The sequence below is a fragment of the Streptomyces vietnamensis genome, assembly GCF_000830005.1.
GTDB classification, from domain to species: domain Bacteria; phylum Actinomycetota; class Actinomycetes; order Streptomycetales; family Streptomycetaceae; genus Streptomyces; species Streptomyces vietnamensis.
This window is the reverse complement of sequence record NZ_CP010407.1, coordinates 6,492,535-6,548,212: the sequence shown is the minus strand read 5'-3', so window position 1 is coordinate 6,548,212 and position 55,678 is coordinate 6,492,535. Positions and strand designations below refer to the sequence as shown.

The following is a 55,678-nucleotide window of genomic DNA, read 5'->3' as shown; positions in this document are numbered from 1 at the left end:
GCGCAGTCGAGAGCCGCGATGCTCCTGGCCACCGGGTCGTTGATCACCTCGCCGCTCCTGGCCACCCGCGGGTAGCGCCATCCCGCGACCGTACCCGCGTGCCCGCTGAAGTCTCCGGTCCCGGCGACGTCGACGTCAGGCCAGAGACCGGCGGTCTCGCCTGCGAGTTCCTTGGCCCGCATGGTGTTCCAGGTCTGCTCGTAACCCTGGTAGATCTGCGCGTCGCGCGCGCTGATGACCATGTTGTCCGCGAGGCCGGCGGTGGTGGCACCGAGGTTGTGCGAGGACTGGACCGCGACGTGGGCGACGTTCGTCACGCCATCGCTCAACTCGCTGAACAGCCAGAACTTGTCATGGTTGATGTCATTGGTCTGCATGCAGCCCTGCCGGCAGAGGACCACGCGCGGCTTGCCGTCCGGGGCGTTGCCGAGCGCCTGCGCGAGACGGGTGGCCTCCGGGAGGGCGGTTCCGCAACGGTCCGTCTCCCCGTAGGGGCAGCGTTCGCTGAGGACCCGCACATCAGTGCCCTTTTGATGAGCGCCGATGAGCGCGTCGACGATCGCCTTGTCTTCCATCTCGTACAAGGACACCCGGATGCTGGACGCCGGCGTGGCCTTGCCTATCAGGTACAGGAGCCGGTCCTCGATGGTCCGGTCGTAGCCCGCGGTGCCGTTGGGCTGCGGGTTGTTGAACACCGCCTCCAAAGGAGGCATGTCCGCCAGAGGGACCTGGGTCCCGGAGGCCGCCGCGAGGAGCGGGGCACTGGTCGCCGCGGCCGCCGGGACCGACAACGACACGACAGCAGCGGTCACGGCGCCCAGTGCGAGCGCCGCCAGCTTCTTGGTTCTCAAAAATCCCCCCAAAAACGGGTAAGCCTGCGACCCGCCGGAGCCCGGCGGTCCGGATCATCCTGCCGGACCGCTACGACATCGGTACGACGAGGTGGGCGCGGTCCCGGCCGCGGGCCACCAGGCGGGCGTTGACCTCGTCGGAGTCGCGCACCCAGCGCTCGGCGCGGTCCCGGTCCTTGCCGAAGCGGACGTGCCGCTCGACGAGCCGGGGAACACGGCGGCGGGCGTCCAGCTCCAGGTACCAGGCCTCGTCGAGGAGGGGCAGGACGGCGGACCAGGCGCCCTCGTCGTGGAGGAGGTAGTTCCCCTCCGTCACGACCAGCGGGACTTCGGGCGGTACGGGCACGGCCCCTGCGATCGGCTCCTCAAGGGAGCGGTCGAAGGCGGGCGCGTAGACGGTGGTGCCGGGTTCGGGGGCCCGGAGCCGGGCGAGGAGCGCGGCGTACCCGGCGGCGTCGAAGGTGTCGGGCGCGCCCTTCCTGTCGGCCCGCCCGAGTCGCTCCAACTCGGCCTGAGCGAGGTGGAAGCCGTCCATGGGGACGAGGACGGCCAGCCCGTCGAGCCGGGCGACGAGCCGCGCGGCGAGCGTGGACTTCCCGGCACCGGGCGCCCCGGCGATCCCGAGCACCCGTCGCCGCCCCGGCACGGCGAGTTCCCGCGCCCGGGCGGCGAGCCGGTCGAACTCCTGCGCGTCCATGCGGGGCATTCTCGCACCGTCGCCGCCCGGGACTCAGCCGACGGGAACCGGCTGCGCCAGGTGGGGAGTCGAGCGGTGCAGGCCCCGGCGGTCGTAGAGGCGGGTGAAGACGAGGCCGAGGGCGAGCGAGGCGCCGAAGCCGATGGCGACCATGGTCCAGGCGCGGCCGAGCCCCGCGTCGGTCTGGGCCCCGAAGTAGAGGATGGACCGGACGCCGTCGACGACCTGCCGGAACGGTTCGAACTCGGCCAGGAAACGGTAGAAGTCCGGGAGGGCCTGGATCGGGATGGTGGCACCGGCCGACGGGACGGCCAGACCGATCAGGACCAGCATGGAGACGAGCGGGCCCGGGGTGCCGAAGACGGCGAGCAGGGCCAGCGCGGTGATGCCCATGGCGGCCGTGGCGCAGGTTCCGAAGAGCCACAGCATGGGCAGGTTCGAGGCGTCGATGCCGATGACGCCGACGGCCGCCGCCATGGCGAGCGCGGAGGTCAGCATCGACAGGACGACCATGAGCGCCGAGCAGACCAGGAAGTGGTGCAGCCGGGTGGCGTGCTGGACGGGCTTGACGATGCGGAAGGGGCCCTTGTCGCTGGCGGCGTAACCGAGTGCGGTGTCCACCTGCATGTGGATGACGTTGGCGCCGAGCATGCCGCCGAGGACGAGGACGAGCGCGTAGAAGAAGGCGCTCAGGCCGAGACCGCTGTGCTGTCCGAGGGGGTGCCCCTCCTGGACGGAGAGGTGCACGGGGTCGGCGATCGTCAGCTGCGCGGCGGCACCCGGCGCGGGGGCGGTGTGCGCGGTGGCGGCGCCCGGGGCGGTGGCGGCGTGTGCCTTCGCGGCCTGCGCCGCCCGCTGCGCGGCCGCCTGGCCCAGCTGCTTGCCCACCTCCGCGGAGGTCGTCTCGACGACCTTGCGGTTGATCTCGGTGGCCATGGAGGAGCCGAAGCTTCCGGCGGCCGGGTTGGTGAGGGCCGTCATGGTCGGCGGGTGCGGCGTGCGCTGCGCGGGCCCGGCGAGGGCGGCCACGGAGGCGGAGAAGTCGTCGGGGATGACGAGGGCGCCGAACACCTTGCCGCGGGCCAGCAGGTCGTCGGCGGTACGGCGGTCGACCTGCTGCCAGTCGACCTTCTCCTTCAGGTCGGCCGCTCCGGTGATCCGCGCGGTGATCTGCGCGCCCAGATCGATCCGCTTCCCGGCCACCTGGGTGCCCTTGTCCGCGTTGACCAGGGCGATCGGCAGGTCCTTCGTCGAGCCGACCGGGTCGTTGTTGGCACCCAGGTAGAGCAGCGACAGGACGAACGACAGCAGGCCGAGGATCACCGCCGACGGCAGCCACACGCCGCGCCGGCGCAGCAGCCCTCGGGCGCTCACGCGCAGCGGGTGGGTGGGTTCGGACATGACAGGGACTCCCACTTCGATGGGCGTCGTCGCTGCTCAGCGACAACACTAGAAACCTTCACTCTCTAGCTAGAGAGTGGCACTATCCAGAGAAGCTGTCCATTCGGGGGCCTGGGAGACTGATCACACCCGAAGAGCGTCGAGCGAGAGTGCCCATGAAGATCTCTGACCTGAGCCGTCTGTCCGGAACGCCGGTCGGAACGATCAAGTACTACCTGCGGGAAGGTCTGCTGCCGCCCGGCCGCCCGCTCGGAGCCACGCTGACCCTGTACGGCGACGAGCACGTCCAGCGCCTGCGCCTGATCCGCGCCCTGACCGCCCGCGGCGGCCTGTCCATCGCCGCCACCCGCGACGTCCTCGCGGCGATCGACGAGCCGCTCGACCCGCTCGCCACGCTCGGCGTCGTGCACTACGCGCTCCCGACCCCCGTCGACGCCGCCGAGACGGACGCGGTGGACGAGCAGGCACCGCGGGTCGACGAGCTCGTACGCGCCATGGGCTGGGACGTCTCCGCGGACTCCCCGCACCGCCGCGCACTCGCCGCGAGCCTCATGGACCTCAGCCGCCTCGGCATCGAGTACGACACCGGAGACCTGCTGCCGTACGCCGAGCTGGCCGCGGCCGCCGCGAAGCTCGACGTCGACCGGCTCGAGGAGCTCGACGACGCCGAGGACCGGCTCAGGCTCGCCGAGCACGCCGCCATCGTCGTCCTCCTGCTGGAACCGGTCCTGGCCCTGCTGCGTCGTATGGCCCAGGAGAACGAGACCCGCCGCCGGGCCGCGTGGGCGCGCACGCCCGAAGAAGCCGCTCCGAACCCGCCGGCCGCCCCTCGCTGACGAGGCCGCGACGGCCCGGGGCGTCGGCCGACGCGACCGACGCGGGGAAGGCGCCGGGCGAGGAAGGCTCCGCGCAGGGAAGACGCCGGGCGAGGAAGGCTCCGCGCGGGAAAGGCGCCCGGGCGGGACCGGACCCTCGGGCCGACCCTCGTGCGCCCCTCCCCCGGACCCTCGTTCGCACCCCCGACCGACAAGGGTGATCCCGCACGACGACGCGGGTCGGCGCGGGTGGGTTCCTCCCCCTCCGCGTATTACGTTGAGGAAATGCCGTCCATCGCACTCGTCACTCTCGTCGTCCGTGACTACGACGAGGCCATCGCCTTCTACACCGACGCCGTCGGCTTCGACCTGGTCGAGGACACCGACCGGGGCGACGGAACCCGCTGGGTCGTCGTCCGCCCGCGCGGCGCGTCCGGTGTCGGCGGCCTCGGCAACGCCGGGCTGCTCCTGGCCCGCGCCAAGAACGAGGAGCAGGAGGCCTCGGTCGGCAACCAGACCGGCGGCCGGGTCGGCTTCTTCCTCCACACGGAGGACTTCGCCGGCGACCACGAGCGCATGACGGCGGCGGGCGTGAAGTTCCTGGAGGAGCCGCGCCACGAGCCGTACGGCTCGGTCGCCGTCTTCGAGGACCTCTACGGAAACCGCTGGGACCTCCTCCAGCCGGCGGTGTCGTAGCGGTTCCGGCTCGACGCGTCGCTCACCAGCTGATCCCCCGGTTCTTCCGGCCGCCGTGCATGTTGACGACGGGACCGAAGTGGTTCGTGGTGTTGTGCTGCTCCACGACCGTCGCGAACTCGGCCGCCGGGTTGTCGATCGCGTTCACGATCTGACCGGCGATCTGCTGCAGCTGGTCCATGTTCGGCAGGGTCACGATCACCGTACTGCCGCCGGTCGTGTCGATGGCGAGCACCGGCTTCGACTGGAACAGGTCCTTGACGGCGAAACCGACCAGGACGACCAGGAGGACGAGAAGCACGGGGTTGCCGTCCCCGATGTGCGCCTCGCCTCCACTGGCGTAGTTGACTCCGGCGTAGAGCAGCACGGCCACGAAGAGCCACTTCAGGAGTTGGACGAGGACCTCGCCCGCGCCGAGCTGCTCCTTGTACGCCTCGACCCGGGCGATGTTGTGCAGCGGGAAGGCCGCGGAGCCCACCCACAGCATCCGGCGGCGCACCCGGAGATCGAGGACGCGTTTCCGGCGGGACCTCGATGTTATCGGTGGCATCGGCGGCACCGAGGGGAGCGGCGGAGCGGCCCGGGGCGGTGTCGCCTTCCCCGGCCCCGCCGCCGGACCCGATGACGCCCTGGTCCGTGACGGACCCGGCGACGTCCCGCTCCGTGACGGACCCGGCGACGTCCCGCTCGGCGGCTCCTCGGGCGATGGTCCCGGCGGCGGTGTCGCGACGTCTCCCATGTGTCCCCCGTGTTCTCGTCCGTCCCACCCCGCCCATCGCGGGAGCACCATTAAGCACCCGAGGGCTTCCGCGGATCAGGTGAGAAGCAGCCAAAAACCGGTGTCGCGCGGCCCGTTCGCTTCCCTACACTCCCGTCACGGCGCACCGACCGGTGTGCCGTCGTGAGACGTCCGACCGAGGGGAGACGACCGTGCGTTGCCGTAACGCCGCCGCCGTGTCGTCCGCCCGTGCCCGGTACGACGTGATCCTCGCCTCCTCCGCCGAGCGGTGACGGCTGCGCGCCCGTCATCGCCGCCCGTGACGCCGTCACACCCCTGACCGCCGTCCGGGAATCGCGCTGCCCCGTTCTCCACGCAGCAGCGAAAGGCCCCACGCCACCATGCGTACTCACAGCGTCCGCAACCTCGGCATCCTCGCCCACGTCGACGCCGGCAAGACCACCGTCACCGAGCGCTTCCTCTACCTCACCGGCGCCACCCACAAGCGCGGCGAGGTCCACGACGGCACGACCGTCACGGACTTCGACCCGCAGGAGCGGGACCGGGGCATCACCATCTTCGCGGCGGCCGTCAGCTGCGACTGGGCGGACCACCGCATCAACCTGATCGACACGCCCGGTCACGTCGACTTCTCCGACGAGGTGGAGCGTTCGCTGCGCGTCCTCGACGGCGCCGTCGCCGTCTTCGACGCCGTCGCGGGCGTCGAACCGCAGAGCGAGACGGTGTGGCGCCAGGCCGACCGGCACGGCGTCCCGAGGATCGCGTTCGTCAACAAGCTGGACCGGGCGGGCGCGGAACTCGACGCGGCCGTGGAGTCGATCCGTACCCGCCTGGGCACGGTCCCGCTCCCCGTCCAGCTCCCCATCGGCCGCGAGGACGGCTTCACCGGCGTCGTGGACCTGATCGCGATGCGGGCGTACGTGTGGGCCGACGGCGCCGACACGTACACCGAGCAGCAGGTCCCCGACGAGCTCCGGGACGAGGCCCGGCACCGCAGGCGACGCCTGGAGGAGACGGTGGCGGAACTGCACCCCGGCGCCCTGGAGGAGTTCTGCGCGGATGCGGCGCTCTCCGCCGGGACGCTGAAGGGCGCCCTCCGCGACCTCACCCTCTCCGGCGAGGCCGTGGTCGTCCTGTGCGGCTCGGCGTACCGCAACCGGGGCATCGAGCCGCTGCTCGACGCCGTCGTCGCGTACCTCCCGGCCCCGTCGGACATGCCGCCCGTACGCGGCGAGGTCCCGGCGGACCCGGAGGCGCCGTTCACCGCGCTCGCCTTCAAGGTGAACGCGACCGCCACCGGCCGCATGACCTACCTCCGCGTCTACGCGGGCACGATCGGGAAGGGGGACACCGTGCTCGACGCCACCGCAGGCCGTACGGAACGGATCGCCCGCATCCTGCGCGTCCAGGCCGACCGGGCGACGGAGGTGGACGAGGCGCGCGCCGGCGACATCGTCGCCGTCGTCGGGCCGAAGTCCGCCCGCGCCGGGGCGACGCTGTGCGCCCCGGACGCGCCGGTCGTCCTCGAACCGCCGACGACCGCCGACCCGGTGGTCTCGGTCGCCGTGGAGGCCCGCCGCAGCACGGACACGGGTCGGCTCGCGTCGGCCCTGGCCCGGATGACGGAGGAGGACCCGTCGCTCGTGGTCCGGTCCGACCCGGAGACGGGCCAGACCGTCCTGTCCGGTCTCGGCGAACTGCACCTGGAGGTCGCGGTGGAGAAGCTGCGGCGCGACCGGGGCCTCGAGGTCACGGTCGGCCGTCCGCAGGTGGCGTACCGGGAGACGGTGACGAAGGGCGTCACGGATCTCCTCTACCGCCACGTCAAACAGGACGGCGGCGCGGGCCAGTTCGCCCATGTCGTCATCGACATCGAACCCGCTCAGGACGGAGAGGAGTTCACGTTCGTGTCCACCGTCACGGGCGGCCGCGTCCCGCAGGAGTACGTCCGCGCGGTCGAGGCCGGCTGCCGGGACGCCCTCGTCGAGGGCCCCCTCGGCGGCCACCCGGTGACGGGCGTCCGGGTCACGCTCACGGACGGAGCGACGCATCCGAAGGACTCCTCGGAGATGGCGTTCCGCACGGCGGGCCGCTTCGCCCTGCGCGAGGCGCTCCGCGCGAGCGTGATGACCCTGCTCGAACCGGTGGCGGAGGTGACGGTCACCGTCCCCGCCGAGTCGGTCGGCTCGGTCCTCGGCGACCTCGCGGCCCGCCGGGGCCGGGTCACCGACTCGACGACCCGCTCCGGTACGGCGGTGGTCTCGGCGACGGTCCCGCTGGCCGAACTCTTCGGCTACGCGTCCCGCCTCCGCGGCCGCACCCAGGGCCGGGGCACCTTCACCACCCGGCCGGCGGGGTACGAGGCCCTTCGGGGCTGAGGTCGAGCTCGGCCCGTACGGTCTTCCCGACCGGTACGCGGTCGAGCACCGCCCACCGCGAGGCCAGCGCCTCGACGAGGAGCAGGCCCCGGCCGCCCTCGTCGAGGGGCCCCGGGGCGACGGCGGCCGGTCGCCGCTCGCCCCGGGTGTCGGAGACGTCGATACGGAGCAGCCGCCCGGGCGTGTACGAGAGCGTCAGCTCGAAGTCGCGCCCGGGCACCCGGCCGTGGGTGACGGCGTTGGCTGCGAGCTCTGCGACGAGCAGCCCGGTGGTGTCCGAGGCCTCGGAGCCGTACGGGAGGCGCCAGCGGTCGAGTTGATGGAGAGCGAGCCGACGGGCGAGACGGGCGCCGCGCGGGGTCGAGCTGAAGCGCTGGGTGAACACACGTACGGTGACGGCGGGTTCGCGGGTCACGGGGGAGGTCATGGGGCCAATGTGACGGCGCCGGGGGTCGGTTACCAGGTCAGAAACTCGTACGCTGCGAGAGCGTACGGGTTCACGCTCTGGACGGTACCGGTAACTACCCGTGAGCATGGGTGCGTTCATGTGCGAGCGCACGGGTGCAGGAGGTGGCCGGAGTGACGGATGAGGTGCCAGGCGAGGGCGCGGTTGGAAGCGAACCGGAGGCGTCGGACAGCCTGAAGGCCTTCGGGGAGGTGGTCAAGGCCTTCCGCAAACGGGCCGGCCTCACGCAGGAGCAGTTCGCGCCGCTGGTGGGGTACTCGGTCCCGACGATCGCCTCGATCGAGCAGGGGCGGCGTTTACCGTCCGCCGATTTCGTGGAGCGGGCGGAGGAGGTACTCGACGCGTTCGGGGTGATCCGGGGCGCGGCGAAGCACTTGCTACGGACACCGGGCCTCGCGAAGTGGTTCCGCCACTGGGCGAAGCTGGAGCTCACGGCGGCGACCCTCTACACGTACGAGAACCGGCTGGTCCCGGGTCTGCTGCAGACGCCGGCGTACGCGAAGACACTGTTCGACGAGCAGATTCCGGCCCTGGGAGACGACGAGATCGAGTCGAAGCTCGCGGCCCGCGTCGAGCGCATGAAACTACTCACGGACCGCCCGCACACGATCTACAGCTTCATCATCGAGGAGCACGTCCTGCGCCGTCAGACGGGTGGATCAGAGATCATGCGCGAACAGGCCGCACACATCCTCGACATCTGCGCCCGGCGCAACATCGACGTCCAGATCATGCCGCAGGCGCGCGGGCACCACGCGGGCATGGGTGGTCCCTTGCAACTCCTGGAGACCCAGGACAACAAGTGGTACGCCTACTGCGAGGGACAGCGTGCCGCCCACCTCATCGCCGACGCAAAAGAGATCAGCATCCTCCAGAAGCGATATGCCAGGATGCGGGCACAGGCTCTGTCCTTCGAGGAGTCCGTGAGTCTGTTGCGGGAGATGCGAGGAGCACCATGAGCACCACAGACCTGGCCTGGTTCAAGAGCAGCTACAGCAGCAGCGGTGACGGCGACTGCGTCGAAGTGGCCACCTGCCCCACCACCGTCCACGTCCGCGACTCAAAGAACCCCAACGGCCCCCAGCTCGCCCTGTCTCCCTCCACCTGGACGGAGTTCATCGAGCAGTTGGGCTGAGGAAGCATCACTTCCATGTCCTCGGTTCGTAACGAGCCGTAGAGAAACCGATTGCGGCAGCCGCTCCGGTGCAGACTCTGCTCGACAGCACCACGTTCGAGCTATGCGAAGTCCACGGGGGACCACCATGCGCGCTGCCCGCAAGACCTGGAAGACGTACGCCCTGGGAGCCGCGGCCGCCGCCGCGCTCCTCTCCTCCACGGCCTGCGGGCCGACCGGCGGTGCGAAGGACGACGGGGCCGCGAGCCAGGCCCCGTCCGGTACGGCGAGCGCGACCGACTCCGCCCAGCCCACGCCCACGACCGCGAGCCCGAGCGACTCCGCGAAGCCCAGCGCGACCGAGTCCGCGAAGCCCACCGCCACCGGCTCCGGCAAGCCCGGCGGTTCCGGCGGCGACAGCAAGGGCAATGGCAAGGCCCCGGCCTGCGGCGATCAGGACCTCTCGATCGGCACGTCGTACTGGGCGCACGACTCGGGCCAGCACCTGCTGATCACGGCCACGAACGTCACCGACAAGCCCTGCACGCTCTACCACTACCCGTTCATCACCTTCGGGCAGGACGTCGACAACCCGCTCACGCCGATGGAGTCCCCGGCGAAGGCCGTCGCCACGATCGGGCCGAAGGAGAAGGCGTACGCGGGCGTGAAGCTCTTCCTGGGCGGCGAGAAGACGAAGACGTACACGTCGTTCGGCATCGCGTACCAGGACCCGAGCAGCAACAACGACGGGTCGCCGGTCGACGTCGCGTTCTCCGACGACGTCCAGTTCGTCACCGTCGGTCAGAACCCCTCGGTCACGTTCTGGAACCTCGACCGCAGCGAGGTCGAGAAGTTCGTGTTCAAGGCGCGGTGACGCCGGCCGCTGCCTGCGGCCGGCCGGTCAGCCGAGCGCCGGGACGGGAGCGGGCAGGTAGGGAGTGATGTTGCGCCAGGCGCGCTCGATGTACTCCTCCTTCTCCCCGACCGGGGCGACGTAGTGCAGCGCCTCTTCGGCGGCGTCGTGGCCCTGGAGGCGGGCGATGATCCAGGCGGCGAGGTACTGCGAGGCCAGGCATCCGCCGGCGGTGGCGATGTTGTCCTTGGCGTAGAAGGGCTGGTTGAGGACCTCGACGCCGGCGGCGACGACCCACGGCTTGGTGGTCAGGTCGGTGCAGGCGGGGACGTCGGTGAGCAGGCCGAGCCTGGCCAGGACGAGCGCGCCGGAGCACTGCGCCGCGATGAGCTGACGCGAGGGGTCGAGGCCCCGCAGGACGTTCATGATCGCCGGGTCTTCGACGACCTCGCGGGTGGCGATGCCGCTGCCGACGATGACGGCGTCGGCGGCGCAGGCCTCCTCGAGCGTGGACATCTGCTCGATGACCACTCCGTTCATCGACGTCACCTTGGGGCTGGGGGTGGCGATGGTGACGCGCCAGCCGTCGGTCTTGATGCGGTTGAGCACGCCGAGCGCGATCAGGGAGTCGAGCTCGTTGTAGCCCTCGAACGTGAGGATGGCGATGTGCACGGCGGCTGCCCTTCCGGATCCGGGATGCGTATGGCTCGACGGTAAGGACCCGCGAACAGGACAGTCAAAGAATTGTCATGGATACAATTCGGCGCATGGCAGCCTCGCGGTACAAGGAACTGGTCGACGCCCTCGCGGCGGACATCCGGGCGGGGCGGCTCGCCTCGGGCGCCCGGCTGCCGACCCACCGCGGGCTCGCCGCCCGCGAGGGGATCGCCCTGGTGACCGCGACCCGGGTGTACGCCGAGCTGGAGGCGATGGGCCTGGTGAGCCGGGAGCAGGGCCGTGGCACGTTCGTGCGTGACATCGCGGTTCCCGCCGGTCACGGCATCGATCAGCAGGTCGTCGCCACGGGCGCGGTCGACCTCAACTTCAACTATCCGTCGCTGCCCGGCCAGTCCGACCTGCTGCGACAGGCCCTGCGCGAGGTGGCCACCTCCGGTGATCTCGACTCGCTGCTGCGCTACCAGCCGCACTCGGGCCGGCCCCAGGACAGGGCCTCGATCGCACGTCACCTGCGGCGTCGGGGGATCGCCACGGACGCGGATCGGATCCTCATCGCCAACGGCGCGCAGCACGGCCTGGCCATCACCGTCATGGCCACGCTCAACGCCGGTGACGTCGTCGCGGTCGACGCACTCACCTATCCCGGTTTCAAGGTGCTCGCGCATGCCTTTCATCTCGACCTGGAGCCCATCCCCACCACCACCGGCGGGCCGAATCTCGACGCCCTGGAGAAGCTGTGCGCGACCCGCCCGGTGCGCGCGATCTACACCATGCCCACCTTGCACAACCCTCTGGGCTGGGTCATGTCGCCGGCCGACCGCGCCCGCCTGATCGGGATCGCTCGACAGCACGGTCCGCTCATCATCGAAGACGCCTCCTACGCCTACCTGGCCGAGGACCCTCCACCGCCCCTGGTCGCGACCGCACCGGACATCACCGTCTACGTCTCGGGACTGTCCAAGAGCGTCGCCACCGGTCTGCGGGTCGGCTTCGTCGTCGCCCCGCCTTCCGCGGTGCCCTCGCTCGAACGCGCGATCCGGGCAACCACCTGGAACACCCCCGCCCTCACCACCGCGATCGTCTGCCGCTGGCTCGACGACGGCACGGTGGACCACCTGGAAGCGCAGAAACGAGACGACGCCAGGGCCCGCCAGGCGCTCGCCGGACAAGAACTGGCAGGCCTGCCGCTCGTCAGCCACCCCTCGTCCTACTTCACTTGGCTGCCGCTGCCCGACGACGCGCGCGCCGATCGCCTGACCGCCGCCCTCGCGCGCCGGCACATCTCGGTGACCACGGCGGAGCCGTTCACCACCTCGACGCACACGCCGCAGGCGATCCGCCTCGCGCTGGGCTCGACCGATCTGGACACGCTCCGGTCGACGCTGCGCACGGTGCGGCAGGTCGCCGTCGAGGACGCCTACGCCTGAACTCCCCTCGGCCGGACGGTTCCTGTCCGCGCCGACGTGCGCCACCACGCGTGGCGGGGTCCGAAACGGCTGATCGGGCCCCTGTGCCAGGATGCGTGTACCTGCCCGCCATCGACACGAGGAGCGACACCATGAGCACCGCTTCCACCGGCTACCTCTCCGAGCTGTTCTCGCTGGAAGGACGCACGGCCCTGGTCACCGGCGGCAGTTCGGGCATCGGCAAGGCCATCGCGGGGGCGCTGGCCCGGGCGGGGGCGAGCGTGGTGGTGCTGGCGCGCAAGGAGTCCGAGCTTGTCGCGACCGTCGAGGAGTTGACGGCCGACGGCTGCCGGGCGGCCTGGGTGAGCGCGGACCTGAGCACCCGGGAGGGCATCAAGGCGGGGGCGGAGGCGGCGGCTGCCGTCTTCGGGGAGCCGGACATCCTGGTGAACTCGGCCGGCATCAACCTGCGTCCGCCGTTCGGCGAGTTGGGCGAGGAGGTGTGGGACACGACGATGACCGTGAACCTGGAGGCGCCGTTCCTGCTCGGTCAGCGCTTCGGGCCCGGCATGGCCGAGCGGGGCTTCGGCCGGATCATCCACGTCACCTCGCAGCAGGCGCACCGCGCGTTCGTGCAGAGCGGGGCGTACGGGGTGTCCAAGGGCGCCCTGGAGTCGCTCGCCCGCTCGCAGGCCGAGGCCTGGTCCCCGTACGGGGTCACCGCCAACACCCTGGTGCCCGGCTTCGTGATGACCCCGCTCAACCAGCGCCTCTCCTCCGACCCGGAGAAGGTCGCGGCGCTGGCCGCCCGCACGATGGTCGGCCGCAACGGCCTCGCCGAGGACTTCGCGGGCGCGGCCGTCTTCCTGGCGAGCGCGTCCTCGGCGTACGTCACGGGCCAGTCCCTCTTCGTGGACGGCGGCTTCTCCGTCCACTGAACCCGTCCGGTTCAGGGGTCAGCCGCGGTTGATCGTCTCGCAGGTGTTCGTGACCACGTCCAGGGCCGCGAGGTCCGCCGTGACGGTGTCGTTGGTGCCGCCCTCGCATTCGACGCGGTCGTAGCCGCCGTTGCGGCTGATGATGGTGTCGTTGCCGGCGAGGCCGCGGAAGGTGGCCTGCGTGGGGCGGGTGGGCCAGCCGTCGGGGTCCGCCAGGTGGTCGTCGGCAGTACCGCCGACGAGGACGTCCCGGCCGGGGCCTCCGTCGAAGTCGACGGGGATGTTCAGATCCGCCCCGGCCGCGAGCCGGTCGTCCCCGTCGCCGCCGTCGGCGTGGATGCCGGTGATGTCCGCGATCGCCCCGCAGGTCGCCGTGGTCGGGCTGGTCTGGGTGCAGCCGGGGCCCGCGGTGATGCCGCCCGGGTCGGACACCCGCAGGAGGGGGGCGGTGGCGACGTAGAAGGTGACCCGGTTGGCGGCACCCGCCACCGGTACGAACGTGACGGTTCCTCCGGAACGGCTGACCGTGCCGGTGCCGGAGGCGGGGCCGGGGCATGCCACTGCGGGGGTCGCGGACAGCAGGGGGATGGCCAGTGCGGCGGCCAGAGCGGGCACGATGACGCCACGGCGCCCACGGTCGGTACACAAGCGCATTCCTGACTCCCATCCAGATGTCCGGTATCTCACGAAATGCACTCTTGATGGGTCCTCAGGGGATGTCAAACGCAGGCACGGGTCCGTCAGGCCGGAGAGCCAGCCCATGCGGCGAGCGCCTTCCCGCAGGCATCCACGGTCCTCGCCGACGGGCCGAGGCACGTGGAGAGGGCCGCCGACAGGGCCAGGGCCGGGCCCTCGGCCGGGTCGCCGCCCAGGGTCACCGCGCACGCCACCGTCGCCAGAGGGCCTTCGACGCCGGGCGGAACCGTGAGCGTCAGGACCAGCTCGCAGCTGCCCGCGCGGGCGCCGACGGCGTCGAGCCGGGCGGTCATCGCCGCCGTCAGCGGATCCGCGCCGCTCTCCAGCGGGCCCGGGGGCAGCGGGAACTCCTCGTCCACGGCCACGACGCCGATCCCGCGCAGGGTCGTCGCCCGCAGGTGCAGGGCGCGGGCGCTGTACACGCCCGTGCTGTGGAGCACGTACACGGCGACGAGCGCGGCCCGCACCGCGGCGCCGAGCCCGCCCTCACCGGAGAGGGCCGGCAGCGGGAAGCGCAGGCGGGGCGGGCGGAGCCGTACCGGCGCGAGGCCGTAGGCGAGCGCCGTCAGACCGTCGTGGACCGTCTCACCGAGGAGCCAGGGCCCGCCGGGGCCGAGCATCAGGAGCCGACCGTGCTCGTCGACCGCGAGCGGCGCGTCCGTGTCCGTACGGCCGAACGGGAAGAGCCGTACACCGAGGGAGCCGGCGAGCCGGTTCAGGGACGGGACGTCGTGGCGGGCCTCGCGGGGGTCGACGGCACTGCCGACGGCGACGACCTCGCGGCCGCCGGTCGGGGCGGGAAGGACGGTGAGGCCGTGGAACTCGCGCACGGCCCGCTCGGCGGCGGGGAAGAGTTCGGCGCCGACGGTCACCGTGACGAGGACCGCCAGCATGGCGGCGTCCCCGGCGTCACGGCCGGGCCGCCAGCCCGCTTCCGTCAGTACGTCGCTCATGCCTGGTCGTGGAGGATCTCGATCCCCAGCCGGTCGAGGAGTGCCGTGCAGGAGCGGCAGACGTCCGCCTCGGTGCCGTGCTCGGGGTCGCCGTGCGGGCGGATCTTGCGGGCGACGATCGCCGCGCCCGCGAAGTGCGGGACGGCCTCGTCGAGGGTGGCGGTGCGGCCGTCGCCGCGCTGCCGGTCGAAGCCGTGGAGCTCGTCGGAGACGAGGGCGGACTCGGCGCAGTAGCCGATGAACGGCTCGCGCAGGGCCGGCGGGAGCGCGTCGAAGAACTCCTGGATGGCGGGGTGGAGTTCCGGCTCGCCCTCGCCGGTGAGGTTGGTGTGGCTGGTGATGGTGCCGTGGATGAGCAGCGAGGCCGCGGTACCGGGGATCAGGTCAGACAAAGTAGTCCTCCGCGTCCTGCATGGGGGCGTGGGCGAGGGCGATCATGGCCTCGTACTTGTCGGCGCCCATGTAGTAGGCGCCGGTGTGGTGCAGATAGAAGAACCGGCCCCGCTCGTCGATGAGCACCGGTGACCCCTCCGAGCCGTCGAGGCCGACCGGGAAGAGCCGCACGCCGAGATCGCGGCTCAGTTCGGCGACCTCGGCCGGGGTGGACCGGTAGCCGAGGTACGGGGTGAAGTAGAGGTGGTCCTCTCGTGCGGCGTCGATGGTGAGACGCAGCCCGCCGTGCTCGGCGAGGAAGGCGGTCGCGGTGTCGAGGGGTTCCACCGGGAACCCCGCCTCCCGGTACTGCCCGGCGATCTCGTCGACCATCGCCGGGACGGTGTCGGCCACGTCCCGTCCCGGGAACCAACCGTGCTCCCGGAACCAGGCGTCGACGTCCTCCGGGGTGTTCAACTGCGGCATGTCTGCTCCTTATCCGGCGTACGCCGTGACACCGGCCATGTCCATCGCGATCGCGCAGGACCGGCACGGCGGCTTGTACTCGCCGTGGCCGAGGGGGTGAGGCTTGATCTGCTCGCCGATCTGCACGCTGTAGACCTGCGACCCCTTCATGGCGTCCCGGACCTGGTCGACCGAGGTGATCCCCGTGCCGTCGGGGTCCATCTGGCGGAGCCGGTCCGAGACGAGGTTCGCCTCCGCACATTTTCCATGACCCGCACCGGGGAAGCCGCCGTCGGCCTTGATCTGCTGGTCGACCTGATCGTAGATCGACTGCATGGCCGGGTGCAGGTCAGGGGTCTTCTGGCCGGCACCCTTGGTGGCGCTGGAGTGGCTGGTGACGACGCCGTCGTGCAGGAGGCTGCCGGCGCACGAGCCGTCGAGGAGGTTCGTGCCGGGCGGGAAGTGGGTCTTGGCCAGGTCGATCTGGTGCTTGGGGTCGTCCGGGTTGTTCGGGTCGGCCTTGCGCGCCCTGTCCGCGAGGTCGCGGGCTTCCTGGACCAGGGCTTCACGCTGCTGCTCGGGCGTGAGGTGGCTGACGTCGAGCGGGTCGGTGCGGTGGTGACGCATGTTGCCCGCCGAGCTGCCGTGCCAGGGCGGGGCCGGGGTGATGCGGTTTCCGCCGGGGTTGTCCCCGGAGCCGCCGTTGCCGGAGCCGCCGGGGGGATTGCCGTTCCCGCCGCCACCGCCTCCGCCGCCGCCCTTGTGGTTGTCGTGGTCGCCCTTGCGCTGGCGGGCGAAGCGGTCGCGGAGGTCGTCGTCGGTGTTCTTGTGGTCGACGGAGATCTGCTTGACGACCTTCGGCAGCGTCTGGCCGACGTGGTCGCCCATCGACTTCGCGGCCTTGGTCAGGGCCTCCATCGCCTTGTCGGCGATCGGGTCGATCGCCTCCGCGATCGAGTCACGCCCGCGCGTGCGGCCGTGCGCGGTCTTCGCCTTCGTGAGCTTGCCCGTCGTCTTCCCGTGGATCCTCACGCTGACCGTGTTGAGCTGGGTGGAGGCGTGGTCGTGCTCGGCGTGCTCGATGTGCAGGTTCTTCAGGCCGCTGCCCTTGGGGCCGCCGCCTCCGGCCGAGGCCAGGTGCATGGCCTCCTTGCCGGACTGCACGCCGTCCTTGAAGCCGTCCGTACCGGCCTTCTTCGTCTGGTCGAGGTCCACCCCGTCCTGCAGGCCGATCGCCATCGCGCCCAGCTGCACGACCAGGTCCGCCGCCATGCCCTCCAGAGCCGCCACCGCCGGCTCGGTCAACGCCGACACGACGTACCCGACGGCCTCCTCCACGCACTCCTTGATCAGCCGCTTGACGACCTCCTGCGTGGCCCGCATCGCGCCCGCGCCGATCAGCATCGACAGGCCGCCGGTCACCGGGATCAGGGAGAGCGCGATGCCCGCCTCGGAGGCCAGGTAGCCGAGCTGCACCAGGGCCGCCAGCTTCATCCCCTCGACCGCGCCGGCCGCCAGGTCGAGACCGCCCGCGATCGTCCTGGCCGCGCCGGCGATGTCCTTGAAGTGCTTGCCCTTGACCTTCTGCCAGTGCTCGTCGAGGGCGTCGATCGCCTCGCCCTCGCCCGAGGACAACAGCCGCTCGAAATGGTTGTTCGCGAGCTGGCCGTCGTCCTCCAGGTCGTCCGCGAACTCCCTGAGCGCGTCCGCCATCTCGCGGTACGCGTCCTCGTCGACATTCGGCCAGGAGACACCGATCAGATCGAGAAGGGTGTCCGCCCAGTCCGGAACCGTGACCGCCACGTGTTCTGCCCCCCGTTGCAGGACTGTTTGCAATACGCAACAGTCCTACCACAGGGGGCAGCTGACGAAGCGTCCAGGGGTCAGCCCTCCTCGGGCTCCAGACGCAGGGAGATCGAGTTGATGCAGTACCGCTGGTCCGTCGGGGTCGGGTAGCCCTCGCCCTCGAAGACGTGGCCCAGGTGGGAGCCGCAGCGGGCGCAGCGGACCTCCGTGCGGATCATGCCGTGGGAGGTGTCCGCGACGAGCTCGACGGCCGAGCTGTCCTTCGGGTCGTAGAAGGACGGCCAGCCGCAGTGCGACTCGAACTTCTCGTTCGACGTGAAGAGCTCCGCCCCGCAGGCGCGGCAGGAGTAGACGCCCTTCGTCTTCGTGTCGGTGTACTCACCGCGGAACGCGGGCTCCGTGCCGGCCAGCCGGAGCACCTGGTACTCCGACGGGGTCAGCTGCGCCTGCCACTCCTCGTCCGGCTTCTCGACCTCGTACGCCATCGTTCGTCCACTCCCTCAGTTCGACAGGCGGGCGAGGATCTGCGGACCCAGGTCCGTGACGTCGCCCGCGCCCATCGTGAGAACGAGGTCGCCGGGGCCCGCCATTCCCGCGATCACGTCCGGGACGGTGGTCTTGTCGTGGACGGGCGTCACGGCGGCGCCGGCCCGCTCGGCCGCGGCGATGATCAGCTCGCTGGTGACGCCCGGGATCGGGTCCTCGCGGGCCGGGTAGATGTCGAGGACGACGGAGGCGTCCGCGAGGGCCAGCGCGTCGCCCATCTCCTTGCCCAGCTCCTGGGTGCGGGAGAAGAGGTGCGGCTGGAAGACGACGAGCAGGCGGGAGGCGCCGGCGGCGCCGCGCATGGCCTCCAGGTCGGCGGTCATCTCGGTGGGGTGGTGCGCGTACGAGTCGATGACCTGTACGCCCTTGGCCTCGCCCTTGAGCTGGAGGCGGCGGCCGACACCGGTGTACGCGGTGAGGGCCTGGGCGAGCTCGGCCGGGTCGATGCCGACGCGGGCGCCGGCGGCCAGGGCCGCGGCGGCGTTGTGGGCGTAGTGGCGGCCGGGGACGGAGACGGTGAAGGTGTGCTCGACGCCGTCGAGGAGGACCGTCACCTCGCTCTTCATCCCGTTCGGGACGATCTTGAGGATGCGGGCGTCGGAGTCCTCGGACTCGCCGACGGTGATCACGGAGAGGCCCTCGCGGTCCGCGACCCGGCGGGCCAGCTCGCGGGCGCCCGCGTGCTCGCCGACGACCAGGGTGCCGCCGGGGCGGATCTTGGCGGTGAAGGCCTCGAAGGACTCGTAGATCTCGTCCATGGACGCGTAGTTCGCGTGGTGGTCCAGCTCGACGTTGAGGACGATCGCGACCTCGGGGTCGTACTTCTGGAAGCTGCGGTCGCTCTCGTCGGCCTCGGCGACGAAGACCTCGCCGGAGCCGTGGCGCGCGTTCGTGCCGGGACCGTGCAGGTCGCCGCCGATCGCGTACGAGGGGTCCAGGCCGAGCTCGGTGAGGGCGACGGCCAGCATGGAGGTGGTGGTCGTCTTGCCGTGCGTACCGGCGACCGCGATCGCGCGCAGGCCGTCCATGAGGGAGGCGAGCGCGTCGGAGCGGTGGACGACGGGGATGCCGAGCTCGGCGGCGCGGGCCAGCTCGGGGTTGTCGGCGCGGATGGCGCTGGAGACGACGACGGCGGAGGCGTCGTCGGCGAGGTGCTCGGCGGCGTGGCCGATGTGCACGGTGGCGCCGAGGGCGCGCAGCGACTCGGCGGTCGCGGACTCCTTGGCGTCGCTGCCGGCGACCTTGGCGCCGCGCTGGGCGAGGATCTTCGCGATGCCCGACATTCCGGCACCGCCGATGCCGATGAAGTGCGGCCGTTCCATGGCGGCAGGGATGGCGGGTGCCATGCGGATCTCTCCCCGGGGTGTGTGGTTCTGGAAGCCCCCAGCCTAGTGGCTCCGGCCGGGGTCCCGGCGGTCGGCGGGGCCGGGGCCGCGCCCCCTGCACGGGGCGACGTGGCGGCTCCGGGTCCACGCCCCCTGCACGGGCGACGCGACGGCTCCGAGCCCGCACCCCCTGCACGGGGCGCGGACCCGGCCTTGCCGTTACTCGCTGTGGGCGAAGAGCTTCAGGACGGGGACGCCGACCTTGTGGCGGGCCCGGGAGGCCCAGTCCCGGTGGAAGAACTCCTCCACGTAGTGCGGGGCGGTGAGCACGATCACCTCGTCCGCCTCCGACTCGTCGACCACCGCCTTCATCTTGTCGAGCGGGTGGTCCTCGACGACCTGCCCGACCGCTTCGCAGCCGGCGTTTCTCAGGGCCTGGAGCGAGACCTCCAGGGCCTGCTCGGCCACGGGCCGGGCCTCCTTGCCCTCCGGTTCGTCGCCCTCGTGGGCGGCTTCCTTCAGTTCGCCCATGGCGACGTCGTCGATGGCGCGCAGCAGTACATCGGCCTGGTCACCACGCGGCTGCATGAGGACGATGAAGGACATGCCCTCGTCGCCGTGCAGGGTGGTGACGAATTCCACGTCGACGGACGTGAGGGGCTTCTCGATCATCAGAACGCTTGTGAACACCTCAGGAGCCCTTCTGCGGAAACCATCCTTCCCCGTGCCCGCACGGGGACTGCGACAGTAAGTGTGCCCAGCGGACGGTAAGCGGAACGACAAATTCCGCCGATTGTCAGATCCGACGGTAGCGGGTGAAGAGGAAGCCGTCCTGCTCCATCACGGAAGCCACCTGGAAGCGTGTCGGGACGGCCACCGAAGGCCCTCCGGCGATCCGCTGAGCATCACCCGCGGTCATCGTCGGCGAGACCGTCAGGCACAGCTCGTCGAGGACCTCCGCCGCCACGAACTGGCCGAGCAGCCGGGGCCCGCCCTCGGTCAGCTGGCGGCGCAGCCCGCGCTCCGCGAGCGCCGCCACCGCGCGGGCCGGCTCCACCCCGGGCCCGTCGCCCGCGATCAGCACCACGGCGCCCGCCGCCCGGGCGGCCTCGATCCGGTCGGGGGGCGCGACGGCCCCCGTGAGGATCAGGGTCGGCACCAGCGGCTCGGTGAAGAGCGGCAGCGAGAAGTCGAGGTTCAGGGAGGCGCTGACCACGGCGATCACGGGCGCCGGGCCCTGTCCGGCGGCGGCCCGGCGGGCCGCGAAGGCCTCCCGCGCGCGTGCCGGCCGGTAGCCCTCCAGGCGTACCGTTTCCGCACCCACCACGACCACGTCGGCGAGCCCGCGCAGGATCCCGAAGATCCGCATGTCCGTCTCGGAGGAGAGGGGCTGGGAGCGCCCCCCGTGCTGGCCCGCCCCGTCGAGCGAGGAGACCATGTTGGCCCGCAGCCACGGATCGTCGCCCTCCGGATACGCATAGGCGTCCGCGAGGGCGTCGAGCGACCACTCCCGGTCGGCAGCGGCTGTCATGTCCGTCACAGGGAAGAGCTGGCGCATGATCGAAGTCTGACACGGCGCTTACAGTGGGGAACTGTGTCGACCCGTGCCCTCACCGAAGCGGCTTCTCCCGAAGCGGCCCCGCTCTCGCTCTGCTCCCGAGAGCCCCACGTCCCCGCCGACCGCCTCGTCGCGGAGATGGTGCCGCCGCCGCGCTTCGACTCCGTACGCTTCGACACGTACCTCCCCGACCCGAACCAGCCGAGCCAGACGGACGCCGTCAAGATCCTCAGCTCCTTCGCCGAGGGCCTCGGCGGGGCGCACGCCACCGGCGCCGGCAAGCGCCGCTGGTTCGCGAAGAAGCCGGCCGCGCCGAGCGGCCCGCGCGGGGTCTACCTGGACGGCGGGTACGGCGTCGGCAAGACCCACCTGCTGGCCTCGCTGTGGCACGCGACCCCCGCGGAGCCCGCGCTGAAGGCCTTCGGCACCTTCGTCGAGCTGACCAACCTGGTCGGCGCGCTCGGCTTCCAGCAGACCGTGCAGACGCTGAGCGGACACCGTCTCCTCTGCATCGACGAGTTCGAGCTCGACGACCCGGGCGACACCGTCCTCGTCTCCAGCCTCCTCGGCAAGCTCGTCGAGTCGGGCGTGGCCCTCGCCGCCACCTCGAACACGCTCCCGGGCAAGCTCGGCGAGGGCCGCTTCGCCGCCGCCGACTTCCTCCGCGAGATCCAGGGCCTCTCCGCCCACTTCCGGCCGCTGCGGATCGACGGCGAGGACTACCGCCACCGCGGTCTGCCCGAGGCCCCCTCCCCGTACTCCGACCAGGTCGTCACCCAGACCGCGTACGCGACGCCCGGCGCCTCCCTCGACGACTTCCCGCACCTGCTCGAACACCTGGCCAGGGTTCACCCGAGCCGGTACGGCGCCCTCACCGACGACCTCGGCGCCGTCTGCCTCACCGACGTCCAGCCGGTCCCGGACCAGTCGACGGCCCTGCGGCTCGTCGTCCTCGCCGACCGCCTGTACGACCGCGAGATACCCGTGCTGGCCTCCGGACTCCCCTTCGACAAGCTCTTCAGCGACGAGATGCTGAACGGCGGCTACCGCAAGAAGTACTTCCGGGCGATCTCCCGGCTCACCGCGCTCGCCCGCGACGCGAAGGGCCTCGTCGCGCAGTAGCTTGGTGGCCGTACCCGATCGAAAGGGATCCACCATGGCCACCGTGCGTCACGCCCACACCGTCTGGCAGGGCGACCTCCTCAAGGGCTCCGGCGTCGTCACCCTCGACTCCTCCGGCCTCGGCTCGTACGACGTCTCCTGGCCGGCCCGGTCGGAGGAGCCCAACGGCAAGACGAGCCCCGAGGAGCTCATCGCGGCCGCGCACTCCTCCTGCTTCTCGATGGCCTTCTCGAACGGCCTGGCCAAGGCGGGCCACGCGCCCGAGCGCCTGGAGACGAAGGCCGACGTCACGTTCCAGCCGGGCGAGGGCATCACCGGCATCCACCTCACCGTGCGCGGCACGGTCTCCGGCCTCGACGCGGACGAGTTCCAGGCGCTCGCCGAGGACGCGAAGAAGAACTGCCCGGTCAGCCAGGCGCTCACGGGCACGACGATCACCCTCACCGCCGAACTGACCTGACGCCGGATCAGCCTCCGCGCCACATGAGGCAGTTGTGGCCCGCATGGTTCACCTGTCACCACCGTGCGTGATACACACATGCGGGTCACACGTCACACACCACCTGTCTGTCCGCCAACAGAAAGTGGGTTGCCGCCTCATGTCCGCAACACGACGTCAGATCCTCTCCCGCACCGGCGCCTCCGTCGCCGGGATCGCCTTCACGGGCGCCCTCTCCGAACTCTTCGCCGGCAGTGCGAGTGCCGCGTCCCGAACGGGCGGCTACGGCCCCCTCGTACCCGACCCGGACGGTCTCCTCGACCTCCCGGCCGGCTTCCGCTACAAGGTCCTCTCCCGGATGGGCGACCCGCTCCGCTCCGGCGAGGGCCTGGTCCCCAGCAACCACGACGGCATGGGCGCCTTCGCCGGCCGCCGCGGCCGGGTGCACCTCGTCCGCAACCACGAGAACCGGGTCACCGGGAAGATCCCCGTCCCCACCGTCCCCGGTCTCACGTACGACCCGGCCGGCAAGGGCGGCTGTACGGTCCTCGAACTCGACGGCCGGAACAACGTCCTGGACGAGCGGGTCGGCATCGCCGGGACCGCCGTCAACTGCGCGGGCGGCCCCACCCCCTGGAACACCTGGCTGACCTGCGAGGAGACCGAGGACCGGACCGGCACCAACGGCTACACCAAAGACCACGGCTTCATCTTCGAGGTCGACGGCGCCGACCCGCACCGCACCGGAGCCGTCCCGCTCACCGCGATGGGCCGCTTCCAGCACGAGGCGATCGCCGTCGACCCGGCGAGCGGCATCGTGTACGAGACGGAGGACGCCTTCGAACGGCCCTTCGGCCTCTTCTACCGCTTCCTGCCGGAGAAGCCGCTCGGCGGCACCGGCTCGCTGCGCGCGGGCGGCGCCCTGGAGGCCATGCGGGTGCCCGGCGTACCCGACCTCTCCGTCGTCCAGGAGACCGGCGCCCGCTTCGACGGCATCGAGTGGGTCCCCGTACCGGACCCGCTGGCGACGTCGACCTCCATCCGGCACCAGGACTTCGGGCCCAGGGGCATCACGCACGCCCAGAAGCTGGAGGGCTGCTACTGGGGCGGGCGGGCCGTCTACTTCGTGTCCTCCTTCGCGCGGGCCAAGGACGGCTCGGCGGCCACGCACTTCGGCCAGGTGTGGAAGTACGAGCCGCACAAGCGCCGGCTCACGCTCGTCGTGGTCTTCGGCCCGAGCACCGACGTCCGGCTGCCCGGCGAGTCCCCGGACAACATCTGCCTGGCGCCGACCGGGGGCCTGATGGTCTGCGAGGACGGCAACGGGGCGCAGCACGTCTTCGGGGTGAGCACGGAGGGCGAGGTGTACGCGGTGGCCCGGGGCGCCCAGAACATCGGGACGCCGGAGGCCCCGGAGTGGGGCGAGTTCGCGGGCGTCACCTTCTCCCCGGACCGCTCGACGATGTACGTCAACTGCTACACGCCCGGCACGACGTTCGCGGTGACGGGCCCGTGGTGCTGAACCGGCCGGACTAGCGGGCACCCGGGTTCCGTCGCAGGATCGGGAGAGGACGAGAGGACGAGCGGCGCGGCGGAAGGGGCCCGAGGTGGCGAAGAGGGACGGCGGGAAGAAGAAGCGGAAGGCGCCCTGGCCCGTACCCGCTCCCGAGCCCGCACTCCGTGACGTCCTCCGCGTCCCCGAGGGGGAGCGGATCGACCTCACCGCGTACGACGCCCGGGCGACCCCCGCCGGTCCCGCCGACAAGGCGACGGGCCTGGCCGCCACCGCCGCCCTCGGGCCGCGCCTCGCCGAACTCCAGGAACGCCTGTACGCGGCGAGCACCGCCGGCGACCGCCGGCGGCTGCTCCTCGTCCTCCAGGGCATGGACACCAGCGGCAAGGGCGGCACGGTCAAGCACGTCATCGGGCACTTCAACCCGTCCGGCTGCCGCATCCGCGCCTTCAAGGCGCCGACCCGGGAGGAGCAGAACCACCCCTTCCTCTGGCGGATCATGCGGGCGCTCCCCCAGCCGGGCGAGATCGGCATCTTCGACCGCTCGCACTACGAGGACGTCCTCGTCGCCCGCGTCCGCGAGCTGGCCCCGCGCCGCCTGATCAGCCGCCGCTACGGCCAGATCAACCGCTTCGAGAAGTCCCTCGCCGAGGACGGGGTGACCGTGGTCAAGGTCTTCCTCCACCTCTCGTACGAGGAACAGCGCGACCGGCTCCTCAAGCGCCTCGACAACCCCGACAAGCACTGGAAGTTCGACCCGGGCGACATCGAGGAGCGGGCGCTGTGGCCGGAGTACCGGAAGGCGTACGAGATCGCCCTCGAACGCTGCACGACGGACGAGGCCCCGTGGTACCTGGTCCCGGCGGACCGCAAGTGGTACCGCAACTGGGCGATCAGCAAGCTGCTGCTCGAACACCTGGAGGCGCTGGATCCGAAGTACCCGCCGGGGGACTTCGACGTGGCGGAGTGCCGGGCGCGGCTACTGGCCACGTGAGGCGCGCACGTCCCTGACCGCGCGCTTCAGCCGTCCGGACGTCCGGACGTCGAAGAGGTCGAGGAGCTCCAGCCTTCCGTGCTCGGCCATGGTGGTGAGCAGCCGCTCCAGGAGCGCCTTCTCGTGCGCGCGGGCGAGCCGGTCGGCGAAGGTCGTCATGACGGTCGTGTCGTCCAGCCACGTCACCAGGTCGAACAGGGACGCGATCAGGTCCTCGTCGAGCTCCCGGAGACAGCGGGCGAGCCGCACGTCGTCGATCTCGTCCCCCTCCCGGTCCGGCGCGTGGCCGGCCGCGACGGCGATCACGAGGGCCGCCACGTCGTACCTCCCCGCCTGTGCGAGCCCGACCGCGACCCGTATGCCGAGCAGGTCGAGCCGGCTCCCCCTGGCGAGCTTCTCGGCCACGCGCGGCAGGCGGGCCGGGGGCGCCGTGCCGGTCAGCGCGGCCGACACCAGGGCGACCGCCTCCGCGTTGCTCTGCACGCGGCCGACCGCCTCGGCGAGGATGCGGTCGGCCTCGGCCTCGGAGCGGGTCTCGGGGTCTCGCAGCCCCTGGTAGACGGCGGCCGCGTTGCGCTCGGTGACCCGGGCGGCGACGGCGGACACCCACGACTCCCTGACCCTGGAGCGTCCGAGCCTCGTGACCTCCGGGCTGAACGCCAGGACGTCCTCCAACGGCCTCAGCCGTGCCACGTCCGCGGCGAAGGTCTCCGGGGCCGCGCCGATCTCCCGCAGCCAGCGGAGCAGCTCCGCCACGTCCTCCAGCGGCCGCGACCAGGCCGCCTCGGTCAGGTCCCGCGCCGCCTCGGTCAGGTCCTCCTCGTCCCACATCCGCTGGAGCTGCTGCTTGAACAGCTCCAGCGGCACATCGCCGGGCGTGACCGCCGACCGCCGCGACAGCTCCTCCTCCAGGTCGAGGACGTGGTCCCGCAGCTCGCGGGTCTGGCGTTCCGCCTCCGCCCGGAGGTGTTCCGCGTCCTGGAGGTCCTGGCGGAGCCGGTCGATCTGGCGGAGGAGGTCCTCCTGGGCGCGGGCGAAGGCGGACCGCTCCGCGCCCCAGTCGAGGCGGAGGCTCGTGAGGTCGTCGGCGACGCCCCGCGCCTCCGCCTCCTTCTTGTCCAGCAACGCGTTCAACGCCTCGATGTTGCGGTGCGCCCGCTCCGTGTCGCGCCGTGAGCGCGCCAGCTCGTCCCGCAGGCTCTCCAGGCGGTACTCGTCCGGGCTGCAGACCCGCAGCGCCTCGAGGCGCCGGCCGCGCAGCGCCTCCTTCGCCTCCAGCTGGAGCGGGGCTCCGAGGTGGTCCTCGATCTCCCGGACCAGGCGGTCGATGAAGTCCTGGGGCGCGACCCGGCGGCCGGAGAGGTAGCGGGAGACGGCGGACTTGTCGAGGTGGACGCGGTACGCGTACTGGCTCTGGCTGATGCCCAGCCTGGTGAACAGCTCCTTCAACACGTTGCCGAGCGCCGCAACCTCCGGGACCTCTCCGCGCTCGATCTCCGACGAACTCCCCCGCGTACGTGCGACTTCGGTCACGGTGCCTCCCCCGGGCGCTGTGGACACCGCGACGGCAACGGTTGCGGCTTTCGCAACGTACCGGATGCCGCCGACGGTGGGGGCTCGTCGATCCCCTCCCCGAAGGAACCCCATGCGTACGCTCCGCTGGGCCCAGCGCGCCCTGATCGTTCTCGTCGCCACCCTGCCCCTGCTGCTCGTGACCCTCGCCTTCGTCCCCGCCCTGCTCGTCCTCCCCTTCCGCCGTGAGCGGGCCGCGCACGCCGGCGCGATGGTGCGTCAGCTCAGCGCGTGGACTCGGGTGCTGCTGCTGTCGAGTCGCGAGCGATAATCACTTTGATCGGTTAACTTCCGATCGTGAACACTTCTGTACGAAAGATGGCGGCGCTCGGTCTCCTGGGCGCCGCCCTCGTCGGCTGCGGCACCGGCGCGGCCGAGAACCCGGCGCCCAAGGCGAAGGCGGCCGTCTCCACGAGCCCCTCGGTCTCCACGAGCCCCTCGGCCGAGCCCAGCGCCGCCGCCCCCGGCCCGAAGCCCGCGCGCGTGCCCGCCGCCCCGCCGACCATGGCGCCCGGGCCCGGCGGCCTCACCCCCGTGTACATGCGCCGCGCCAAGGGCACCGAGAAGGTCGTCGCGCTCACCTTCGACGCCGACATGACGGCCGATCAAGGCCCCCGGGCCGCGCGCGGCGAGCACTTCGACAACCCCGAGCTCATCGCGACCCTGCGCCGGCTCAAGGTGGACGCGACCGTGTTCATGACCGGCCGCTGGGCGGAGGAGTACCCGGACCAGGCCAAGTCCATCGGCGGCGACCCCCGCTTCGAGATCGCCAACCACTCCTACAGCCACTACGCCTTCGCGTCCCCCTGCTACGGCCTGCCGACCGTCCCCGGGCCCGACATGGCGTCCGACGTGCAGCGCGCCTTCGACTCCTTCCGGGACGCCGGGGCCGTCAACGTCGTCCCGTACTTCCGCTTCCCCGGCGGCTGCTACGACGACGCGGCCCTGCGCGCCCTCGCCCCCGTCGGGGTCACCGCGGTCCAGTGGGACGTGGTCAGCGGCGACGCCTTCGCGAAGGACGCCGACGCCGTCGCCGAACAGGTCCTCGACGGGGTGAAGCCCGGTTCGCTCGTCGTCATGCACTGCACGCGCAGCGCGGCCCCCGTGACCGAGCGGGCGATCCGCCGGATCGTCCCGGAGCTCCGGGCCCGCGGCTACCGCTTCGTGAAGGTCTCGGAGCTCATGAGCCGCTAGGGCCCGACGCCTCACTCCAGGCGGGCCGTCGCCCGGGACGCGAGCGCCGCCGTCGCCGCCGCCAGGAGCAGCGCGCCGGCGCAGGCGAGCCAGGGCGGGTCGGCGGTCGTCGTACGGGCTCCGGTGACGAGGGCGGTCATGGCGTACTTGGCCGGGGAACCGGTCGTCACGAGCGCGAGGAGCGACCCGAGGACCAGGGCCGCGAGGGACCAGCCGGGAGCCCGGACGAACGGGCGGGAGGCCAACGCGCCGACGACGGCTCCCGTCAGGGCGCAGGCCGACGCCGCGAGCAGCCCGGCGGAGACCGCGGCGGGCACGGTGACCCCGCGCCGATCGGCGATCGCCGTCACCGCGAGCACGGCGACCGTACCGACGAGGACCGGCCAGGCGGCCCCGGTGAGCAGCGCCGCGAGATGCGCACGGCCCCGGCCGGCCGCCGCCGCGACCACGCCGCGGGCGGCGGGCGGCTCCTGGGTGAGGCAGATCCGTACGGTCCAGGCGGACACCGGGAGCAGGGCGGCGGCGCTGAAGCCGAGCGCGCCGAGCACCGGTTCGCCGGCCTGGACGCCGACGCCGATGAAGGCCGCGTACAGGAGCAGCGGCGCCAGCCAGCGCTGGGAGCGGAGCAGCAGACCCGACTGGTAGCGCAGGAGCGCCGTCATACCCGTACGCCTTCGGTGCCGAGGTGGTGGATGTGCCAGGAGGCGGCGAGGAGCACGCCGAGGAGGGCGTCGGAGTGCGCGGCGCCCACGGTGAGGACGGTGGTGCGACCGTCGGCGCCGGGGGCGACGACCGGGTCCCCGGGCAGCCGCCCGGGCAGCGCCGAACCACCGGAGGCGACGATGCGGACGAGGGCCAGGCCCGGAACCGGACCGGCCACGAGCCCGACCGCGGGCGAGAGACCGGACCCGACCGCAGACGCGAGCTCGGGCCCGGCCGCCGGAAGACCGGTCCGCGTCTCCGGCAGGCCGGTCGTCGCCGCCGCGGCCCCCGCCGGTGACGGCGTCAGTTCCCGTACCCGGCCCGCCTCCACCCCGTACACGACCCCCGCCTCCCCCTCAAGGCGACGGGGGTCGTGGTCGACGAAGACCACCGTCGCGCCCGCCGCGAGGCGTTCGCGGACGGCGGCGTCCAGTTCGGCGCGGGCGCCGGTGTCGAGGCCGGTCCAGGCCTCGTCGAGGACGAGCAGGGCCGGGTCGGCGAGGAGGGCCTGGGCGACGGCGACCTTCTGGCTGGTGCCCTTGGAGAGCTCCGCGAGCCCCGTACGCGCGTGCTCGCCGGCCCCGAAGCGCTCCAGCCACTCCCCCGCCCGGGCCCGCGCCGCCGCCCGGCCGAGGCCCTGGACGCGGCCGAGGTGGACCAGGTAGTCGAGGGCCGTGAAGGGAAGGGCGACCGGGAAACGCTCGGGGACGTACGCGGTGCGGGCGGGACGGCCGGTGACGCGGCCCTCGGTGGGCGCGTCGACGCCGGCGAGCAGCCGGAGAAGGGTGGACTTGCCGGTGCCGTTGGTGCCGACGACCCGCACGAGGGCGGCGGCGGACAGGTCGAGCGAGACCTCCCGCAGGACCCACGGCCCGCGAAGGCCGTGCCGCCGCCCGACGTGCTCCAGCCTCAATGCGAGAGCCTCAGTTCGCGGTCTTCTGCGGGGTGAGCTCGCTCGGCCGGACGACGACGAAGCCCTGGCCCTCCAGCTTCAGTTGCACCGCCTCGCCCGAGCCGCCGCGGATCATCGAGCCGAGGGACTGCGAGCGGTGCAGGGAGGTGTGGAGCTGCTCGCTCCAGCCGACGACGGCGTCGGTGTCGACGTACACCGGGGCCTGCGGGGTGACGGGGATGACGATCGGGTTGCCCTCGCACATCAGGGCGATCTTGCCGTAACCGGAGAAGACGGAGTTGAAGAGGCCGCCGCCGGTCATGCCGGCGCCCTTCACGGTGCGGATGTCGTAGTGGAGGGTGGCGTCGAAGCAGAGCACGTTGCGGCCGTTGACGGTGAAGGCCTCGCCCTGCTCGATCTCGACGATGAAGCAGTTCTGCGCCTCGTGCGCGAACCAGGCCTCGCCCTGGCCGCGCACGGCCATCAGCGCCAGGCCCTCGCCGGTGACGGCCCGCTTGAGCATGCCGCCGATGCCCTGGCCCTTGCGTTCGAACTGGAGGTCGCCGCGGAAGGCGATCATCGAACCCTGGCGGGCGTGCATCTCACCGTTCACGGTGTACTTGACCGATTTGGCGTTCTGGAGGGTCATCCCCGGGAAGGTCGCCGCCTCGGCGAGGTGTTCACCGGCAAAAAGATCGCTCTTCATGAGGGGCATCCTGTCCCGGAAGCGATGATTCCCACAAGAATCGCTCCTCACCTCAATGGCAGACTTGCCGGGTGAGCAGCAACGAGACCGATCTCCGCGACGAGAAGCCCCAGTTCGTCCTCCCCCTGGTCGTCCGGATCGAGCGCGACGCGCCCCCGGCCCGTACCGACGCCCTGGAGACCGCGGCGCGGGCCGTCCTGGAGATCCTGACCGACGACCGCTCCCTCGGCGAGGGCGAATGGGCGCAGGCGATCACCGACTGGCAGGACGCCCGGATCCGCAAGGTGGTGCGCCGGGCGCGCGGCGCGGAGTGGCGGCGCGCGAACACCCTGCCGGGCATCACGGTGACCGGTACGGAGGCGGAGGTACGGGTCTTCCCGCCGGTCCCGCTCGACGGCTGGCCCAAGGAGCTCGCGAAGCTCCAGGTCTCGGGCACGGACCTGGACGACCCGACGGCGCCCGGCCCCGTTCCGGAGGGTGCGGCGGTGCTGTGGATGAACCCGGAACTCGACATGTCGGCGGGCAAGGCAATGGCCCAGGCCGGCCACGGGGCGCAGCTGCTGTGGTGGGCGATGGACGAAGCGGACCGCAAGGCGTGGCAGGAGGCGGGCTTCCCGCTCGCGGTGCGGACCGCGACGGCCGAGGCCTGGCCGACCCTGACGACGAGCGGCCTCCCGGTCGTCCGCGACGCGGGCTTCACGGAGATCGCCCCGGGCTCGTGCACGGTGGTGTCCGAGGGCAGCGCCCTCTTCGCCTCCCGCCTGCGTCTCCCCCGGGCCTGACCGCTGCCCGGCCGGTGACCGCGCGGCCGGGTGTCGGACCCTGCCGTAGTGTGCGCCGCGTCTACGTCCCCGGGAGATCCACATGTCCGTGCAGGCTCGACTCCACGCCACCGTCCCCGCCCTCCGGTCAGCCGACCGCACTCGGGAACGGCGCCTGGGCGACACCGTCCGAGTCCGGCGACGCCCTGCACGTCTGGGCTGTCGGGGCGCTAGAACCACTCCAGTGACTGGCCGTGCGGTCCCGTGAAGGCCAGCGGCTGTTCGTCGAGGGCCAGGGCGAACACCGCCCGGTCCTGCGGTGCGGGGCGTGGGAGGCGGGACGCCACGGACGGCAGGACGCTCGTGGCCTCGTTCGAGATCCAGCGGGCGGGGAGGCCGCGCATCGTCTCGGTGAAGGCCTCCCGGGCCTCCGGCGGCAGATAGAACAGGACCGCGCTGTGGAAGACCACGGGGGTGGCGCCCTGCGGGGCCTGGGAGACCAGCTCGCGGACCGTCTCGTTGAGGTCGCCGCGGACGAGGTGCGGCGGCTCCGCGCGCGCGATGCGCACGGCGTTCCGCAACCGGTCCGCGCGGTCCGTCTGTTCGGGCCAGACCAAGGACTCCAGCCACCGCATGTCGTCGGCGTCACGGACGTCGAGGGGGTTGAGGTCGATCCCGGCGCGCCACACGACCTCGGGCAGCCGTTCGGGCAGCGGTACGGGGCCGGACGTGCGGCAGGTCAGGGTGACCGGGCTGTCGGCCGGGCCGAAGGCGGCGCCGTCGTCGTACCGGTACCGGTACCGGTCCGGGTACAGACACAGGCCGGCCGAGGCACCGACCTCGATCAGGGCGAGCGGCTGCGGCAGCGCCGCGAGCAGCGGGAGCAGGGTGGCGCAGCGGCCGGCCTCGTTCGTCTGCGTACGGCGTCCCAGCATCGTCGTCCGCACCCGGTCCCAGGAGGCGACGACCCAGGCCGTGAACTCCTCCGGGTCCCGCAGGGGCCCGTCGAGGTGGCGCACCGCGGCCAGGAGCAGGTTCGGCTGCCGCTTCGGCTCGGGCAGCTGCTCGATGAGGGCGATCAGCTTCTCGTCCGCCGCCACGCGGACGGCCAGCTCCTCGTAGCGGGCGGAGTGCCCGTGGGCCTCCCGCTCCGCGAAACGTCGGTACAGGTCTGCGGTGTCCATGGACGTGATCTTGGTCGAACAGCCGCCACGGGAAACGACGTACGGCCCGACTGTCTCGAAGCTCACAGCGGCCGAACCTCAAATGAAGCTCTGAACGTCCCCCTCCTGGGGTTCGAACGTTTCCACCTGGGCCATCAGGTGGGGGACTGAGTACCGAAGGAGGGGGACATGACGGAACTCGGCATCGGCATCGGGTGGCGTCCTGAGATCGCCGAGGCGGTGGAGGCGCTGCCCGGAGTCGACTGGGTGGAGGTCGTCGCGGAGAACATCTGCGCGGACCATCTGCCCGACTCCCTGACCCGGCTGCGCGAGCGCGGCGTGACGGTCGTCCCGCACGGCGTCTCGCTCGGGCTCGGCGGCGCGGACCGGCCGGACCCGGCGCGGCTCGCGGCGCTCGGGGAGAAGGCGGTGGCCCTGGGGGCGCCGCTGGTCACGGAGCACATCGCGTTCGTACGGGCCGGGGGGCCGCTCACCGCGACCCCGCTGCTCGAAGCGGGGCACCTGCTGCCGGTGCCCCGGACCCGGGACGCGCTCGACGTGCTCTGCGAGAACGTGCGCATCGCACAGGACGCGCTGCCCGTGCCGCTCGCCCTGGAGAACATCGCGGCCCTGATCGCCTGGCCGGGCGAGGAGATGACGGAGGGCCAGTTCCTGGCGGAGCTGGTGGAGCGTACGGGGGTACGGCTCCTCATCGACGTCGCCAACCTGCACACCAACCACGTCAACCGCGGCGAGGACCCGGCCCGGGCCCTGTCCGAGCTGCCGGTCGAGGCGATCGCGTACGTGCACGTGGCGGGCGGGGTCGAGCGGGACGGCGTCTGGCACGACACCCACGCCCACCCGGTGCCGAAGCCGGTCCTCGACATCCTGGCGGACCTCGCGTCCCGGGTGTCTCCGCCGGGGGTGCTGCTGGAGCGGGACGACGACTTCCCGCCGACGGAGGAGCTCGCGCGGGAGTTGGCGGCGATCTCTGCTGTGGGCGTGCGTGCCGCCGGGGCGGAACTGGTCGGCGCAGCCCACCAGCACGGCGCCCTTCCGCAGGTGCCCGCCCCCCGACGGGCCCCGCTGCTGATCGGCGCCGGGGCGCGCGTCTCGGGAGGCCCCATGCCGGGCGCGGCCCCCGTCGTCGAGGACCCCGCACCGGCAGACGGCGCCCGTCAGCGCCTCGCCGTGTCCCAGGCCTCCCTCCTGTCCGCGCTCGTCGCCGGCACCCCCGTCCCCGAAGGCTTCGACACCCGGCGGATCGCGGTCCAGAGCCGCGCCCTCGCCGCCAAGCGGGCCGGGGTCGTCGCGAAGGTCGCGCCGGAGCTTCCGGAGATCCTCGGCAAGGGCTACCGGCCCGCGTTCCTCGCGTACGCCAGGTCCCGTCCGATGACCGGCGGCTACCGCCGGGACGCCCTCGACTTCGTCGAGCACCTGCTGCTCGCCGGCCGCCCGGAGGACCCGGCGGCACGGCAGCGGCTCACGGAGTGGTGGCAGGACCGTTCCGGCAGCCGCCCGCCGGGCCGTGCCGCCCGTCTCGTACGGGCCGCCCGTCACGTCCTCGTACGGAGATGACCATGGACTTCCTCATCGCCCTCGTCTACCTGGCGGGCGTCGTCGGCATCGCCCTCGTCATCACCCGGGTCGTCCGGACGCGCGGCGGTACCGGCGGGCCCGTCCACGACCGGTACGAGGTCGCCTTCCTCAACGGCGGCCCGGCCCGCGTCGTCGACACCGCCCTCGCCGCCCTCCAGGCGGACGGCAGGCTCGCGATCGGCGGCCCCGGCATCGTCGCGGTCGTCCGCCCCACCGCGCACGACCCCGTGGAGCGGGCCGTGCTCCAGGAGCACGCCGCCGCCCCGCACGGGGCCCTGCACCACCTGCGGCTCGGCGTGATGCGGCACCCGGCGGTCCAGGAGATCGGAGACGCCCTCGCGGCGCGCGGCCTCGTCGTCGCCCCGGCGACGCGGCGGACCACGGCACGCTGGTGCGGCGCCCTCGTCCTGGCGGCCTTCGCTCTCTTCCCCGTCTCGATCGTCCTCACGGTGATCGACCTCGCCGACTCCCCCGAGTTCCGGCTGCCGTTCGTCTTCAAGGTGGCGCCGATGCTGTTCGTCGCCTTCATCACCGGCATCGTCTGCGGGTCGATCGCCGCCCGGCAGGTCACCCCGGCAGGTCGCCGTGCGCTCTTCGAGTACGGGCGGGAGCACGGCCACCTCGCGGACCCCGGCCATCTCGTGGCCGTGCACGGACTGCGGGCACTGCCGGACCCGGTGCTCCGGGAGCAGCTCGTCGCCGCCGCCCGGTTCTACGCGCCGCCGCGGAGGAACCGGCGCGGCCGGAGGCCCTCGCCGACGCACTTCTCGTCCTCGGACCCGGCCGTCCTCGGTGCGGCCACCGAGTGGTGCGCGACCAACAGCTCCTGCGGGGGCGGGGGAGGAAGCAGTTCCTGCTCGGGCGGCGGCTCGTCCTGCTCGTCCGGGTCCTGTTCCTCGGGCTCCTGCTCGTCCGGTTCCTCGTGCTCCAGCTCCAGCTGCGGCGGTTCGAGTTCCAGCTGCGGCAGCTCCAGCTCGTGTTCGAGTTCCAGCTCCAGCAGCTCGTGTTCCAGCTCCAGCAGCTGAGCGGCCATTCGGGTGGCGATCGCGCCCGTCCTCCCGTAGAACCGGGGCATGATCTGGGTTCCGCTCCTCCTGGTGGCGTTCGTCGTGGCCGGTGTCGGCTGCGTGCGGGTGTGCCGTGCCTCGCTCGCCGCCGCCCGGCCCCACGGGACGGCCGAGGGGACGGATGTCGGGGAGACGGATGCCGAGGGGACGGGTGAACTCACCGTGTGCGAGGCGGCCTACCTCGCCGGCGGGCCGTTCCGGGTCACCGATCTGACCCTGGTGTCGATGCACCGGGCGCGGCGGCTGCTGCTCGCGCACACCGGCTGGGCGACGGTCGTGGACGCCACGGCCGCCGGGGACGAGCTGGAGCGCGCGGTGCTCGGTGCCATCGGGCCCGGCGGGCAGTCGCCGATTCCCGCCGTGCGTCCGGTGGTCGCCGCCGCCGACTCCGTACGCCTCCTCGCGGAGGGTCTCGTGGCCCGGGGGCTCGCCGTGTCCGAGGAGGCGCGCCGGGAGATGGCCGCCGGGGTGCGGACGGTACGGGCGGGGTTCCTGCTGACGCTGGTGCTCGGGACGGTCGCGGTGCTGCTCGTGCCAGGGGACGAGCGGGCCCCGGTCATCGCCGGTTTCGCGATGCCGCTGGTCGGGGCGGGGCTCTGCCTGCTGATCGGGGGGATCGAGGTGTATCCGTACACCCGCTGGGCGTCCCCGGCCGGGCAGCGGCTGCTCTCGGGGCTGTCGTCGGCCGATCCGCGCACCGATCCGCTCACGGCTCTCGCGACGCGCGGTCCTTCCGTACTGGAGCCGGAGCTCCGCGCTGCCCTACGGCCGTAGAAGTCCCGGAAATGACGCCGGTGCGGCGCGCGTGAAGCGCGCCGCACCCGGAGCCGGACCCGGTGTCGCTGGAGCGGCGGGCAGTGGCTCTGCCGCCGTCTGATCTTCCGGGTCAAGGGGTGGCGCGCCCGGCCGGGAGCCGGGCGCGCCACCAGGTTTTCGTACGGCCGTCAGGCCAGGCCCGCCACCAGGTCGGCGACGCTCTTGCGGCGACCGGTGAAGAAGGGGACCTCTTCGCGGACGTGCATCCGGGCCTCGGAGGCGCGCAGGTGGCGCATGAGGTCGACGATGCGGTGCAGCTCGTCGGCCTCGAAGGCGAGGAGCCACTCGTAGTCGCCGAGCGAGAAGGAGGCGACCGTGTTGGCGCGGACGTCGGGGAAGCCGCGGGCCATCTTGCCGTGGTCGGCGAGCATGCGGCGACGGTCCTCGTCCGGCAGCAGGTACCAGTCGTAGGAGCGCACGAAGGGGTACACCGAGACGTAGTCGCGCGGGTTCTCGTCGGCCAGGAAGGCCGGGATGTGCGACTTGTTGAACTCGGCGGGGCGGTGCAGCGCCATGTTCGACCAGACGGGCTCCAGAGCGCGGCCCAGCTTGGTGCGGCGGAAGAGGTTGTACGCCTCCTGGAGCTCGTCGCTCGTCTCGGCGTGCCACCAGATCATGACGTCGGCGTCGGCGCGCAGACCGGACAGGTCGTACGTGCCGCGGATCGTGATGTCCTTGGCCGCGAGCTGGTCGAACAGCTCCTGGACCTCGTCGGCGTAGCCGCCGCGGTCCTCGGGGAGAACGTCGCGCAGCTTGAAGACGGACCACAGGGTGTAGCGGATGACCTCGTTGAGGTCCTTCGCCTTCTTACCGGCGTTCGGGATCTTTTCGGGCGCACTCATACGCCTATTCTCGCCCGTCACGAGGAGTGCCCCGCACCGGGGTGCCCCGTTCCCGACGTGGCGATGATCTCGTCGGCCGCGCGGTGGGCCGAGGCGATGCAGGCGGGGATGCCGACGCCGTCGTACGCGGCGCCCGCGAGCCGCAGTCCGGGGAGGGCGGCGACGGCCGCGCGGACGCGGGCGACGCGGGCGAGGTGGCCGACGGGGTACTGGGGCAGGCCGCCGATCCAGCGGGTGACCGTGGACGCGACCGGGCGGGCGGCGAGGCCGGTGGCGGCGGCGAGGTCCTTGAGGGAGGCGTCGACGAGGTCGGAGTCCTCGCGGTGGACCTGCTCCTCCTCGCCGTGGCGGCCGACGGAGGTGCGGAGCACGAACAGGTCGGGGGCGGCGTCGGCGACCCACTGCCACTTCCGGGCGGAGAAGGTGGAGGCCTTGATGGTGTGGCCGTCGACGGGCGGGACGAGGAAGCCGGAGCCTTCCAGGGCGGGCATGTCGGAGCGGCGGAAGGCGAGGGTGATCAGGGCCATGGAGGCGTAGTCGATCGCGTCGAGCTCGGCGGCGGCGTCCGGGGCGTGGCCGCCGAGGAGTCCGGCGGCGATGCCGGCGGGGGTGGCGAGGACGACGGCGTCGGCGTCGAAGGTCCGGTCCCGGGTCACGACCTGCCAGCCGGTGGTGCCGGTGCGGAGGAGCGCGTTCACGGGGGTGCCGGTGTGGATCTCGCCGCCGGCAGCGCGGACCGCGTCGGCGACGGCGACGGGGAGAGTGCCGATGCCGCCCTCGATGCCGGCGAAGACGGAGCCGCCGAGGCCGGTGGCGGCGCCCGCCGCGTCGGCGGGGACGGCGGCGCCGGCCCGCTGGACGGCGTGGACGGCGGCGGTGAGCGTGGGGTGGACGCGGGCGGCCTCGAAGAGGGCGGGGACGGCGGCCTTCATCGAGATGCGGTGGGCGTCACCGGCGTACACCCCGCCGAGGAGGGGTTCGACGAGCCGGTCGACGACCTCGTGGCCCATGCGCGCGGCGACGTACGCGCCGATGGCGATGTCCTCGCCGATCTCGGTCGGCGGCAGCTCCAGGTCGCCGCCGATGCGGCGCACGCCCTCGGCGGAGAGCAGCCCCCCGACGGCGGCGGGGTCGCCGGGGACGCCCATGACGTGCCCCTTGGGCATGGGGACGAGCTCGCCACGGGACCAGACGGACGCGGTGGTCGTCGCGGGGGCCTGGAGCCGGTCGCCGAGACCGACGGCCCGGGCGAGGGCGACGGCCTCGGGGCGGCGGGCGAGCAGCGACTCGGCGCCGAGGTCGACGGGCGCGCCCGCGATCTCCCCGGCGAGGAGCTTGCCGCCGAGCCGGGCGTCCGCTTCGAGGAGGGTCACCCGGTGGCCGGCGAGGGCCAACCGGTGGGCGGCCGCGAGCCCGGCGATCCCGCCTCCGGCGACGACGACGTGAGGCCCGGCGTGCGGCCCGGCACGATGCCCGGCGTGGTGTCCCGTGGTGTCCGCGTTCATGGCACCACTCTCTCAAATCGCCCGCCCGCGCCCGTTCCGAGGCCTGACCGTGACCGCATCGCTACCGCCGGAGGGCAACCCGTACGGCGTGCCCGTACGTCCAACGGGCACTACTCACCACCACCCTGGGGGAACCTCGTGCGGACAGCAAGAACGAGAACGGCGGCCGCGGTCCTGCTGACGGCCTCACTGGTCCTGACCGGCTGCGGGGCGGGCGCCACGGAGTCCGCCTCGGACGGCAAGGGCGGCGGCATGGCGGCGGCGAAGCCCGCGGACGGGGCGGCCGAGGGAGCGGCGGACAGCGCCTCGGGCGCCGCGGGGAAGCCTGCGTCGAAGGCGCCGGCACAGCAGCACGTCATCCGTACCGCCGAGCTCTCCGTCGAGGTGAAGGACGCGGCGAAGGCCCTGGTCACGGCCCGTCGGGTGGCGACGGACGCGGGCGGGCACGTGGAGAACGAGACGACGGAGCGGGTCGACGGCACGCACCTCGGCTCGCAGATCGTGCTGCGGGTGCCGCAGGAGCGGTACGACTCCGTCCTCACCGAGCTCGCGGGCGCGGGGAAGCTGCTCGACCGCCGGGCGTCCGCCAAGGACGTCACCGACCAGGTGGTGGACGTGGAGAGCCGGATCGCCACCCAGCGGGCGAGCGTGGCGCGGGTGCGGGCGCTGATGGACCGGGCGGAGAAGCTGTCCGACGTGGTGACCCTGGAGGGCGAGCTGAGCCGCCGCCAGGCGGACCTGGAGGCACTGCTCGCCCAGCGGGCCTCGTTGAAGGACCGCACGACGATGGCGACGATCACGCTCCGGCTCTCCGAGCCCGAGGAACCGTCGGCGGAGGAGCGGGAGGAGGGCCGCCCCGGCTTCGGGGACGCCCTGAGCGGCGGCTGGAACGCGCTGGTGGGCGCGGCCGCCTGGGTCGGGATCGTCCTGACCGCGCTGGCCCCGTGGCTCGCGGTCGCGCTGATCCTCTTCGTCCTGTGGCGCCGTCTCGTCCGTCCGCGCCTCGCGGCCCGCACCCGGCCGGCGGGCGCCGTCCCGGGCCTGCCGGACACCCCGCGGAACGCCGCGGGGGCGCCTGTGGTTCCGGCACCCCAGGAGAGTCCCGAGAAGTAGGTTCGTCCCATGAGTCTCATGAGCGAACGACTGGTGGTCATCGGTGGCGACGCGGCGGGCATGTCCGCCGCGTCGCAGGCGCGCAGGCTCAGGTCCCCCGGGGAGCTGGAGATCGTCGCCTTCGAGCGTGGGCACTTCTCCTCGTACTCGGCCTGCGGCATCCCGTACTGGGTGGGCGGGGACGTGGCCTCGCGCGGGGAGCTGATCGCGCGCTCCCCCGAGGAGCACCGGGCCCGTGACATCGATCTGCGGACGCGGACCGAGGTGACGGAGATCGACGTCCCGGGGCAGCGGGTCCGCTCGCGGGACCTGGAGGCGGGTACGGAGGCGTGGACGGGCTTCGACAAGCTGGTGATCGCGACCGGGGCCCGGCCGCTGCGCCCGCCGCTGCCGGGGATCGACGCGCCGGGGGTGCACGGGGTGCAGACCCTCGACGACGGCCAGGCGCTGCTCGACTCGCTGTCCGGTACGCCGGGGCGGCGGGCGGTCGTCGTCGGCGCCGGGTACATCGGGGTGGAGATGGCGGAGGCCCTGCTGAACCGGGGCTACGAGGTGACGGTCCTGACCCGGGGCGAGCAGCCGATGGCGACCCTCGATCCGGACATGGGGCGGCTCGTGCACCGGGCGATGGACGGGCTCGGGATCAGGACGGTCGTCTCGGCGCCGGTGACGAAGATCCTGACCGGCTCGGACGGCCGGGTGCGGGCGGTGGCGACGGACGCGGACGAGTACCCGGCGGACGTGGTGGTCCTCGGCACCGGCGTGGTGCCGGAGACCTCGCTCGCGCGGGCGGCGGGGCTGCCGCTCGGGACGTACGGCGGGCTGCTCACCGATCTGGCGATGCGGGTCAGGGGCCACGAGAACATCTGGGCCGGCGGTGACTGCGTGGAGGTCCTGGACCTGGTCTCGGGCCGGGAGCGGCACGTGCCCCTCGGCACGCACGCGAACAAGCACGGCCAGGTCATCGGCTCGAACGTGGGCGGCGGTTACTCGACCTTCCCGGGCGTGGTGGGCACGGCGGTGTCGAAGGTGTGCGACCTGGAGATCGCGCGGACGGGCCTGCGGGAGAAGGACGCCCGGGAGGTGGGGCTGCGGTTCGTGACGGTGACGGTCGAGTCGTCGAGCCGGGCGGGCTACTACCCGGGGGCCGCGCCGATGACGGTGAAGATGCTGGCCGAGAAGCGCACGGGCCGGCTGCTCGGGGTGCAGATCGTGGGCCGGGAGGGCGCGGCGAAGCGGGTGGACATCGCGGCGGTGGCGCTGACGGCGGGGATGACGGTGGAGGGGATGACGGCCCTGGACCTGGGGTACGCGCCGCCGTTCTCGCCGGTGTGGGATCCGGTGCTCGTCGCGGCGCGCAAGGCGGTGGCGGCCGTTCGGGCGGCGGAATGACCCGAGCGGCGGATCACCCCTGGTGACGGCTTGCGATCAACTCATCACCATAGGTAACTGATCACATGATCAGAAACGCCGCGCGAGCGCTCTGCGCCGCCTCTCTCATCGTGACCCCGCTCGTCCTGAGCACGCCCGCCCACGCCGCGGTCGGGTGCCAGGTGAACGGCGTCCCCGCCCCCGGCCCCAACATCACCGGAACGTCGGGCTCCGACTACATCACGTGCACGTCCATCAACTCGATGGACACGATCAGCGGCCTGGGCGGCAACGACTACATCAGCGTCGGCACGTCCAGCGGCCAGGTGCTCGGCGGCGACGGCAGCGACTACATCAGGGTCGGCACGGTCGCCGCCGGCCAGGTCAACGGCGGACTCGGCAACGACTACATCCGCGTCGACACGAACAACGCCACCGTCAGCGGCGGCCTCGGCACCGACTACTGCCGGGTGGGGACCGGCAACCCGCCCATCAGCTGCGAGGTCTGAGCCCCCACCGCACGCGGGCGGCCGTCGGTCAGACGGCCGTCCGCGTGTGCACGTACTCGACGAGGCGGGACAGGGCGTCCGGGTCCATGGCCGGCATGACGCCGTGGCCCAGGTTGAAGACGTGCCCCTCCAGGTCCTTCGCGGCGGCCAGGACCTCGTCGGTCTTGGCCTCCACGACCTCGGTCGAGGCGAAGAGCACGGCCGGGTCCAGGTTGCCCTGGAGGGCCTTGCCGGGGCCGACGCGGCGGGCGGCCTCGTCGAGCGGGACGCGCCAGTCGACGCCGACGACGTCCGCGCCGGCCTCGCCCATCAGGCCGAGGAGCTCGCCCGTACCGACACCGAAGTGGATGCGCGGGACGCCGTAGCCGGCGACCGCGTCGAAGACCTTGGTGGAGGCCGGCATCACCGAGCGGCGGTAGTCGGCCGGGGCGAGCGCGCCGACCCAGGAGTCGAAGAGCTGCACGGCGGAGGCGCCGGCCTCGATCTGGACCTTGAGGAAGGCCGAGGTGATCTCGGCGAGGCGGTCGAGCAGGTCGGCCCAGAGCTGCGGGTCGCCGTACATGAGCGCCTTGGTGTGCTCGTGGCTGCGCGAGGGGCCGCCCTCGACGAGGTAGCTCGCGAGGGTGAAAGGCGCGCCGGCGAAGCCGATGAGCGGGGTGTCGCCGAGCTCCTCGGTGAGCATCCCGATGGCCTCGGTGACGTAGTGGACGTCCTCGGGGGTCAGGTCGCGCAGCCGGTCCAGGTCGGCGCGGGTGCGGATCGGGTCGGCGACGACCGGGCCGACGCCGGGCTTGATGTCGAGGTCGAGGCCGATGGCCTTGAGCGGGACGACGATGTCGCTGAAGTAGATGGCGGCGTCGACCTTGTGGCGCCGGACCGGCTGGAGCGTGATCTCGGTGACCAGCTCGGGCCGCATGCACGACTCGAGCATGGGGATGCCCTCGCGGACCTTCAGGTACTCGGGGAGGGAACGCCCGGCCTGTCGCATGAACCAGACGGGGGTGTGGGGCACCGGCTCGCGCCTGCACGCCTTGAGGAACGCGGAGTCGTACGTCCGCGACTGCTGCTTCGTCTGCTGGCCCTGCGGGCGGTCAATGGCACTCACGCCCAGAATCTTCGCATGTGGCGGGAAGCCGCTCGTCCGGGCCGGGTGTCCTCCCTGCACGGAGGCCCCGTTCCGCCTACTCTTCCCCGCATGGCTGCGGCTCAGGGACATTTTTCCGATCATTCCGACGGCGATCGAGGGACGGACGAAACGGCGGACAGTACGGAGGCGAATCCGGTTCCGCCCGCGTTCCGGCGGGCGGTGGAGGCCTTGCGGTCGGCGAGGCTGCGGTCCGAGATCGAGATCGACCCGACCAGGCCGCCGCAGCGGCTCGCCCCGTACGCGTACGCGGTGGAGGCGGCCGTCGTGGAGGGCGAGGAGGACCTGGCGGACGGGCGGCTCGTGCTGCTGCACGACCCGGACGGACACGAGGCCTGGAAGGGCACGTTCCGCCTGGTGACCCTGATCCGGGCGGAGCTGGAGCCCGAGATGGCGGCGGACCCGCTGCTGCCCGAGGTGTGCTGGTCCTGGCTGACCGGGGCCATGGAGGCGCGGGGGCTCTCGTACGGGGAGGCCGGCGGGACCGTGACGATGGCGGGCTCGCACTACTTCGGCGGCCTCGCGGACCGCAGACCGGCGACCCAGATCGAGATCCGGGCGTCCTGGACCCCGCGCGAGGGCCTGGGCGGGGTGCCGGACACGGGGGCGCACCTGGCGGCCTGGTGCGACCTGCTCTGCCAGATCGCGGGACTGCCGCCCGCGCCGGCGGATCCGGGGGCCGGGACGGTGACGGGCGCGGGGGTCGTCTCGCTGCCGCAGCGGCGGGGGCCGCAGGGGGCCTGAGAGACGGGGCCACGGGGGGCCTGAGAGACGGAACCGGACGGGGCCGCAGGGGGCCTGGGGCTCCGGCTCCGGGCGTCCCTCGTGGGGGTGAAGGGGCGGGGCCCGCTCGTAGGATGATCGATCACGCGTCCGAATTGCCCTAATTGTTACTCACCAAATCGTGATCTTTCCCTAAAGGCGGGCGGCCCAGCTGCCGAAGGAGTCAGTGACCCCTTCACAGCACGGGTTCGCCCCCGGCTTCTTCCCCGAGCCGGCTCCGTCCCGCACCCTTCCCCCCCAGGAGGCCTGGTGTCCGTTCTCCTCGAGCAGCCCGCAAGCCTGGTCGCCTACCGCCCGAACAAGCCGACGGCCATGGTCGTCGTGGCCGATCCGCGCGTCCGTTCCACCGTGACCCGCCACCTGTGGGCCCTCGGAGTACGCGACGTGATCGAGGCTTCGTCCATCGCGGAGGCCCGTCCCCGCGTCGGCAACCCGCGCGACATCTGCGTGGCCGACGTCCACCTGCCCGACGGCAGCGGCCTGACCCTGCTGTCCGAGACCCGCGCCGCGGGCTGGCCCAACGGCCTCGCCCTCTCGGCCGCCGATGACATCGGCGCCGTGCGCAACGCCCTGGCGGGCGGCGTGAAGGGCTACGTCGTCACCGGCACCCGGACCAACATCGGCCACCCGACCCGTCCCGGCGCCGCCCCCATCGGCGCCGCGGCGGCCCGCCTCGGCCACCGCCGCCCCCCGGGTGCCCCGAGCCACCCGGGCGGCTACCGCGAGCTCTCCGGCCGTGAGGTCGAGGTGCTGCGGCTCGTCGCGGAGGGCCAGTCGAACAAGGCGATCGGCGTCTCCATGGGGCTGTCCGCCCTCACCGTCAAGAGCCACCTCGCCCGCATCGCCCGCAAGCTGGGCACCGGCGACCGCGCCGGCATGGTCGCGGTGGCCCTGCGGACGGGCATCATCCACTGACGGCCGGTGGACACGGGTGCGCGCCTGTCGACGGAACGTTCCGTCGACAGGCGCTTGCCGTTCACCGATACCCTTGACACGTGACCGACGCCCAAGAGACCGCAGCAGACACAGCACTGCGCACCACCGGGGGCGGCCCCCCGGACGACGATGTCCCTGCGAATGGGCTTCCGATCCCGTTGCTGGAGCCCCGCGAGGGGATTCCGCCCGTCGTCGAGACCGAGGACGCCCTCGCCGAGGTGATCGCCGCGTTCGCCGCCGGAAGCGGTCCCGTGGCCGTGGACGCCGAGCGCGCCTCCGGCTACCGCTACGGCCAGCGCGCCTATCTCGTCCAGCTCCGCCGCGAGGGCGCGGGCACCGCGCTCATCGACCCCGTCGGCTGCCCCGACCTCTCGGGGCTCGGCGAGGCGCTCGCCGGGACCGAGTGGATCCTGCACGCCGCGACCCAGGACCTCCCGTGCCTGCGCGACATAGGCATGCTCCCCACCTCGCTCTTCGACACCGAGCTCGCTGGACGCCTCGCGGGCTTCCCGCGGGTCGGCCTCGGCGCGATGGTCGAGTCCGTCCTCGGCTACGCCCTGGAGAAGGGCCACTCCGCCGTCGACTGGTCCACCCGCCCGCTGCCCGAGCCCTGGCTGCGGTACGCGGCCCTGGACGTCGAGCTGCTCGTCGACCTGCGGGACGCCCTGGAGAAGGAACTCGACCGGCAGGGGAAGCTGGAGTGGGCCCGCCAGGAGTTCGACGCCATCGCCTCGGCCCCGCCCGCCCCGCCCCGCAAGGACCCGTGGCGCCGGACCTCCGGCATGCACAAGGTGCGCCGGCGTCGCCAGATGGCGGTCGTACGGGAGCTGTGGACGGCCCGCGACAAGGTCGCCCAGCGGCGTGACGTCTCCCCCGGCAAGGTGCTGAGCGACGCGGCGATCGTGGAGGCGGCGCTCGCGGTGCCGGTGAACGTGGGCGCGCTCCTCGCGCTGCCCGGTTTCGGCAACCGGATGAACCGCCGCCAGCTGGAGCAGTGGCAGGCCGCGGTGGACCGCGCCAGGGCCCTCCCGGAGAGCGAACTGCCCCAGCCCGGCCAGCAGGTCGCGGGCCCGCCCCCGCCGCGCGCCTGGGCGGACAAGGACCCGGTCGCGGCGGCCCGCCTCGCGGCGGCCCGCACGGCGGTCTCGGCGCTCGCGGAGGAACTGAACCTCCCGCAGGAGAACCTGATCACGCCGGACACGGTGCGCCGGGTCTGCTGGGAACCGCCGGCCCCGGCGACCCCGGAGACGGTGTCCGCGGCACTGTCCGGCCACGGCGCCCGCCCGTGGCAGGTGGAACTGGTGACCCCGCTGCTGGTGAAGGCGCTGTCGGCGAGCGCGTGACCGGACGGGAAGAGCCCCCTGCGCCCCTCGGGGCGCAGGGGGCTCTTCGCTAGGGCGCCGGGCTGAGGTTGCCGGCGGTGTCCATGTCGAAGACCCCGTTGGTCTTGCCGTCGACCTTGAGGTGCTTCAGCCAGTGCTTCGAGAGCTCGTGCACGTTCCCGTGCTGCATCTCCCACGGCACGGAATGCCCCGCGCAGGCCAGCTTGACCATCAGCTTGTGGCTACCGGCGACCGCCTTGTAGAGCTCGGGGACGGAGAAGTTGAGTTCCGGGTTGGCGTTGGTCGTGTTCGCCTGCTTGTCGTACTCCCCGTACACGATCAGTACGGGCACGCTTCCGCCGAGCACCCCGCCCTGCTTCGCGGTGGTCTCGTTCCACCCCCACCGGGTGAAGCTCCTGAACCGGCTGAGCCCGTCGATGCCTCCCCAGACGCTGCCGACCGGGTCGCTCTTCAGCAGCGCGTCCCAGACCACGTCGACGATGCCGTCCTCGCGCTGACCCTCGCAGTGCAGTTCGCCGCCCCAGCCGCCCGGGGAAGACAGTCCGGCCTTCGTGCTGAGGTTGGTCGGGAAGCCCGGCACCGGCAGCGAGGCCGGCGGATTCGAGCTGCCCTTGGCCGGGAAGATCGGCGCCAGCAGGAACAGGCTCTCGACCTTCCCGGGGTTCTTGACCGCGTACGGCCCCATCCAGAACGCGGCGGCGGACCAGCCGATGAAGGCGACCTTGTCCACCTCGCACAGCTCGCGGATGAACTCCACGACGGTGTGCAGCTCGTCCCAGTCGCTGTACGAGTCGTTCAGCTGGTACGGGTAGTTCGGCGTGCCCGGCGTGAATCCCGGCGGCCGCGGCGTCAGCAGGGACTGCTGGGCGGGATTGACGTTGCGGGGGTCGTTCATCTTGGGCCGTGCCGAGAGGCCGGAGCCCTGGAGGTCCATCATGAAGACGTCGTAGCCGGCCTGCGCCAGCGCCCCGGCCCAGCTGTAGTCCTTGTACCGGAGGTCGAAGCCCGGGAGCACCGGGACGCTCCGGCCGTGGAGCATGAGGACCGGCTTGCGTTCCTGACCCTTGGGCGTGCCGTTGCGTTCTCGTACGAAGAGCTCGACCTCCTCGTCCTTGTTCGCGGGGACGGTGGACGTGTGCCAGACCCAGTGGTCGGTGGTGATGACCTTCGCCATGGGAGTCCGTTCTGTGTGGGGGCCGGAGCCCTGCGCCCCGGCCCGGCCAGACTCCGTCCGCCCGGGAACGGGCGCCACGGGACGGCCGCCGGTCTGGGTCCATCGGGGTTGCCGGACCGTCCCAACGGAGGGGCGCACGGGGGCGCACGGGTGTGACCTTCACCGCTTGGCCCCCAGGGACTGGGCAGTCTGGTTACCCGCAAGTAGCATGGGAGGAGCAAGCGCACGCTTAGGCGTGGGCCGCAGCAGCAGTGCCATCCCGCACCCTGGAGGAGAGCCATCGTGCCTCGTACCGTCAGGGACGTCGTCTTCGTCGACGGCGTCCGCACCCCGTTCGGCAAGGCGGGCCCGAAGGGCATCTACCACGAGACCCGCGCCGACGACCTCGTCGTGAAGGCCATCCGGGAGCTGCTGCGCCGCAACCCCGGCCTCGACCCCGCGAAGATCGACGAGGTCGCCATCGCCGCGACCACGCAGATCGGTGACCAGGGCCTGACCCTCGGCCGTACGGCGGGCATCCTCGCCGGCCTGCCGCAGTCGGTGCCGGGCTACTCCATCGACCGCATGTGCGCCGGCGCCCTCACGGCCGTGACCAGCGTCGCCGGTTCGATCGCCTTCGGCGCGTACGACGCCGTCATCGCCGGTGGCGTCGAGCACATGGGCCGCCACCCCATGGGCGAGGGCGTCGACCCGAACCCGCGCTTCGTCAGCGAGAAGCTGGTCGACGAGTCCGCCCTCTTCATGGGCATGACCGCCGAGAACCTGCACGACCGCTACCCGAGCATCACCAAGCAGCGCGCCGACGAGTACGCCGTGCGCTCGCAGGAGAAGGCCGCCAAGGCGTACGCCGACGGCAAGATCCAGCAGGACCTGGTGCCGATCTCGGTGCGCCGCACCGACCCGGCCGGCGGCGAGACCGGCTGGGGCCTGGTCACCGCCGACGAGCCGATGCGCCCGGGCACCACCCTGGAGTCGCTGGCCAACCTGAAGACGCCGTTCCGCGTCCACGGCAACGTCACCGCGGGCAACGCGGCCGGTCTCAACGACGGCGCCACCGCCTCGATCATCGCCTCCGAGGACTTCGCCCGCGAGAACGACCTCCCGGTCAAGATGCGCCTCGTCTCGTACGCCTTCGCCGGCGTCGAGCCCGAGGTCATGGGCTACGGCCCGATCCCGGCGACCGAGAAGGCCCTGGCCAAGGCCGGTCTGACGATCGACGACATCCAGCTCTTCGAGATCAACGAGGCCTTCGCCGTTCAGGTCCTCGCGTTCCTGGAGCACTACGGCATCGCCGACGACGACGCCCGCGTGAACCAGTACGGCGGCGCGATCGCCTACGGTCACCCGCTCGCCTCCTCCGGCGTCCGTCTGATGACGCAGCTGGCCCGCCAGTTCGAGGAGCAGCCGCAGGTCCGTTACGGCCTCACCACCATGTGCGTCGGCTTCGGCATGGGCGCGACGGTCATCTGGGAGAACCCCCACTGGGAGGGCAAGTGAGCACCACCGCCGAGCTTCTGAAGGGCGCCGCCGAGCTCTTCCCGGACGAGGTCGTCACCAGCGCCCACGTACGGCACTTCGAACTCCCGGCCAACGCCGGCAAGTTCGCGCTGATCACGCTGGACAACGGCTTCGACCACACCAAGCCGACCACCTTCGGCCCGCAGTCCCTCGCCAACCTGAACGCGGCGATCGACCAGGTCGAGGCCGAGGCCGCCAACGGTGAGATCGTCGGCGTCGGCATCACCGGCAAGCCGTTCATCTTCGCCGTCGGCGCCGACCTCAAGGGCGTCGAGCTGCTCAAGAAGCACGACGAGGCGCTCGCCATCGGCAAGGGCGGCCACGACGTCTTCAAGCGCCTCTCCGCGCTCGCCGTACCGACCTTCGCGTACTACAACGGCGCGGCCATGGGCGGCGGCGTCGAGGTCGGTCTGCACTGCACCTACCGCACCGTGTCGAAGGCCCTCCCGGCCTTCTCGCTGCCCGAGGTCTTCCTCGGCCTGGTGCCCGGCTGGGGCGGCTGCGCCATCCTGCCGAACCTGATCGGTGCCGAGAAGGCCGTCTCGGTCATCATCGAGAACTCGCTGAACCAGAACCGCCAGCTCAAGGGCAAGCAGGTCTTCGAGCTCGGCATCGCCGACGCGATCTTCGAGGGCGCCGACTTCCTGGAGCAGTCGCTGATCTGGACCGCCTCGGTCCTCAAGGGCGACGTCACCGTGGACCGTCCCGAGGTCGACCGCGGCGAGGCCTGGGACCAGGCCGTCGCCAAGGGCCGTGCCATCGCCGACTCCAAGGTGCACGGCGCCGCCCCGGCCGCCTACCGCGCCCTCGACATCATCGAGGCCGCCAAGGACGGGGACCTGCAGAAGGGCTTCGACGCCGAGGACCAGGCCCTCGCGGACCTGATCATGGGCGGCGAGCTGCGCTCCGGCATCTACGCCTTCAACCTGGTGCAGAAGCGCGGCAAGCGCCCCGCCGGCGCCCCGGACAAGTCCCTGGCCCGCCCGGTCACCAAGGTCGGTGTCGTCGGCGCCGGTCTGATGGCCTCCCAGCTGGCCCTGCTCTTCCTGCGCCGCCTCGAGGTGCCGGTCGTCCTGACCGACATCGACCAGGAGCGCGTCGACAAGGGCGTGGGCTACGTCCACGCCGAGATCGAGAAGCTGCTCGGCAAGGGCCGCATCAACCAGGACAAGGCCAACCGTCTCAAGGGCCTGGTCTCCGGTGTCCTCGACAAGGCCGAGGGCTTCGCGGACGCGGACTTCATCATCGAGGCCGTGTTCGAGGAGATGTCCGTCAAGCAGAAGGTGTTCGCGGAGGTCGAGGCGGTCGCCCCGGCGCACGCGATCCTCGCCACCAACACCTCCTCGCTGTCCGTCTCGGAGATGGCCTCCAAGCTCCAGCACCCGGAGCGCGTGGTCGGCTTCCACTTCTTCAACCCGGTCGCGATCCTCCCGCTCCTGGAGATCGTCCGCGGCGAGAAGACGGACGACGCCTCGCTGGCCACCGCGTTCGGTGTCGCCAAGAAGCTGAAGAAGACCGCGGTCCTCACCAAGGACGCCCCGGCGTTCGTCGTGAACCGCATCCTGACCCGCTTCATGGGCGAGATCCAGAACGTCATCGACGAGGGCACCCCGGTCGCCGTCGCCGAGAAGGGCGTCGAGCCGCTCGGCCTGCCGATGTCCCCGCTGGTGCTCCTGGAGCTCGTCGGCCCGGCGATCGGTCTGCACGTCTCCGAGACGCTGAACCGCTCCTTCCCCGAGCGCTTCAAGGTCTCCCCCAACCTGAAGGCGGTCGTCGAGGCCGGCAAGCGCGGCTTCTACGTCTACAACGCCGAGAACGGCTTCAAGCCGGAGCTCGACCCGGAGGTCGCCGCCCTCCTCAAGCAGGGCGACGTCGTCCTGACGGAGGAGCAGGTCCGCGACCGCGTCCTGGACGCGGTGGCGCAGGAGATCGGCCTGATGCTGGAGGAGGGTGTCGTCGCCGAGGCGCAGGACATCGACCTCTGCCTGATCACGGGCGCGGGCTGGCCCTTCCACCTGGGCGGCATCACGCCGTACCTGGACCGTGAGGGCGTCTCCGAGCGCGTCAACGGCAAGCGTTTCCTGGCCCAGGGCGTGGCGAGCGTCCCGGCGTAACACCAGGGCGTCATGCCCCCATGACGAACGGCCCCGGCACCTCGCACAGGTGCCGGGGCCGTTCCCGTGTCGCGGGCGGCGTCACCCTATGGAGCGCCAGCCTTCGAGCAGCAGCCCCTCGGCGCCCACCTTCTGACGGGTGGTGACCGGCACGCGTCCGTCGGACACGGCCATCGCGACCAGGCCGCCGTCGAGGCCCCGGGTGAGGACGGTGTCCAGGTTCCCCTGCCGCTCCCCGGTCTCCGACCAGCTCAGGCCCTCCGTCTCCTGCTCGCTGGGGTAGGCGGCGAGGGCGAGCCGGCCGTCCTCGGACTGCTGGGCGAGGACCGTGCAGTCGAAGCCGTCGATGAGACAGCGGGTGACGGAGAGCCGGCCGGTACCGACCGCCTTGCCCAGCGGCGTGGGCTCCAGGGAGCGCTCCGGCGACCAGGCCATCACCTGGCCCTCCTGGTCGAGGTAGAAGAGCGTCACGTGCCCGGAGGGCCCGGCCACGGCCGCGAGGGTGCCCATGGTCACCGAGGCCGGCAGGAGCTCCTCGCGGACCGGCTTGGCGCCGGCTTCGCGCTGGACGTAGCGGACGAGGCCCTTGGCGTGCGAGCTGTACAGCTCGACGAGGCCGGAGCCGTTGGTGACGGCGACCGGCGAGGGGTCGGTCTTGGAGCCCATCAGGTCCCACCAGGGGTGCCAGCCGCCCTGGTCCTTCTGCGCGCGGACGCTGATGCCTCCGCCGCTGTTCCTCATGAAGACGTAGACGCGGCCCTGGGCGTCCACGGCGACGGCGGGGTTGCCCGTCCAGGGTCCCTTGCCGTTCGAGTGCCCCAGGGGCCGCCAGGGGGCCGCCGGACGGCCCGTCTGGAACTGGACGGCGTGCACCAGCTCGACGTGCCCCTCGTCGCCGCCCGTGGGCCGCAGGCCGACGAGGTGGACGTAGCGGTCGGCGCCCTGGCCGACGGCGAGGAACGGGGTCAGGCCGTCGCCGCCGAGGGAGACGGGGCCGCTCCAGCCTCCGCCGGGCTCCTCGGTCCAGCGCACCACCTCGCCCTCCCGGGGCAGGTAGGCGCTGAACCGGCCCTCCTCCCCTCTGGTCAGCCAGGCGCCCTGGAGCACGGGGGCGGCGGGGCCGTGGGAGCGGTCGGTGGGGGCCTGGGATCGATTCACCATGAGGGGATCCAGCACTCCGGTCGTCGGGAGCAGTTCGGGTACGAACCGACTGTAGTCGCCCTCCCGGACGCTCTCCGCCGCGCCCAGGGCCCGTGCGGCGGACCCGACCATGATCCTCCGCACAGGCCCTGCGGCCTCACCCGTTCAGTAGCGGGCCTCCTGGCCTTCGCGGCCGAGCCGGCTGTGCCCGCGCCCGTACAGGAAGTACACGAACAAGCCGATCACCATCCAGACGGCGAACCGGAACCAGGTCTCCCCCGGCAGGTTGAGCATCAGCCAGAGCGAGGCCGCGACGGAGACGATCGGGAGAACCGGCACCCAGGGGGTGCGGAAGGCCCGGTGCAGGTCGGGGCGGCTGCGGCGGAGGATGATGACGCCGACGGCGACCATGATGAAGGCGAACAGGGTGCCGATGTTCACCAGGGTCGCGAGTTCGTTGATGCTGGTGAAGCCGGCGACGATCGCGATGATCACACCGAGCAGGATGGTCGGCCGGTACGGGGTCCTGAACCGGGGGTGCGTGACGGAGAAGAAGCGCGGCAGCAGGCCGTCGCGGCTCATCGCGAAGAAGACGCGGGTCTGGCCGAGCAGCAGGATCAGACAGACGGTGGTGAGGCCGACGGCGGCGCCGAAGCTGATCACGCCCGCGTACCACGGGTGTCCCGCCGCCTTGAAGGCGTCGGCGAGCGGGGCGCTGGTGGACAGCCTGGTGTACTTCTCCATGCCGGTGACGACGAGGGCCACGGCCACGTACAGCACGGTGCAGATGAAGAGCGAGCCGAGGATGCCGCGGGGCATGTCCCGCTGCGGCAGCTTGGTCTCCTCGGCGGCGGTGGCGACGACGTCGAAGCCGATGAAGGCGAAGAAGACGACGGAGGCCGCGGTGAAGATGCCCATGACGCCGAAGTTCGTCGGCTCGTAGCCGAAGATCAGCTGGACCATCGGGGAGTTCCAGCCGGAGGTGCCGCCGGGTGGGGTGACGGCCGGCGGGATGAACGGCTTGTAGTTGTCGCCGACGATGAAGAACAGGCCCGCGACGATCACGATCATCACGACGGTCACCTTGATCGCGACGACGACCGCGGTGATCCGGGCGGACAGCTTCATGCCGAGGACGAGGACCACGGTCAGCACGAGGACCAGCAGGAAGGCCAGGATGTCGAAGGTGCCGCCCGGGACGTCCGGGCCTTCGAGCGAGGCCGGCAGGTGCCAGCCGATGTTGTCCATCAGGGATCTGACGTAGCCGGACCAGCCGACGGCGACCACCGCCGTACCGAGGGCGAACTCCAGGACCAGGTCCCAGCCGATGATCCAGGCGGGCAGCTCGCCGATCGACGCGTACGCGAAGGTGTACGCCGATCCCGCCACCGGCACCGTCGAGGCGAACTCGGCGTAGCACAGGGCGGCCAGGGCGCAGACGATGCCCGCGGCGACGAAGGCGAGGGCGGTGGCCGGTCCGGCGTTCTCCTTGGCGACCTTGCCGGTGAGGACGAAGATGCCGGTGCCGATGATGACGCCGACGCCGAACACCGTCAGATCCCAGGCCGACAGCGACTTCTTGAGCGCGTGCTCGGGCTCCTCCGTGTCGCGGATCGACTGCTCGACCGTCTTCGTCCGGAACAATCCGGAATTGGCGCGCGGCTGCTGGTCCGTACTCACATCGCACCTCCCTGCCATGGGGCTGCCCGCCCAAGGGTCAGAATGCACGCGAAAGGGCCGGTCGGCACTCCGAAGAGTGAGCCGACCGGCCCAATGGTGACGCCGTGTGATGTCTCGGACGGGAGGATCCGTCAGTCGCGGGCGGGCTCCACGGCCTGGCTGCTGCTCTCGAAACGGCCGTCCAGACGCGAGACCAGACCGGTGACCTGGCGGGCGATGTCCGGGGCGGTCAGACCGATCTCTGCCAGGACCTCGCCGCGGGAGGCGTGGTCGAGGAAGCGCGGCGGGATGCCGAAGTCACGCAGCGGTACGTCGACGCCGGCGTCGCGCAGCGCCTGGGCGACGGCCGAACCGACACCGCCGACGCGGCTGTTGTCCTCGACGGTGACGACCACGCGGTGCTGCTCGGCGAGCGGGGCGAGGGCCTCGTCGACGGGCTTGACCCAACGGGGGTCGACGACCGTGGTGGAGATGCCCTGCCGGTCGAGGAGGTCGGCGATCTCCAGGCACATGGGGGCCAGGGCGCCCACGGAGACCAGGAGGACGTCCGGCTCGTCGCTGCCGGGCTCGCGGAGCACGTCCATGCCGCCGACGCGGCGCACGGCGGGGACGGCCGGGCCGACCGCGCCCTTGGAGAAGCGGACCACGGTCGGGGCGTCGGTGACCTCGACGGCCTCGCGGAGCTGGGCGCGGACCTGGTCGGCGTCGCGCGGGGCGGCGAGCCGCAGGCCGGGCACGACCTGGAGGATCGACATGTCCCACATGCCGTTGTGCGAGGCGCCGTCGGTGCCGGTGACGCCGGCCCGGTCCAGGACGAAGGTGACGCCGCACTTGTGCAGGGCCACGTCCATCAGGACCTGGTCGAAGGCGCGGTTGAGGAAGGTCGCGTAGACCGCGAAGACCGGGTGGAGGCCGCCGGTGGCGAGGCCGGCCGCGGAGACCGCGCCGTGCTGCTCGGCGATGCCGACGTCGAAGACCCGCTCCGGGAACTCCTTGGCGAATTTGTCCAGGCCGACCGGCTGGAGCATGGCGGCGGTGATCGCCACGATGTCCTCGCGCTCCTTGCCGAGCGCGACCATCTCCTCGCCGAAGACGCTGGTCCAGTCGGCGCCGGAGGTGGAGATCGGCAGACCGGTGTCGGGGTGGATCTTGCCGACGGCGTGGAAGCGGTCGGCCTCGTCCTGGAGGGCGGGCTGGTAGCCGCGGCCCTTCTCGGTGAGGCAGTGGACGATCACCGGGCCGCCGAAGCGCTTGGCGCGCGTGAGGGCGGACTCCAGGGCCTCGATGTCGTGGCCGTCGATGGGGCCGACGTACTTGAGGCCGAGGTCCTCGAACATGCCCTGCGGGGCGATGAAGTCCTTGAGGCCCTTCTTGGCGCCGTGCAGGGTCTCGTACAGCGGCTTCCCGACGACCGGGGTGCGCTCCAGGATGTCCTTGCCGCGGGCGAGGAAGCGCTCGTAGCCGTCGGTGGTGCGCAGGGTGGCCAGGTGGTTGGCGAGGCCGCCGATGGTGGGCGCGTAGGAGCGCTCGTTGTCGTTGACGACGATGACGAGCGGGCGGTCCTTGGCGGCGGCGATGTTGTTCAGCGCCTCCCAGGCCATGCCGCCGGTGAGGGCGCCGTCGCCGATGACGGCGACGACGTGGTCGTCCTTCTTCAGGACCTCGTTCGCCTTGGCCAGGCCGTCGGCCCAGCCGAGGACGGTGGAGGCGTGCGAGTTCTCGATCACGTCGTGCTCGGACTCGGCCTGCGAGGGGTAGCCGGAGAGGCCGCCCTTCATCTTGAGCTTCGAGAAGTCCTGGCGTCCGGTGAGGAGCTTGTGGACGTAGCTCTGGTGGCCGGTGTCCCAGAGGACCTTGTCCTTCGGGGAGTCGAACACGCGGTGCAGGGCGATGGTCAGCTCGACCACACCGAGGTTGGGTCCGAGGTGCCCGCCGGTCTTGGAGACGGCGTCCACGAGGAACGTCCTGATCTCGTCGGCCAGCTGGTCCAGCTGTTCCGGGGAGAGCCGGTCCAGATCTCGCGGTCCCCTGATACGGGTCAGCAGAGCCACCCGTTCCTCCTTGCTTTGAGCTGGTCGAGCTTGCCGATTTGTCGAGTCTAATGTTCCGTCTTGGATCGTGGGCATCGGGCCGGGGGGTGAGGCGTCACCCGCACGGCCGACAGGCCGCTGATCTGTACGGCTCTGTACGCGCGCGTGTACTGCTCCGGACGCGCGGGAGCCCGGCACCGGTTTCCCGGTGCCGGGCTGCTGTGACGGGTGTTACGCGCGGCCCGCGGTCTTCTGCGTGCGGCGGGAGACCGAGTCGATGATCACGGCGATGAGCAGGACCGCTCCGGTGATCATGTACTGGATCGCGTTCGAGGACAGGTTCATCTGGTTGAGGCCCTGGACGATCGACTGGATGACCAGGATGCCGAGGAGCGCCGACCAGACCTTGCCGCGTCCGCCGAACAGGGACGTGCCGCCGATGACCGCGGCGGCGATGCACATCATCAGCTGGTTGCCGCCGCCGAGGGAGCGGTCGGCGCCGCCGGTCGCGGAGGCGAGGAAGAGGCCGCCGACGGCGCCCATCGTGCCGGAGATCATGAAGACCGAGATCCGGATCCAGTCCACGTTGATGCCGGCGCGGCGGGCGGCCTCGATGCCGCCGCCGACCGCGAAGACCTGACGGCCGTACGTGGTGCGGCGCAGGACGAAGTCGGTGGCGAGCAGGATGACCAGGAAGATCACCAGGGAGAGCGGCAGGCCCTTCTCCTGGTTGAAGCCGTACGCGGCGACGAGGACGAGGACCGCGAGGACGGCGGTGCGCAGGATGATCTCGCTCTGCGGGCGGTGCGGCAGCTCGGCGGCCTTGCGGCGGCGGGAGTCGCGCAGCTGGGCGAGGTAGAAGCCGGCGATGACGGCCACGGCGAGGCCGTAGGCGGCGGCGACGTCGGAGAAGTAGTACTTGGTGAGGTCCTCGACGAAGCTGCCGATCGGGGTGGGGATGGTCGACCGGTCGCCCATCACCCAGGTCTGCAGACCGGCCCAGCCGAGGAAGCCGGCGAGGGTGACGACGAAGGCGGGCACGCCGATCTTGGCGAAGACCATGCCGTGGAAGGCGCCGATCAGGGTGCCGGACAGGATGCCGAGGAGGATGGCGAGCCCGTCGGGCATGTCGGTGCCGAGCACGCCCCAGACCGAGCCGGCCAGGCCCGCCACGGAGCCGACG

General features: G+C 72.1%; 53 protein-coding genes and 2 pseudogenes (2 of these 55 running past the window's edge). 26 read left to right on the top strand and 29 right to left on the bottom strand.

Translation table 11 applies throughout. From position 1 onward, the window contains the following. From SVTN_RS41160 to SVTN_RS29385, 3 genes are all read right to left on the bottom strand, one after another. A protein-coding gene (locus tag SVTN_RS41160) for a phospholipase D-like domain-containing protein (RefSeq protein WP_159026507.1) crosses the window boundary here: on the bottom strand, nt 1–851 show its 5' portion. Its footprint begins 1,513 nt before the window's first position; 851 of the gene's 2,364 nt are visible here — the first part of the coding sequence; its start codon is at nt 849–851; its stop codon lies beyond the left edge, outside the window. Nucleotides 852–921: 70 nt separating this feature from the next. Next, nucleotides 922–1,557 (bottom strand): nucleoside/nucleotide kinase family protein, encoded by a 636-nt coding sequence (locus SVTN_RS29390; protein WP_078908545.1) that lies wholly within the window; start codon nt 1,555–1,557, stop codon nt 922–924. Between the two features lie 24 nt (nt 1,558–1,581). Beyond that, nucleotides 1,582–2,949, bottom strand: a complete 1,368-nt coding sequence (locus SVTN_RS29385; RefSeq protein ID WP_041131808.1) for a YhgE/Pip domain-containing protein — start codon at nt 2,947–2,949, stop codon at nt 1,582–1,584. Nucleotides 2,950–3,104: 155 nt separating this feature from the next. Here SVTN_RS29385 and SVTN_RS29380 point away from each other — a divergent pair, with 155 nt between their 5' ends. After that, complete coding sequence (locus tag SVTN_RS29380) at nt 3,105–3,785, top strand: MerR family transcriptional regulator (RefSeq protein ID WP_041131807.1); 681 nt, start codon at nt 3,105–3,107, stop codon at nt 3,783–3,785. A gap of 264 nt (nt 3,786–4,049) precedes the next feature. Continuing rightward, a complete protein-coding gene (locus SVTN_RS29375) occupies nt 4,050–4,460 on the top strand; it encodes a VOC family protein (RefSeq protein WP_041131806.1) in 411 nt (136 codons plus the stop codon). A 22-nt stretch (nt 4,461–4,482) separates the two neighbouring features. On the opposite strand, the gene SVTN_RS29370 is transcribed toward SVTN_RS29375, so the two are convergent. Then, entirely contained in the window at nt 4,483–4,959 is a 477-nt protein-coding gene (locus SVTN_RS29370) for a DUF6232 family protein (RefSeq protein WP_245727675.1), read from the bottom strand. Nucleotides 4,960–5,579: 620 nt separating this feature from the next. Here SVTN_RS29370 and fusA point away from each other — a divergent pair. Further along, a complete protein-coding gene (gene fusA / locus SVTN_RS29365) occupies nt 5,580–7,577 on the top strand; it encodes an elongation factor G (protein ID WP_041131804.1) in 1,998 nt (665 codons plus the stop codon). On the opposite strand, the gene SVTN_RS29360 is transcribed toward fusA, so the two are convergent. Next, the gene (locus SVTN_RS29360; protein ID WP_041131803.1) at nt 7,537–8,004 is read right to left on the bottom strand and encodes an ATP-binding protein; all 468 of its coding nucleotides are present in this window, start codon (nt 8,002–8,004) and stop codon (nt 7,537–7,539) included. The genes fusA and SVTN_RS29360 overlap by 41 nt on opposite strands. 152 nt (nt 8,005–8,156) lie before the next feature. On the opposite strand from SVTN_RS29360, the gene SVTN_RS29355 reads away from it, so the two are divergent. The 3 genes from SVTN_RS29355 (at nt 8,157) to SVTN_RS41155 (ending at nt 10,031) form a co-directional block, all read left to right on the top strand. Beyond that, complete coding sequence (locus tag SVTN_RS29355) at nt 8,157–9,002, top strand: helix-turn-helix domain-containing protein (protein ID WP_078908544.1); 846 nt, start codon at nt 8,157–8,159, stop codon at nt 9,000–9,002. Then, the gene (locus tag SVTN_RS29350) at nt 8,999–9,178 is read left to right on the top strand and encodes a DUF397 domain-containing protein (protein WP_041131801.1); all 180 of its coding nucleotides are present in this window, start codon (nt 8,999–9,001) and stop codon (nt 9,176–9,178) included. Before SVTN_RS29355 ends, SVTN_RS29350 begins: the two co-directional genes overlap by 4 nt. A 127-nt stretch (nt 9,179–9,305) precedes the next feature. Further along, on the top strand, nt 9,306–10,031 hold the full coding sequence (locus tag SVTN_RS41155) for a DUF4232 domain-containing protein (RefSeq protein WP_052499356.1): 726 nt from the start codon (nt 9,306–9,308) through the stop codon (nt 10,029–10,031). Between the two features lie 27 nt (nt 10,032–10,058). Here SVTN_RS41155 and SVTN_RS29340 read toward each other — a convergent pair whose 3' ends face one another. Continuing rightward, a complete protein-coding gene (locus SVTN_RS29340) occupies nt 10,059–10,682 on the bottom strand; it encodes a DJ-1/PfpI family protein (RefSeq protein ID WP_041131800.1) in 624 nt (207 codons plus the stop codon). A gap of 95 nt (nt 10,683–10,777) precedes the next feature. On the opposite strand from SVTN_RS29340, the gene SVTN_RS29335 reads away from it, so the two are divergent. Together SVTN_RS29335 and SVTN_RS29330 are read left to right on the top strand one after the other, a co-directional pair. Then, complete coding sequence (locus tag SVTN_RS29335) at nt 10,778–12,115, top strand: aminotransferase-like domain-containing protein (RefSeq protein WP_041131799.1); 1,338 nt, start codon at nt 10,778–10,780, stop codon at nt 12,113–12,115. Between the two features lie 131 nt (nt 12,116–12,246). Beyond that, on the top strand, nt 12,247–13,032 hold the full coding sequence (locus SVTN_RS29330; protein ID WP_041131798.1) for an SDR family NAD(P)-dependent oxidoreductase: 786 nt from the start codon (nt 12,247–12,249) through the stop codon (nt 13,030–13,032). Between the two features lie 18 nt (nt 13,033–13,050). Here the strand turns inward: SVTN_RS29330 and SVTN_RS29325 are convergent, their stop codons facing one another. The 10 genes and pseudogenes from SVTN_RS29325 to SVTN_RS29285 form a co-directional block, all read right to left on the bottom strand. Beyond that, a complete protein-coding gene (locus SVTN_RS29325) occupies nt 13,051–13,680 on the bottom strand; it encodes a hypothetical protein (RefSeq protein WP_159026506.1) in 630 nt (209 codons plus the stop codon). 92 nt (nt 13,681–13,772) lie between these two features. Continuing rightward, a complete protein-coding gene (locus tag SVTN_RS29320; RefSeq protein WP_041131796.1) occupies nt 13,773–14,681 on the bottom strand; it encodes an SUKH-3 domain-containing protein in 909 nt (302 codons plus the stop codon). After that, nucleotides 14,678–15,073, bottom strand: a complete 396-nt coding sequence (locus tag SVTN_RS29315) for a YwqJ-related putative deaminase (RefSeq protein ID WP_052499355.1) — start codon at nt 15,071–15,073, stop codon at nt 14,678–14,680. Before SVTN_RS29315 ends, SVTN_RS29320 begins: the two co-directional genes overlap by 4 nt. Beyond that, nucleotides 15,066–15,539, bottom strand: coding sequence for an SUKH-3 domain-containing protein (locus tag SVTN_RS29310; RefSeq protein WP_041131795.1), 474 nt, complete (start codon nt 15,537–15,539; stop codon nt 15,066–15,068). Before SVTN_RS29310 ends, SVTN_RS29315 begins: the two co-directional genes overlap by 8 nt. Nucleotides 15,540–15,548: 9 nt before the next feature. After that, a pseudogene (locus SVTN_RS46630) lies at nt 15,549–15,956 on the bottom strand (YwqJ-related putative deaminase); the annotation flags it as partial. 327 nt (nt 15,957–16,283) lie between these two features. Continuing rightward, nucleotides 16,284–17,321 (bottom strand): annotated as a pseudogene (locus SVTN_RS46625) (WXG100-like domain-containing protein); the annotation flags it as partial. 80 nt (nt 17,322–17,401) lie between these two features. Beyond that, nucleotides 17,402–17,809: a peptide-methionine (R)-S-oxide reductase MsrB gene (msrB, locus tag SVTN_RS29300; RefSeq protein ID WP_041131793.1), complete on the bottom strand. Its 408-nt coding sequence runs from the start codon at nt 17,807–17,809 to the stop codon at nt 17,402–17,404. 15 nt (nt 17,810–17,824) lie between these two features. Continuing rightward, nucleotides 17,825–19,216, bottom strand: coding sequence for a UDP-N-acetylmuramate--L-alanine ligase (gene murC, locus SVTN_RS29295; protein WP_041131792.1), 1,392 nt, complete (start codon nt 19,214–19,216; stop codon nt 17,825–17,827). Nucleotides 19,217–19,414: 198 nt separating this feature from the next. After that, entirely contained in the window at nt 19,415–19,867 is a 453-nt protein-coding gene (locus tag SVTN_RS29290; protein ID WP_041131791.1) for a hypothetical protein, read from the bottom strand. Nucleotides 19,868–19,991: 124 nt separating this feature from the next. Continuing rightward, nucleotides 19,992–20,753, bottom strand: a complete 762-nt coding sequence (locus SVTN_RS29285) for a pyrimidine reductase family protein (RefSeq protein WP_041131790.1) — start codon at nt 20,751–20,753, stop codon at nt 19,992–19,994. A 36-nt stretch (nt 20,754–20,789) separates the two neighbouring features. Between SVTN_RS29285 and zapE the strand changes: the two genes are divergently transcribed. The 4 genes from zapE (at nt 20,790) to SVTN_RS29265 (ending at nt 24,821) form a co-directional block, all read left to right on the top strand. After that, complete coding sequence (gene zapE, locus SVTN_RS29280; protein ID WP_041131789.1) at nt 20,790–21,875, top strand: cell division protein ZapE; 1,086 nt, start codon at nt 20,790–20,792, stop codon at nt 21,873–21,875. A 34-nt stretch (nt 21,876–21,909) separates the two neighbouring features. After that, on the top strand, nt 21,910–22,335 hold the full coding sequence (locus tag SVTN_RS29275; protein ID WP_041131788.1) for an OsmC family protein: 426 nt from the start codon (nt 21,910–21,912) through the stop codon (nt 22,333–22,335). Between the two features lie 139 nt (nt 22,336–22,474). After that, nucleotides 22,475–23,836 (top strand): alkaline phosphatase PhoX, encoded by a 1,362-nt coding sequence (locus SVTN_RS29270; protein ID WP_041131787.1) that lies wholly within the window; start codon nt 22,475–22,477, stop codon nt 23,834–23,836. An 85-nt stretch (nt 23,837–23,921) separates the two neighbouring features. Beyond that, a complete protein-coding gene (locus tag SVTN_RS29265) occupies nt 23,922–24,821 on the top strand; it encodes a PPK2 family polyphosphate kinase (protein ID WP_041131786.1) in 900 nt (299 codons plus the stop codon). Here SVTN_RS29265 and SVTN_RS29260 read toward each other — a convergent pair. Continuing rightward, nucleotides 24,807–26,354 (bottom strand): helix-turn-helix domain-containing protein, encoded by a 1,548-nt coding sequence (locus SVTN_RS29260; RefSeq protein WP_041131785.1) that lies wholly within the window; start codon nt 26,352–26,354, stop codon nt 24,807–24,809. The two genes, SVTN_RS29265 and SVTN_RS29260, sit on opposite strands and share 15 nt — an antisense overlap. A gap of 112 nt (nt 26,355–26,466) precedes the next feature. Here SVTN_RS29260 and SVTN_RS29255 point away from each other — a divergent pair, with 112 nt between their 5' ends. Together SVTN_RS29255 and SVTN_RS29250 are read left to right on the top strand one after the other, a co-directional pair. Beyond that, entirely contained in the window at nt 26,467–26,664 is a 198-nt protein-coding gene (locus tag SVTN_RS29255; RefSeq protein ID WP_041131784.1) for a hypothetical protein, read from the top strand. A gap of 47 nt (nt 26,665–26,711) precedes the next feature. Further along, entirely contained in the window at nt 26,712–27,587 is an 876-nt protein-coding gene (locus SVTN_RS29250; protein ID WP_041131783.1) for a polysaccharide deacetylase family protein, read from the top strand. Nucleotides 27,588–27,598: 11 nt separating this feature from the next. Here the strand turns inward: SVTN_RS29250 and SVTN_RS29245 are convergent, their stop codons facing one another. From SVTN_RS29245 to SVTN_RS29235, 3 genes are read right to left on the bottom strand one after another with little or no spacing between them, the layout of a single operon-like run. After that, entirely contained in the window at nt 27,599–28,249 is a 651-nt protein-coding gene (locus tag SVTN_RS29245) for an ABC transporter (protein WP_041131782.1), read from the bottom strand. Next, on the bottom strand, nt 28,246–29,202 hold the full coding sequence (locus tag SVTN_RS29240) for an ABC transporter ATP-binding protein (RefSeq protein ID WP_052499354.1): 957 nt from the start codon (nt 29,200–29,202) through the stop codon (nt 28,246–28,248). Before SVTN_RS29240 ends, SVTN_RS29245 begins: the two co-directional genes overlap by 4 nt. A gap of 10 nt (nt 29,203–29,212) precedes the next feature. Further along, on the bottom strand, nt 29,213–29,887 hold the full coding sequence (locus SVTN_RS29235) for an AIM24 family protein (protein ID WP_041131781.1): 675 nt from the start codon (nt 29,885–29,887) through the stop codon (nt 29,213–29,215). A gap of 71 nt (nt 29,888–29,958) precedes the next feature. Here SVTN_RS29235 and SVTN_RS29230 point away from each other — a divergent pair, with 71 nt between their 5' ends. Further along, complete coding sequence (locus tag SVTN_RS29230) at nt 29,959–30,669, top strand: aminoacyl-tRNA hydrolase (RefSeq protein WP_041131780.1); 711 nt, start codon at nt 29,959–29,961, stop codon at nt 30,667–30,669. Between the two features lie 209 nt (nt 30,670–30,878). Here SVTN_RS29230 and SVTN_RS29225 read toward each other — a convergent pair whose 3' ends face one another. Further along, the gene (locus tag SVTN_RS29225; protein ID WP_041134350.1) at nt 30,879–31,832 is read right to left on the bottom strand and encodes a DUF2332 domain-containing protein; all 954 of its coding nucleotides are present in this window, start codon (nt 31,830–31,832) and stop codon (nt 30,879–30,881) included. Between the two features lie 168 nt (nt 31,833–32,000). Here SVTN_RS29225 and SVTN_RS29220 point away from each other — a divergent pair, with 168 nt between their 5' ends. From SVTN_RS29220 to SVTN_RS29210, 3 genes are read left to right on the top strand one after another with little or no spacing between them, the layout of a single operon-like run. Next, nucleotides 32,001–33,389 (top strand): MbnB/TglH/ChrH family RiPP precursor modification enzyme, encoded by a 1,389-nt coding sequence (locus SVTN_RS29220; RefSeq protein WP_041131779.1) that lies wholly within the window; start codon nt 32,001–32,003, stop codon nt 33,387–33,389. Between the two features lie 2 nt (nt 33,390–33,391). After that, nucleotides 33,392–34,435: a TIGR04222 domain-containing membrane protein gene (locus SVTN_RS29215; RefSeq protein WP_078908543.1), complete on the top strand. Its 1,044-nt coding sequence runs from the start codon at nt 33,392–33,394 to the stop codon at nt 34,433–34,435. A 48-nt stretch (nt 34,436–34,483) separates the two neighbouring features. Further along, nucleotides 34,484–35,251 (top strand): TIGR04222 domain-containing membrane protein, encoded by a 768-nt coding sequence (locus SVTN_RS29210; RefSeq protein ID WP_041131777.1) that lies wholly within the window; start codon nt 34,484–34,486, stop codon nt 35,249–35,251. Between the two features lie 170 nt (nt 35,252–35,421). On the opposite strand, the gene hemQ is transcribed toward SVTN_RS29210, so the two are convergent. Together hemQ and hemG are read right to left on the bottom strand one after the other, a co-directional pair. After that, nucleotides 35,422–36,135: a hydrogen peroxide-dependent heme synthase gene (gene hemQ / locus SVTN_RS29205; RefSeq protein ID WP_041131776.1), complete on the bottom strand. Its 714-nt coding sequence runs from the start codon at nt 36,133–36,135 to the stop codon at nt 35,422–35,424. Between the two features lie 17 nt (nt 36,136–36,152). After that, a complete protein-coding gene (hemG, locus tag SVTN_RS29200) occupies nt 36,153–37,640 on the bottom strand; it encodes a protoporphyrinogen oxidase (RefSeq protein ID WP_041131775.1) in 1,488 nt (495 codons plus the stop codon). Nucleotides 37,641–37,778: 138 nt separating this feature from the next. Between hemG and SVTN_RS29195 the strand changes: the two genes are divergently transcribed. The 3 genes from SVTN_RS29195 (at nt 37,779) to SVTN_RS29185 (ending at nt 40,633) form a co-directional block, all read left to right on the top strand. Then, nucleotides 37,779–38,753 (top strand): DUF4349 domain-containing protein, encoded by a 975-nt coding sequence (locus SVTN_RS29195; protein WP_041131774.1) that lies wholly within the window; start codon nt 37,779–37,781, stop codon nt 38,751–38,753. Nucleotides 38,754–38,771: 18 nt separating this feature from the next. Next, nucleotides 38,772–40,145, top strand: a complete 1,374-nt coding sequence (locus SVTN_RS29190) for an FAD-dependent oxidoreductase (protein WP_041131773.1) — start codon at nt 38,772–38,774, stop codon at nt 40,143–40,145. A 65-nt stretch (nt 40,146–40,210) separates the two neighbouring features. Beyond that, the gene (locus SVTN_RS29185; RefSeq protein WP_041131772.1) at nt 40,211–40,633 is read left to right on the top strand and encodes a calcium-binding protein; all 423 of its coding nucleotides are present in this window, start codon (nt 40,211–40,213) and stop codon (nt 40,631–40,633) included. Nucleotides 40,634–40,661: 28 nt separating this feature from the next. On the opposite strand, the gene hemE is transcribed toward SVTN_RS29185, so the two are convergent. Further along, entirely contained in the window at nt 40,662–41,738 is a 1,077-nt protein-coding gene (hemE, locus tag SVTN_RS29180) for a uroporphyrinogen decarboxylase (protein WP_041131771.1), read from the bottom strand. A gap of 90 nt (nt 41,739–41,828) precedes the next feature. Here hemE and SVTN_RS29175 point away from each other — a divergent pair, with 90 nt between their 5' ends. The 3 genes from SVTN_RS29175 (at nt 41,829) to SVTN_RS29165 (ending at nt 44,839) form a co-directional block, all read left to right on the top strand. Further along, complete coding sequence (locus SVTN_RS29175) at nt 41,829–42,521, top strand: DUF3000 domain-containing protein (RefSeq protein ID WP_041131770.1); 693 nt, start codon at nt 41,829–41,831, stop codon at nt 42,519–42,521. A 288-nt stretch (nt 42,522–42,809) separates the two neighbouring features. Further along, nucleotides 42,810–43,475 (top strand): response regulator transcription factor, encoded by a 666-nt coding sequence (locus SVTN_RS29170; protein WP_015037008.1) that lies wholly within the window; start codon nt 42,810–42,812, stop codon nt 43,473–43,475. A gap of 80 nt (nt 43,476–43,555) precedes the next feature. Then, a complete protein-coding gene (locus tag SVTN_RS29165) occupies nt 43,556–44,839 on the top strand; it encodes a ribonuclease D (protein WP_041131769.1) in 1,284 nt (427 codons plus the stop codon). 49 nt (nt 44,840–44,888) lie between these two features. Here the strand turns inward: SVTN_RS29165 and SVTN_RS29160 are convergent, their stop codons facing one another. Next, complete coding sequence (locus tag SVTN_RS29160; RefSeq protein ID WP_041131768.1) at nt 44,889–46,013, bottom strand: alpha/beta hydrolase; 1,125 nt, start codon at nt 46,011–46,013, stop codon at nt 44,889–44,891. Nucleotides 46,014–46,295: 282 nt separating this feature from the next. Between SVTN_RS29160 and SVTN_RS29155 the strand changes: the two genes are divergently transcribed. Then, nucleotides 46,296–47,510 carry a thiolase family protein gene (locus SVTN_RS29155; protein ID WP_041131767.1) on the top strand — a complete coding sequence of 405 codons (1,215 nt, stop codon included), beginning with the start codon at nt 46,296–46,298 and terminating at the stop codon, nt 47,508–47,510. Next, entirely contained in the window at nt 47,507–49,645 is a 2,139-nt protein-coding gene (locus tag SVTN_RS29150; protein ID WP_041131766.1) for a 3-hydroxyacyl-CoA dehydrogenase NAD-binding domain-containing protein, read from the top strand. Before SVTN_RS29155 ends, SVTN_RS29150 begins: the two co-directional genes overlap by 4 nt. Before the next feature lie 81 nt (nt 49,646–49,726). Here SVTN_RS29150 and SVTN_RS29145 read toward each other — a convergent pair whose 3' ends face one another. The 4 genes from SVTN_RS29145 to SVTN_RS29130 all read right to left on the bottom strand — a co-directional run. Further along, nucleotides 49,727–50,917: a PLL family lectin gene (locus tag SVTN_RS29145; RefSeq protein ID WP_245727673.1), complete on the bottom strand. Its 1,191-nt coding sequence runs from the start codon at nt 50,915–50,917 to the stop codon at nt 49,727–49,729. 33 nt (nt 50,918–50,950) lie between these two features. Beyond that, on the bottom strand, nt 50,951–52,483 hold the full coding sequence (locus tag SVTN_RS29140) for an amino acid permease (protein ID WP_425429020.1): 1,533 nt from the start codon (nt 52,481–52,483) through the stop codon (nt 50,951–50,953). A 113-nt stretch (nt 52,484–52,596) separates the two neighbouring features. After that, nucleotides 52,597–54,516 carry a 1-deoxy-D-xylulose-5-phosphate synthase gene (gene dxs, locus SVTN_RS29135; protein WP_041131764.1) on the bottom strand — a complete coding sequence of 640 codons (1,920 nt, stop codon included), beginning with the start codon at nt 54,514–54,516 and terminating at the stop codon, nt 52,597–52,599. A gap of 210 nt (nt 54,517–54,726) precedes the next feature. Beyond that, a protein-coding gene (locus SVTN_RS29130; protein ID WP_041131763.1) for a sugar ABC transporter permease crosses the window boundary here: on the bottom strand, nt 54,727–55,678 show its 3' portion. Its footprint extends 338 nt past the window's final position; 952 of the gene's 1,290 nt are visible here — the last part of the coding sequence; the start codon falls outside the window, past its right edge; it ends in the stop codon at nt 54,727–54,729.

Excerpts from the sequence above, each read along its gene's own strand:
- SVTN_RS29390 (WP_078908545.1), bottom strand. The coding sequence starts at position 1,557 with ATGCCCCGCATGGACGCGCAGGAGTTCGACCGGCTCGCCGCCCGGGCG.
- SVTN_RS29385 (WP_041131808.1), bottom strand. The coding sequence starts at position 2,949 with ATGTCCGAACCCACCCACCCGCTGCGCGTGAGCGCCCGAGGGCTGCTG.
- SVTN_RS29380 (WP_041131807.1), top strand. The coding sequence starts at position 3,105 with ATGAAGATCTCTGACCTGAGCCGTCTGTCCGGAACGCCGGTCGGAACG.
- SVTN_RS29375 (WP_041131806.1), top strand. The coding sequence starts at position 4,050 with ATGCCGTCCATCGCACTCGTCACTCTCGTCGTCCGTGACTACGACGAG.
- fusA (WP_041131804.1), top strand. The coding sequence starts at position 5,580 with ATGCGTACTCACAGCGTCCGCAACCTCGGCATCCTCGCCCACGTCGAC.
- SVTN_RS29360 (WP_041131803.1), bottom strand. The coding sequence starts at position 8,004 with ATGACCTCCCCCGTGACCCGCGAACCCGCCGTCACCGTACGTGTGTTC.
- SVTN_RS29350 (WP_041131801.1), top strand. The coding sequence starts at position 8,999 with ATGAGCACCACAGACCTGGCCTGGTTCAAGAGCAGCTACAGCAGCAGC.
- SVTN_RS41155 (WP_052499356.1), top strand. The coding sequence starts at position 9,306 with ATGCGCGCTGCCCGCAAGACCTGGAAGACGTACGCCCTGGGAGCCGCG.
- SVTN_RS29335 (WP_041131799.1), top strand. The coding sequence starts at position 10,778 with ATGGCAGCCTCGCGGTACAAGGAACTGGTCGACGCCCTCGCGGCGGAC.
- SVTN_RS29330 (WP_041131798.1), top strand. The coding sequence starts at position 12,247 with ATGAGCACCGCTTCCACCGGCTACCTCTCCGAGCTGTTCTCGCTGGAA.
- SVTN_RS29320 (WP_041131796.1), bottom strand. The coding sequence starts at position 14,681 with ATGAGCGACGTACTGACGGAAGCGGGCTGGCGGCCCGGCCGTGACGCC.
- SVTN_RS29310 (WP_041131795.1), bottom strand. The coding sequence starts at position 15,539 with ATGCCGCAGTTGAACACCCCGGAGGACGTCGACGCCTGGTTCCGGGAG.
- msrB (WP_041131793.1), bottom strand. The coding sequence starts at position 17,809 with ATGGCGTACGAGGTCGAGAAGCCGGACGAGGAGTGGCAGGCGCAGCTG.
- murC (WP_041131792.1), bottom strand. The coding sequence starts at position 19,216 with ATGGCACCCGCCATCCCTGCCGCCATGGAACGGCCGCACTTCATCGGC.
- SVTN_RS29290 (WP_041131791.1), bottom strand. The coding sequence starts at position 19,867 with ATGATCGAGAAGCCCCTCACGTCCGTCGACGTGGAATTCGTCACCACC.
- SVTN_RS29285 (WP_041131790.1), bottom strand. The coding sequence starts at position 20,753 with ATGCGCCAGCTCTTCCCTGTGACGGACATGACAGCCGCTGCCGACCGG.
- SVTN_RS29275 (WP_041131788.1), top strand. The coding sequence starts at position 21,910 with ATGGCCACCGTGCGTCACGCCCACACCGTCTGGCAGGGCGACCTCCTC.
- SVTN_RS29270 (WP_041131787.1), top strand. The coding sequence starts at position 22,475 with ATGTCCGCAACACGACGTCAGATCCTCTCCCGCACCGGCGCCTCCGTC.
- SVTN_RS29255 (WP_041131784.1), top strand. The coding sequence starts at position 26,467 with ATGCGTACGCTCCGCTGGGCCCAGCGCGCCCTGATCGTTCTCGTCGCC.
- SVTN_RS29250 (WP_041131783.1), top strand. The coding sequence starts at position 26,712 with ATGGCGGCGCTCGGTCTCCTGGGCGCCGCCCTCGTCGGCTGCGGCACC.
- SVTN_RS29245 (WP_041131782.1), bottom strand. The coding sequence starts at position 28,249 with ATGACGGCGCTCCTGCGCTACCAGTCGGGTCTGCTGCTCCGCTCCCAG.
- SVTN_RS29235 (WP_041131781.1), bottom strand. The coding sequence starts at position 29,887 with ATGAAGAGCGATCTTTTTGCCGGTGAACACCTCGCCGAGGCGGCGACC.
- SVTN_RS29225 (WP_041134350.1), bottom strand. The coding sequence starts at position 31,832 with ATGGACACCGCAGACCTGTACCGACGTTTCGCGGAGCGGGAGGCCCAC.
- SVTN_RS29220 (WP_041131779.1), top strand. The coding sequence starts at position 32,001 with ATGACGGAACTCGGCATCGGCATCGGGTGGCGTCCTGAGATCGCCGAG.
- SVTN_RS29215 (WP_078908543.1), top strand. The coding sequence starts at position 33,392 with ATGGACTTCCTCATCGCCCTCGTCTACCTGGCGGGCGTCGTCGGCATC.
- SVTN_RS29210 (WP_041131777.1), top strand. The coding sequence starts at position 34,484 with ATGATCTGGGTTCCGCTCCTCCTGGTGGCGTTCGTCGTGGCCGGTGTC.
- hemQ (WP_041131776.1), bottom strand. The coding sequence starts at position 36,135 with ATGAGTGCGCCCGAAAAGATCCCGAACGCCGGTAAGAAGGCGAAGGAC.
- hemG (WP_041131775.1), bottom strand. The coding sequence starts at position 37,640 with ATGAACGCGGACACCACGGGACACCACGCCGGGCATCGTGCCGGGCCG.
- SVTN_RS29190 (WP_041131773.1), top strand. The coding sequence starts at position 38,772 with ATGAGCGAACGACTGGTGGTCATCGGTGGCGACGCGGCGGGCATGTCC.
- SVTN_RS29185 (WP_041131772.1), top strand. The coding sequence starts at position 40,211 with ATGATCAGAAACGCCGCGCGAGCGCTCTGCGCCGCCTCTCTCATCGTG.
- SVTN_RS29175 (WP_041131770.1), top strand. The coding sequence starts at position 41,829 with ATGGCTGCGGCTCAGGGACATTTTTCCGATCATTCCGACGGCGATCGA.
- SVTN_RS29160 (WP_041131768.1), bottom strand. The coding sequence starts at position 46,013 with ATGGCGAAGGTCATCACCACCGACCACTGGGTCTGGCACACGTCCACC.
- SVTN_RS29145 (WP_245727673.1), bottom strand. The coding sequence starts at position 50,917 with ATGGTCGGGTCCGCCGCACGGGCCCTGGGCGCGGCGGAGAGCGTCCGG.
- SVTN_RS29140 (WP_425429020.1), bottom strand. The coding sequence starts at position 52,483 with ATGGCAGGGAGGTGCGATGTGAGTACGGACCAGCAGCCGCGCGCCAAT.